Genomic DNA, 57,671 nt, shown 5'->3' on the forward strand with positions numbered 1-57,671 from the left:
ACGTATCCCTGGTGTTGAGGTGATTGTTCTTGATTCTCAATGCTGTGGTATTGCCGGAACTTACGGTTTTAAATCTGAAAATTACGATGTTGCTCAAGGCATTGGTGCGGGCTTATTCCGTCAAATTGAAGAGAGTGGTTGTGATTTAGTTATTACAGACTGTGAAACTTGTAAATGGCAAATAGAAATGTCAACAACGAAAAAATGTGAACACCCCATTAGTTTATTGGCAAGAGCATTATAAGTATTGCCTATTAGATAATAAAAAAGTAATTGATTACTAAGATAGCAAGCAGCTAGGGAATAAAAGAGGATCTTTTATTCCCTTTTTTTATTTTTAATAAAAAAACATGTGAAATATAAGAAATTAAGCAAATTAAATAACCTGATATTGTGTAGCACAGGTTATTTAAATACTTTTATTTTTAATGAGAGATATAGGTGTTTTGATAAAGCCAAATATTTTGGACTTTTTTAAGTGTGATATTTTGCCCATCAGTCAGCGATAATGCCTGTTTTCCTGCCTCATTAATAATGGGGATATCTAATGCATTCGCTAATACGGTTGTGTTAGATAGTGGATTCCCATGGCTTAATAAAATCCCTTTAATTTTATGGGTATCAAGTGCGATTAATGTTGATGGATGAAGTTGTTTTGTCACTAGAATAGCATTTGGGTAAGGAGGAGGCGTTATTGGTGGTGGTGCTGACGTCAAATAGCGTAGTAATCGAGATAAAATATCATCTAAATCACTTTCTCTGGCACGCATATTATCATCATCCATTTGTGCATAAGTATCTATTAAATCAATAAATGTCTGTTGTAGGGCAAACTCAGCATTACAGTGATGTTTACTTATCATGCTACATACAGTTAGTTGTAATTCAGCATTTTCTAATAAGAAACGATGACTAGAAAAAATATGAGTATATTGTTCGCCAATCTTGCGATAGGTTTCTTCGGTTAACCAGTCTATATCTTTTTTTGAACACTCAATCGCTTTAACTAAGCGTTTCTGCTCTTCGAGTAATAAATGAGAAGATATTTTTTTTCTAGGGATAACAAAGCGATGATAAGGGTAGAGCCAAACAGGCGCTGTGATAATTCTAATAGGTTCGTAATTGGTATTTTTGGGGTGAATGTTAAAGTTAGGGAGATTTTCCCCTAATTGAAGTTTCTTTATCGTAATGGTTTTATGTGCTGCTTTTTCTGCTTCTTCAAGGGATGCGCCGAGCGCAATGCTATTGGCTGCCGCTAGTGTTCCCTCAACAATAGGAGCAGAGCTTAGTGCTACATTTGCTGCAACGGCATGTTCAAGATTTGCGATTGCAAGTGCGGCATTTTGCGCTGAGTGATAAGTATCGAGTAAAACGAGTACACCTTGCTTGCTATAACACTTTTTGATTGCTGTGAGTATAGTTTCTGGAGACACTTCATTTGTGAGATCTAAAGGTGTTTGATTATTGGTCGCAATGGCAATTTTTACTTGGCGATCTACAGTCTGATTAACGAGTTCTTTTATACCATTGGCAAGCGTAAGGCTTTTTGAAACTAATACGATACTGACCATAAAACACCCTTTTTTATGAATACAAACAGGGAGATAAAGACTCCCTGTTTACTCAGGCTTTAATAAAGCCATTCCCGTCCTAATTGGTCGGCAGTTAAAATTGCGGCGTAAACCTTATCTGAATCAACATCAAACGGCATGTTATAAATTGTCTCTCCTTCAGCACAACTTAACTCAGCCACTGCCATGATTTTTTCATTCAGTTCATCACCTGTGGCATTGATACCCAATTCTTCTAAGGTGACAGGTAATCCCACTAAAATACAGAAGTCGAGAAACTCTTCTAATTCTTCTAATGGGCTATTTTCTAACACTAATTGCACTAATGTACCAAAGGCAACTTTTTCGCCATGATACATATGGTGACACTCTTCTAGTGCAGTAAATCCATTATGAATGGCATGAGCTGCAGCAAGGCCCGCACTTTCGAAACCAATACCACTTAGGAATGTATTGGCTTCGATAATATTTTCGACAGCCGTTGTACAAACTCCTCGGCTAACCGACAGTTTTGCTTTATAGCCATCTTCTAAAAGAGTGTTATAGCAAAGTTCAGCCAGAGCAAGCGCTGCAAGCGTTGACTTACCCCCTGCCATAGTTTGTTTTTGTGCGTTGCTACAGGCTCTCGCTTCAAAGTAAGTCGCTAAAGCATCCCCCATACCTGCAACTAATAAACGGGCAGGCGCAGAGGCGATAACATTAGTATCCATAACAACCACATCAGGGTTGGTTGGGTAAAATAGATAACTATCAAATGCACCGAGTTCTGTATAAATAACAGAAAGGGCGCTGGTTGGCGCATCAGTAGAGGCAATGGTAGGGGATATCACGACTGGGAGCTGGCATTTATAAGCAACAGCCTTGGCGGTATCGAGTGTTTTACCACCACCAACGCCGATGATCACAAGCGATGCTTGGGCTTTTGCGAGTTCGGATAAACGATTAATTTCGTTATGTGTACACTCACCATTAAACAGTTCAAAGTGCCCATTCACTTCATATTGAGACATACTGTCTTTAACGGTACTGCCGACTAATTCCATGACAAATTTATCAGCAATAATCAATGCTCTATTGCCAAAAGGCTTCGCGTACTTACCAATATGAAATAACGCATCAGGCCCTTGAATATATTTAGCGGGGGATTGAATAACTTTTAACATAATAGACTCCTACTATTCGCAAAAGAGAGTAAAAAATCCTTATGGTGGGGCTCGTCATCCCAACAGACATATAACAATATGGAGACGATCCAAGAATACATTAACAGTTTAATAGGTGAATAAAATAATTTATTGTAAATAATTAATAGATTTTATATTAGCATGCAAAAAACATAGTAATAATGATATTTAAGCAATATTTTGTGAGTTGTTTAACTAATCACGCTAATTAATTACGGTGTGAAATATTTACATTAAATAATAAAACATTTTAATCAGAATAAAGCTTCATAAAATTGAGTTATGAAGCTTTATTATTGGAATAATGACATTAATTTCATTATTATTTTGCGAGGTGTGCCTGATTATGAACGGATCTCAGCATAATCTTGTTTTTGATTTTCTTGTGCGAAAAAGTGACGCAAAATGAAATTCAATAGAACGCCATAAGCAGGCAAGAAAAACAGCATACAAATGGTTAATTTAAACACATAGTCCACTAAGGCGATTTCTACCCAATTTTCTGCCATAAAGGCGTCAGTGCTACGGTAAAACGCAATAAAGAAGAAGGCCAGTGTGTCGAGTAAATTACCAAAGAACATTGCTGCACTTGGCGCAACCCACCATTTTTGTTGTTGTCTTAAACGATTAAAGACAGACACATCCATGATTTGACCTAACACATAAGCCATAAAGCTTGCTGTCGCAATTCTTGCCACCATGATATTAAAATCAGCTAATGAGGCAAATCCCTGCCAACTGCCTTGGAAAAAAAGCGTTGAGATCAGGTAAGAAATTGCCAATGCAGGTAGCATAACAGCGGTAATAATGCGTCTGGCAAGTGGTGCGCCATAAATACGAACCGTTAGATCTGTTGCCAGAAAAATAAACGGAAAGGTAAAGGCACCCCAAGTGGTATGGAAACCAAAAATGGAGATAGGTAACTGCACAAGATAGTTACTAGAGGTAATTATCAAGATGTGGAACAAAGAAAGCCATAACAGCGCCACCGCTTTTTGGCGGGGAGTAAACGTATACATAAATTGTACCTTTTTAGTGATTGGGGTGAGGGAACCCAATAAAACAGTGATTTCTCTCTTAAATGAGAGGATGCGCATAATACGCTGGTTGCGCAACAAAAGCAAAGGTTGGGGAAAATCCCCTTGCGTTTAATGTGCCGTGATGTGAACACGAAAGAGAGATATAATAATAGCATCTGTCAGTGTAAGAAAAATGGTTAATAGAATGAATGCTCAATTTGACGATGCAACTAAAACATTAGATACGCTAGGGCTACGTTGCCCAGAGCCTGTGATGTTAGTGCGTAAAACCATAAGAAATATGGCATTAGGTGAGACGTTATTAGTGATTGCTGATGATCCTGCGACTGTGCGTGATATTCCAGGCTTTTGCCGTTTTATGGAACATGATTTATTAAATCAAGAGACACAATCTGCACCATATCGTTATCTTATTCGTAAAAAAGAGAGCAATTTGTAATTTATGCTGTAAATATTGCTAATCTTAACGCTAAAAAATAACCCAAACTCCAGATTAACTGAGGTTTGGGTTTTGTTATTTTAACGTGCTTACTCTTTATGTGAGGCGTTAATTTTTACTCTTAATAGTCTTACTGCATTGGCTGTAACCAGTGCTGTTGCGCCGGAGTCAGCAAGAACAGCAACCCAAAGTCCTGTAATTCCTAATAAGCTTGTTACTAAAAATATCGCTTTTAAACCAAGTGCTATCGTAATGTTTTCACGGATGATTTTACGTGTCGCACGAGATAGCTTAATAATTTCAGGTAAGCCCGTTAAGCGGTTATGTGTCAAGGCTGCATCAGCCGTTTCAAGTGCAACGTCAGTACCGCTTCCCATTGCAACACCAATAGTTGCTGCCTTCATTGCTGGTGCATCATTGATACCATCACCCACCATCATTGTGTTATGCGTTTTACTGATTTCCATTACTGAAGTCACTTTATCTTCAGGTAGCAATCCTGCTCGGAAATCCATACCCAGTTTTTTCGCAATAGCCGCGGCTGCTCTTGGATTATCACCCGTTAGCATAACGGCATTGATGTTCATTTCTTTCAATAACTTCATTGATTCAACAGCATCATTGCGTAAGGTATCTTGCATAGCAATAACACCGATAAGCTGACTCTCTTTTAATACAACAACCACGGTTTTACCTTCATCTTCAAGGCGTGCAACTTCTTGTTGCCACTGAGAAGAGAGTGATGTGTTATCTGATAACTGAGCTGGTGCACTTACTAGAATATGTTGGCTATTTAAATAACCTTCAATGCCTTTGCCCGCTAAGGCTTTGCGATCTTCAGCCTCAACAACAAGTACATCGTTTTCTTGCGCCTTATTGATAATAGCTTTTGCTAATGGGTGATGAGAGCCAATTTCTACGGATGATGCAAAAGTTAGGACATCTTTTTCATTAAACCCAGTTTCAGCTACAACATCAGTAACTTGAGGTTTCCCTTCTGTTAATGTGCCAGTTTTATCTAGTGCGATAGTATTAACTGTACCCAATTGTTCTAATGCTGCGCCACCTTTGATAAGTGCTCCGCGTTTAGTTGCTGCTGCTAATGCTGAAGTGATAGCAGCGGGTGTTGAGATAACTAAAGCACAAGGACAACCAATCAATAATAGTGTTAAGCCGCGATAAATCCATGTTTCCCAAGGTTGTGAGAACAACAATGGTGGAACAATAATAACCAGCGCAGAGAACAACATAATCGCAGGTGTATAGTAACGGCTAAAACGGTCAATAAAGCGTTCAATTGGCGCTCTACGCTCTTCAGCTTCTTCAATCAATTGCAAAATACGGTCAATAGCATTTTGCCCTTGTTCAGATACCACTTTCATTTGCACTGATCTATCAACAGATAAACAACCCGCAGCCACTTTTTCGCCTTGCAAACGCTCTACTGGTACAGATTCACCGGTTAATGCACTTTCATCAAAACTTGCAAATGTACTGACTAATTCAGCATCTGTTGGCAAACGTGAACCTGGGGCGATTTCGATAATATCGCCAGGGCGTAGTTGCGCAACAGGAACTGTTTGTTTTTTGCCATCTTTGATTAATGTTGCTTCTTCTGGCACTAGCGCCATTAATGCACTTACACCACGACGAGCACGACCTGCTGCGTAAGACTCTAACATCTCACCAATCATAAACAGCAAAATAACCATTGCTGCTTCTTCGGTAGCATTAATAAATAGTGCACCAATTGCGGCAACGCTCATTAATGTTTCGATAGCAAATGGTGTGCCACTGCGAATAAGTTGTAAGGACTTTTTCACAATGGGGAATAAACCAATTAAAGTTGTTGCGATAAAGGCTGCACGACCCGCTTGAGGATCAATAAATTCTGTACCCCAGCTAATCGCCATTAAAAGTGCCAACACAATAACAAATGAACTTTCTTTTAAGAGGCTTTGCTTAGCCACTTTTTGAGATTGAGGTGAAGATAGGTCAAAAAGCTCAAAGCCTGCACTGTTAATTGCGGCAATGACATCAGCGCGTAAATCACTATCCGCATCAACGACCAGTTTTTCAGTGGTAAAAAGCACTTTTGCTTGTTTTACACCTGTGACTTTGAGTGCTGCGGTTTCAATTTTTTGAGCACAACTTGGGCAATCCATTCCTTGTACTTTCCAGCTAAAGCGTTGTTGTGCAATTTTTTCTGGCTCAATGTTAGAAACAGGAGCGTTGATATCACAGCTTCCATGAGCATGGTTATGCCCATCATGGTTATGATCGTGTCCATCATGATCATGTTGGTGAACATGTTCGTGGGAGTGTCCGTGGTGATGCTCATCCTCACATTCAGGATCACTTTTGTCTATCTTGGTATGAGAATGTCCACTTTCAGTACGTGAGTGCGTACTATTCTCTGAGTGGCCTGAACAGCATTGAGAACTTGAGCAACAAGCATCGGTATGTTTATGATTATCGTGTTGATGAGCATGTTTAGTCATAACTGGCTCTCCTTGTTCAACGAAGTAAAGTTCTAAAATCATTTATTTGATAAGTACTTTACAGCTTGGAGTAGAGTCCAGAGTCAAGATGTGCGACAGAAATTAATTGGCAAAAAGTGCGAATTAAATTAGAAGTCTAGCCCCTTGATTTAAATGTTTAAACCAAGGGGTTGATGAAAACTAAAGGAATAAGGCTCTAACAATAAAGAAGTGCCCAATAAAATAACAGGCACTGACAAGACCTTTTGAGGCTGAAAATGAGAAGCGGAAGCGGTTGATTAACCATATTGAGTAAGCAATCACTAACAATAATGATCCGATCATCACTGATAAGTTGTAATCATTGCTTAAGTAGAAGAATTTTTCACCAGCCACCCAGAACATAGCAAATGCAGCTAATAAAGTTAGGGAGGCTGGAATAGCTAATTTATCGAGCTTAGTCCAAACAATGGCTAAAATGATAATGAAAGCAAGAATAACGAACCCAAGTAAAGGAAGATAAAATGAGAGTTGTAAAGGGAGTAAAAAACTCACCATATAAAGAATATAGCTTAGAAAAATCAATGCGAAAGATGGTAGTAAATACTTACCATCAAATATTCTTAGAATATCAGAAAGTAGTGTCGCTAATAATGCACAAACAATCAGGTAGCTATTAATGTTGTGTTCGGGAACTTGCCATGCCCAAAGTAATAAAAGAAGTAGCGTGATAGGACGGAATAACCATCGTTGCCAATTCGGCCCACGATATGCCGCATCAATATAAAGCCATCCGGAGAATAATACCGCGAGAAAAGGCCAACTCATAATATCTTCCTTATATTCAGAACTGTTTTATTATTCATAACAGAAAGCTTAATTTAAGAATAGCGGTTAATGACGAAACTGACGGACTTATTAAAATAATATAAAGCACACTACTTTTTAATCCATATAACGATAGGAATTAATGTAATGAATAAAGCAGCGATTATCGGTATTGCAGTACTGATTATAATTATCGCATCGGCAACTTATCGTTTTTTTGAACAGCGAAAACAACGAATAAGTGACGATAACTCACCTGTAAAACTTTATATGGTTGAAGTCATTGATAAAAAAGAAATTGTGGCTAATGAACGACGCTCAAGAGAAAATGATGTGAATGGCCCAGAAACAACCCATTATTATCAAGTGACCTTTCGTTTAACCACTGATGAACGTAAAGATTTGGTCTTGAATATTGATAAATCATCTTATCAAAATATCGAACCTGAAATGAAAGGACGTTTATTTATGCAAGGCAGTCGTTTTGTACAGTTTGAAACAGATATGCCAATCGATGAGCAAAGTAATAAATAAGTGAAAGTGTTGATAAGATTGGCAACCTCTGGGGTAGATGGGTAACCCCAGATAATTGCGAGGGTATACGAAGATCACAGCTATTGTTTTGTTTTATTTTTCTGTTTTTCTTCGTATTCTTTTCGTAACTCTTTTTGTATTTTTAATAATTCAAAAATACCAAAGAAGAAAATACGAAATTGCAATCCAGTGGAGGGTTTTTGATCTTTAGGTTGCCCTGCTTTATACATGACAATTTGTAATCCATGCATAATTACCATAAAAATCAATGCAATATCCATAAAGTATTTTAATGGCTTAGGAAAAGGGGAAATAATATTTAAAAATAGAAAGCCCCAAACGCCGACCATTAAAAATCGGCCAAAAAAGATTAACATAACAACTCCATAAAAAATTAAGCAGATAAACTGCGAATATAAAGACGATACGCAACTTGCCCTGCGATCTTCTCTCTATGCAATGTCCAATGGATTGGCAGTGTATAAGTCTGTGCTTTAACTTCTTCCTCAATATAAATATAGCAATCTTGCGCTAACCAACCGTTATTTTCTAATAATTGGACAGTGTCAGACAACATGCCTTTATGAAAAGGAGGATCTAAGAAAACGACATTATAAGGCGTGCCTTGTTTTGCGAGAAAGGATAATGCGCTGTCTTGAATAACATGTCCATTATCAGCATTAAGTAAGGCTAAATTTGCAGTAATTTGTTGGGCAACAGGACGCTCATATTCGATAAAAGTGGTTTCGCGAGCATAGCGAGAAAGAGCCTCAATTCCCAAGCCACCACTACCAGCAAAACAGTCGAGACAGCGAGCATCTTGGATGATGGGCATAAGCCAATTAAAGAGCGTTTCTTTCACTCTATCGGTTGTTGGTCGTAATCCTTGACTATCGAGAACAGGAAGTTTACGACCACGCCATTTACCCCCAATTATTCTAATTTGTCCCATTGGGGCTTTTTGTGGTTTTTTGGCCATATTATTTTGATTTATATCGTTTAAACGTGATTTCTGGAGTGTCTTTTGGAATAAGGGATCAGTGTCTCTTGATATCTTGATGACTTCCCTTGATTTAATCCGGAATAATTTACCATAAAATTCGTATAAAAGATGCGTTTATCCATGATCAAATGATAGACTTCATTATTATTTTCAATATCGTCAATGTATTCGCGCCATGATTTAGTGCGAGGAGTTTAGTAGCTAATGGCAAAAGAAAAAAAAGGTTTTTTCTCGTGGCTCGGTTTTGGGCGTAACAAAGAAGAAAATATTGAGCAAGAGAAAGAGCAACAACGCTTAGAAGAAGAGCGTTTAGAAAAAGAACGTTTGGCAAAAGAAGCACAAGAAGAGGCTGTTCGCCAAGCAGAACTAAAAGCGGAGCAAGAGCGTTTAGAGGCTGAGCGCCAAGAAGCGCAACGTGTTGTGCAAGATAGATTGGCACAGGAAGCCGAAAAACAACGTTTAGAACAAGAAAAAGCACAACGCCAAGCAGAAATAGATGCAGAACAAGCGCGCCTAGAAGCAGAACATGCAGAACAAGTACGTCAGGCTCAAGAAGCGCAAACTCAACGTTTAGCGCAAGAGGAAGCCCAGCGCCAAGCGGAACTTAAAGCGGAGCAGGAACGTTTAGAAGCACAACGTGCAGAGCAGGAACGTCTAGCGCAAGAAGCCGAAGCTCAACGCCTTGCGCAAGAAGAAGCCCAGCGCCAAGCGGAACTTAAAGCGGAGCAGGAACGTTTAGAAGCACAACGTGCAGAGCAGGAACGTCTAGCGCAAGAAGCTGAAGCTCAACGCCTTGCGCAAGAAGAAGCCCAGCGCCAAGCGGAACTTAAAGCGGAGCAGGAACGTTTAGAAGCACAACGTGCAGAGCAGGAACGTCTAGCGCAAGAAGCTGAAGCTCAACGCCTTGCGCAAGAAGAAGCCCAGCGCCAAGCGGAACTTAAAGCGGAGCAAGAACGTTTAGAAGCGCAACGTGTAGAGCAGGAACGTTTAGCGCAAGAAGCCGAAGCTCAACGCCTTGCGCAAGAGGAAGCCCAGCGCCAAGCGGAACTAAAAGCGGAGCAAGAACGTTTAGAAGCGCAACGTGTAGAGCAGGAACGTCTAGCGCAAGAAGCCGAAACTCAACGTTTAGCACAAGAGGAAGCCCAGCGCCAAGCGGAACTAAAAGCAGAGCAAGAACGTTTAGAAGCGCAACGTGTAGAGCAGGAACGCCTAGCGCAAGAACAAGAGAACGAACGTCTCGCTATTGCGCAAGCAGAAGCAGAAGATATTGAATCTTTACGCGAAGAAGTGCTTGCAGATAAAGTCGTTGAGCAAGAAAAACCTAAAAAAGAAGGTTTCTTTAGCCGACTGAAAAAAGGCTTGCTAAAAACTCGCCAGAACTTAGGCTTAGGATTTCTTAGTCTATTTCGTGGTAAGAAAATTGATGATGAGCTTTTTGAAGAGTTAGAAGAGCAACTCTTAATTGCTGATGTGGGAATGGAAACCACTACTAAAATTATCACCAGCCTGACCAAACACGCAACACATAAAGATCTTAAAGATGCTGAAGCCCTTTACGGCAAATTACGTGAAGAGATGGGCGAGATCTTAACCAAAGTTGATAAACCATTAAATATTGAAGGTAAAAAACCTTTTGTTATTTTGATGGTCGGAGTTAATGGTGTGGGTAAAACAACCACAATCGGAAAATTAGCGCGACAATACCAAGCTGAAGGTAAATCTGTCATGTTAGCAGCAGGTGATACCTTCCGTGCCGCTGCTGTTGAACAGTTACAAGTTTGGGGTGAGCGCAATAATATTCCTGTTGTCGCACAACATACAGGCGCTGATCCTGCATCTGTGATTTTTGATGCAATTCAATCAGCACAGGCAAAAGGTGTCGATGTTCTTATTGCTGATACCGCAGGACGATTGCAGAATAAATCCCATTTAATGGAAGAGCTGAAAAAAATCGTTCGTGTTATGAAGAAATTAGATGAAGAAGCACCACATGAAGTGATGCTGACGTTAGATGCAAGTACCGGACAAAATGCAGTGAGCCAGGCTAAACTCTTTAATGAAACAGTTGGGCTAACTGGATTAACATTGACTAAACTCGATGGTACAGCAAAAGGGGGGGTTATTTTCTCTATTGCTGATCAGTTTAGTATACCTATCCGTTATATCGGGGTAGGTGAAGGTATTGAAGATCTACGTCCGTTTAAGGCCGACGATTTTATTGAGGCTCTGTTTGCCCGCGAGGAGTAGTTGTAATGATCCGCTTCGAACACGTCAGCAAGGCTTATTTAGGTGGAAGACAAGCATTACAGGGTGTTGATTTCCATCTTCGCCCTGGAGAAATGGCTTTTTTAACGGGTCACTCTGGTGCCGGTAAAAGTACATTGCTTAAGTTAATTTGTGGAATAGAACGTCCTAGTGATGGCGCTATTTGGTTTGCTGGACATGATATTAGCAGACTGAAAAATAGCGAGATCCCTTTTTTGCGTCGTCAAATTGGGATGATCTTCCAAGATCACCATTTATTGATGGACAGAACGGTTTACGACAATGTCTCTCTTCCATTGATTATTGCTGGCGCAAGTGAAGAGGATATTCGACGCAGAGTTTCTGCCGCTTTAGATAAAGTTGGTCTTTTGGATAAAGCTAAAAATTATCCTATCCAACTTTCTGGTGGTGAACAACAGCGTGTAGGTATTGCTCGCGCTGTTGTGAATAAGCCAACGGTTTTACTTGCGGATGAACCAACGGGTAACCTTGATGGTGAGCTTTCAGAAGGCATCATGCGTCTTTTTGAAGAGTTTAATCGTGTTGGTGTTACAGTGTTAATGGCAACACATGATATGTCTTTGATTGAACGCAGAAATTATCGCATTCTTACATTAGGGCAAGGCAGAATGGTGGGAGGACAAAATGGCTAAAGCAAAAAGTTCCCGTAAATCAATGCCAACGCCAGGTGCAAAAACCAAGGCACTAAAAGGGGGAAGACGTGAACAATGGCGTTATGCATGGCGTAATACCATGGCTGACTTTTTGCGCCAACCACTTTCTTCTTTTCTAACGGTAATGGTAGTCGCCATTTCATTAACATTACCTAGCATCTTTTATATTGTGTGGAAAAATGTTTCAACTGCGGCTGAGCAGTGGTATCCCACTCCACAATTAACCGTTTATCTTGATAAATCTCTTGATGATTCATTAGCTGAAGCCACGATCAAAAAAATAGAAGCTTTAGAGAAAGTGAGTGAGGTGAACTATCTTTCACGCCAAGACTCGCTGGTGGAATTCCGTTCTTGGTCCGGCTTTAGCAGTGCGTTAGATATGTTAGAAGAGAATCCTCTGCCTGCGGTAGCAATTGTGACTCCTGTTATGGAGCCAAGTGATCAACAATTGATGGTGAATTTGCGTGATACCGTGGCGAAAATACCCGGCGTTGATGAAGTCAGAATGGATGACAGTTGGTTTGCTCGGCTCTCAACGTTAACTTCATTAGTAGGGCAAATTGCCTTGGTGATTGGTTCATTGATGGTTGTCGCTCTGTTATTGGTGATTGGCAACAGTGTACGCCTCAATATTTTCAGTCGTCGCGATACTATTAATGTTATGAAACTTATTGGTGCAACCGATGGTTTTATTATGCGTCCTTTCCTGAATTGGGGATTAATTCTTGGGTTTATTGGCGCCGTGTTTGCCCTGATTTTTTCTGCTCTATTAGTGTGGAAACTTTCTGATGTGGTGACTCAAGCCGCAACGGTATTTGGGACTTCTTTTTCCATTTCAGGATTAGGATTTGATGAGTCAATTATTCTTATACTCGTAGCGATGACCATCGGTTGGCTTGCTGCATGGCTGACGACAATGCAACATTTGCGTCAATTTACACCAGAATAATGAATTAGAGCGCTTTTATACTTATCTTCTAAATAATGAGATAATGTTTTTTATCAGGCTGGGTTACGTTAATATCGTCACCCAGCCATTTTATCAACGCCCCGTCTCTGGCATAATAATGCTCGCAATCTTTTCTAGGACAAGCTAACGATCATGTTTGCCTCTGCATAGAAAAGTACAAAGATATGTAAACATAGATGCGAGATGAACCTTTAATCTTTATGCTGGTCAAATAGTCGTTATGATAAAAACACATCGTAAAAAACCTAACTGACTTCCTATTTAAGCTATATTTATAAGGCTCATCTATTTTCCCTTACAGTAATAATCTTAATTATTTATTTGATTTTCATGAGGATTTGAATGACAAAAGAAATGCAATCCTTAGCATTGGTTCCGCAAGGCAGCATCGAAGCGTATATACGAGCAGCCAATTCCTATCCGATGTTAACCGCAGAGGAAGAAAAGGAACTCGCTGAACGGCTGCATTATGATGGTGACTTGGATGCGGCAAGAACGCTTATCCTTTCGCATCTGCGCTTCGTTATTCATGTTGCTCGCAGCTATTCAGGTTATGGTTTACCCCAAGCCGATCTTATCCAAGAAGGTAATATTGGTCTGATGAAAGCGGTGCGCCGTTTTAACCCAGAAGTGGGTGTCCGACTGGTCTCTTTTGCCGTACATTGGATCAAAGCAGAAATTCATGAATATGTGCTACGTAACTGGCGTATCGTGAAAGTTGCAACCACGAAATCTCAACGTAAACTGTTTTTTAATCTGCGAAAAAATAAAAAACGTTTAGGTTGGTTTAATCAAGATGAAGTGGAATTAGTCGCAAGAGAATTGGGCGTGTCAGAAAGTGATGTCCGAGAAATGGAATCACGAATGTCAGCACAAGATATGGCATTTGATATGACAGCTGATGATAGTGATGACTCACATCCTATTGCTCCAGTACTCTTCTTAGAAGATAAATCTTCTGACTTTGCCGACGGCATTGAAGAAGATAACTGGGATAATCATGCAACAGATAAACTGACATCAGCAATTGAAACTCTTGATGAACGTAGCCAAGATATTATTCGTGCCCGTTGGCTAGATGATGATAACAAATCGACATTGCAAGATTTGGCGACAAAATATGGTGTATCTGCCGAGCGTGTTCGCCAATTAGAAAAAAATGCAATGAAGAAATTGCGTTTAGCGATTGAAGATTAATCACATTTCAGATCATGTACACGCTCTCATAAAGTAGAGTATGTTATAAAAGCGATATGAAAATATCGCTTTTATATTGTCTGGAGAATATAACGTGAAAATAGTTATCGCCCCTGATTCATTTAAAGAAAGCTTAAGTGCGAAAGAAGTTGCAACAGCAATAAAACAGGGTTTTTCACGTTATTTACCTAATGCGCAATATTGTTGTATTCCTATGGCTGATGGCGGCGAAGGAACGGTGACATCGCTGGTGGATGCAACGCAAGGCCGTTTTATATCGACACAAGTGTGTTCACCTTTAGGCAAACAAGTGACCGCAACTTGGGGGCTTTTAGGGGATAACACCACTGCCGTGATTGAAATGGCTCAAGCTTCTGGTCTTCATCTTATTCCCTCATCTCAACGCAATCCCAATTTAACGACCAGTTATGGTACGGGTGAATTAATTAATGCTGCACTTGAAATGGGCGTTAAAAAAATCATTTTGGGATTAGGTGGAAGTGCTACAAATGATGCTGGTGCAGGTATGATGCAAGCACTTGGGCTTGGTCTCAAAGATAAGTTTGGTACATCTTTGCCCTTTGGTGGGCTGGCATTAGCACAACTTCACTCTATTGATATCACGACTCTTAACCCTAAACTAAAAAATATTGAAATTGAGCTTGCTTGCGATGTAACAAATCCGTTGTGTGGAGAAAAAGGAGCATCAGCTATTTTTGGTCCTCAAAAAGGAGCGACCAAAGATGATATTGCGCAACTTGATAAAGCCTTACATCATTTTGGTACTTATCTTGAGAAAATGACACAACACAATCTTATTAATATTGCTGGAAGTGGTGCGGCGGGTGGATTGGCGTTACCGTTACTTGCCTTTACGCAAGCAACGCTTTCGCCGGGAGTTGAACTGGTTGCCAAAACGGTTGAATTAGAGAAATATTTTATTGATGCGGATTTGGTAATAACTGGTGAAGGTCGAATGGATAGCCAATCGGCACAAGGTAAAACGCCAATAGGGGTTGCTCTGCTCGCTAAAAAATATCACCTTCCTGTCATTGCCTTAGTCGGTGGCTATCTACCTGATTATGATGTTGTTCATCAGCAGGGAATTGATGCTGTTTTCTCTATTGTACCGGGTGTTTCTACACTGGATGATGCACTTCATAATGCGCAAAAGAATCTGAGTGAGACGGCTTATAATGTAGCTAGACTTTATACTACTCGTTCTCGTCATACTTCAAGTTGTAGCGTTGTTGACTAATATTCACTTGTCGCCTAGCTACAACTTGAATTATTTAGAATAAGAACGTTATCAAATATTGAGAGCATAAAGATCAGATTGTGGTGATGCACTAAATTGATGATGTGTTAAAAAAGCATGAGCAATCTCATACCCGCTTTCTTCCGCTGATAAGCTTATTGCTGCCTGCCAATGGTGAATATCAGGATAGGCAGATAAGCATTGTGTCAGTAAATAATGTCCAACACCGCGACGGCGTGTCACTTCTCTTACCATAAAATCAGAGATAACAGCTTTTTCACCCGATAGTTTAACCCAGCAAGCGGCTAACAATCGTTCGTTAAATCTTGCTACAAAGAGTACATTCTCGTTGTTGATCTCATTTGTTAGAGCTGATTGGTAACGTGTATCTTGCCAAATTTTGCCTAAATCAATATGGTCTTGTTCAGAGAGCTGTGCCAGTTTTTCAATGGTTAATTTCATGAAATATCCTGTTAGTTTGCAGTTTGTTTTTTTTCTTTTAATGAAGACATTAAGGTCTTAATGGTGAAACACAATGCCAAACTCGTTAAGATCACACAAGAATAAAAGACATACTCATAGTTATTGTCAGTCACAAAATAGACCGAAATCATAGGGCCAGCAGCCATTCCACAATAACGAATAAAGTTATAAATCCCCATTGCAGTTGCTCTCATTGAGCCAAAATAACTTGTTAATAATGTAGTGTGCGTTGGCATGGTTAAGCCTAAAGAAAGCCCATATAACACAGTTAAGCCAAGCATGATAGGTAATGAGATTTGCCAAAAGAGTGCAAATAACGTCAACATAGTCAGGTTGATACAAGAGGTAATAATCACACCATATTCAGCGCTAAATAGATGGCAAATTCTACGGTAAAGATAGCTACCTAAGATAAGTGCAATTGACATAGGCATATATAATCCACCTATTTCAGTGCTGTTAAGTTGATAGAGATGAAAGGCAATTAAGGGTAAGAAAACCAGTAGACAAAAATAGTTATAAAACACCATAAAACTCATGACAAATACAGATTTACCCTCAGGTGCCATAAGCACTTGTTGCATTGCTGATAAGCTTTTAAAGGTTTCCTTCTGTTCTGGACGTGTTTCTGGTAAATAAAAGAGATGTGTGATCAGTAATAGGATACCGATAACAGCCAATAAAATAAAAATGCCTTGATATTGATAATGTTGTGCTAAATATCCACCTAATAAAGGGCCACAAGCAGGTGCTAGTGCTAATAGCATTTGATACGATCCCATTGCTTTTGCGCGATCGTTTCCTTGATAAAGATCGCCAAGAATAGTTGCTGCAACCACAGGAATGGCCGCAATACCGATAGCTTGGATCACACGCCAAAAAATCAATAAGCCAATAGAGTCAGACCAAACACAACCCAATGCACCCACAATAGAAATTGCTAATCCACTGAGTAAAATTGGTTTTCTTCCCCATTTATCGATTAATGAACCATAAAATAGTTGCATAACAGCCATAGCAAAAGTAAATGCAGATACTGTCAGATTAACCAGTGATAACGTGGTATTAAATTGCTGTTGGATCAAGGGAAGTACAGGGGTATAAATATTTTGTGCTAAAGAGCCTAATAGTGCGCTAAAGCAAACGAGATAAAACAAACTGCGGATTGATAATTTCATTATATTGCCTCTCTTTATCTATTTTGTTTCCATGGAAACAAAATAGATAATAGCGATATTTTGATTGTTGTAAATACTTTTGGTACTATTTTTTAAATATTTTTTCCAAGGAAACAAAATGACAAAAGAGAATGTAACAACACAAGACTTGTTAAAAGGGTTAAGTGATTTCTTGCATCTTAAAGATGAACATGTCAATGAGGAGCATAAAAAAGTATTAGAAGAGAAGGGATTAGAGAATTATTCACTTACAGAGTTACATGTTATTCATTGTATTGGTGAGGAGAGCATGAGAAATCTGACGACTATTAGTGAATATATGGCGATGACTCGAGGGGCTGTTTCAAAAATTTGTAGCCGCCTACAAAAAAAGGGGGCTATTGAAAAAATAAAGTTGGCAGATAATCAAAAAGAAATATTTTTTATCTTAACTGCTGAGGGAGAGCGTCTTTTTCATGCTCATGAGGTGTTGCATCAACAATCTCAAGCTAAATGGTCTGCGCTATTTGAGCAATATGATCAGCAAGAAAAGCAGACGATTAAACGCTTTTTTACCGATGTTGTGGATAGTTTTCGTCAGTCGTAATAAATAAACCTGAAAAGAAAACCCCCATATCATTAGATATAGGGGCAAGGTCATTATTTTTTATCTGCAGCGATGCGATTACGGATATTATCAGCACGCTCTTTTGATGGTGGGTGAGAATCAAACATACTTGAATCACCGCCACCTAATTTAGCGAGTTTTTCAAAACCTGTAACCAGTCCTGCTGTATTAACGCCACGTTTTGTTAGCAGATCATAAGAGAAATTATCGGCTTCAGTTTCTTGATGTTGTGAGAATTGAGCATTAATTAATTTCTGACCCATTTCAGCTAATTGTGAGCTGCTTAATTGTGCTGCAACGCCACCCGCTGATGCTGCTGCAGTACGTGCTGCAACTGTTGCGTGAGCAACTTGGATTGCTTTACGGGTATGGCCTAAAGCAACATGACCCATTTCGTGACCTAAAACGCCTTCAACTTCGTTATCAGTCATCATGTCCATTAAACCACTATAAACACGAACACAACCGTTAGCCATAGCCCATGCGTTCACATCTTTAGTCATGTAAACTTTGTAATTTACTGGAGTGCCATTAACTTCACTACCTAACGCTTTAGCGATATTATTTAAGCGTTTGGTGTAAGTGCTATTGGCTGGTGCGACTTTATTTTGGGCATCCATCTCTTTACATGCATCATTGGTGAGTGCTTTGATATCATCATCGCTTAATGTTGCAGCTTGGAAAAGTTGGGTTCCTGATTTAGTCAGCATATCGGTATTGAGGTTTTGACAACCAGAGAGTAGTGCTGCTGATACCATCACTGTAGCAAGTAATTTAATTTTCATTTTTTAATTAAGTCCTTTTCTGCTTGGCAGTTTATATAAGTGCAGATCAAATTCGAGCAGAAGAATAACAGTGCTTATCTATTGGTGCAATATAGGCATTTTATGAAAAAATATTATCTCAATATATGTTTTTTCTTTTCTTAGTAAAAAATGTATTATTATTTCTTTCCTTAACATGACGAAAAAACGGATTAATAAATTTAACTTGTTTAAAATTAAGATAATTAATTGGTGGGTTAAGTTTAAAAAGATAAGCTTTGTTGGTTAAATATTATATAAAACATTTAATTGTACTTACTTTAAGTGTAAGTGATGTTGTTTTTTATTTATTTAGAATATTATCAAAATAACACTGTATTTAGAGCTGGTTTTATTTGTTTAATTCTGACAAAGTTTATATTTTTGATATTTATTGCTTTGTTTTAAATAAATAGCGATGCTCTACACATCGCTATTCAGATTAAACTGAAAATGAAAAAATGATATCAATATTTTATGAAACCATTAATTCACTGATGATCATAAAAGGGCGATTAATACGTTTTCCTGTTTGCTCATCAAAGAAATGTAGGTTTTCAGGATGAATAGTAAGACCTATTTTGTGGCCAATATTAACACCATGATCGTTCGGTGCGCGAATAACAACGGGTTGTTTTTGTTTATCACAGGTTGTGGCGTAAATTAAAACATCAGCACCTAATGCTTCAATAAATTCAACATCAACATGGAACATAGGATGCTGGCGACTAATAAGTAAATGTTCAGGGCGTAAACCTAGTTTAATTGCTTGATAAGGAAGGTGCTGAGATGAAACAGCAATGTGCCCATCAGCGATTTCAATTACACCATGATTAATGGAAGTGTCTAAAATATTCATTGCAGGAGAACCCATAAAAGTAGCAACAAACACGGAAGCAGGGCTTTCATAAATATCTAACGGTGTACCTACTTGTTCTATATTTCCTTGATTTAGCACCACCAACTTATCGGCTAATGTCATAGCTTCAACTTGATCGTGAGTAACATAGATCGAAGTCGTAGAGAGTTTTCGTTGTAGCTTTTTTATCTCAAGGCGCATTTGTACACGTAATTTTGCATCAAGGTTAGAGAGTGGCTCATCAAATAAAAAGACTTTAGGTTTACGGACAATGGCTCTGCCCATTGCTACACGTTGTCGTTGCCCACCTGATAGCTCTTTAGGTTTTCTATCAAGTAAATGGCTGATTTCCAGCATTTGAGCTGCATTTGTGACAAGTTCTTCAATCTTTGCTTTTGGTGTTTTTCGATTACGCAAGCCATATGCCATGTTGTTATAAACCGACATGTGGGGATAAAGAGCATAGTTTTGAAAAACCATGGCGATATCACGCTCACTGGGTTCGTGTTCATTAACACGCAAATTATCAATAAGTAAATCACCTTGTGTAATGGTTTCTAATCCCGCAATCATTCGCAGTAATGTCGATTTACCACAACCGCTAGGGCCGACTAATACCACCATTTCGCCTTGCTCAATAGAAAGATTTAATTTTGAAATAGCTTGATGACCATTTGGATAACGCTTTTCTAAATCAGTAAGAGTGACGGTTGTCATGTTATTTCTCCGTATCAATAAAGCCTTTTACAAAGGCTCTTTGCATCAGAATGACGATAAAGACAGGAGGCAACATCGCAATTAATGTGGTTGCCATAATTTTATTCCATTCAATAACACCATCGGAAACCGCAACCATCTGTTTAATACCCATCACAATAGTGTAATAGTGGGTATCTGTAGTGATAAGCATTGGCCAAAGATATTGGTTCCAGCCATAAATAAATGTGATAACAAACAAGGCGGCTATATTAGTACGTGAAAGAGGAAGTAAGATGGTGAAAAAGAATCTTATCGGACCCGCGCCATCAATTTTGGCTGCTTCAATAAGCTCTGGGGTGATAGTAAGAAAAAATTGCCGAAATAAAAAAGTAGCAGTAGCGCTGGCAATTAATGGAATGGTTAGTCCTGCATAAGAGTTCAGCATATTAAGGTTAGTAACAACCTCAAATGTTGGCATAATACGAACTTCAACAGGCAGCATTAATGTAAAAAAGATAGTCCAAAAGGCAAGCATACGGCCCGGAAAGCGAAAGAATACAACAGCATAGGCTGATAAAATTGAAATTATTAATTTTCCGATAGTGATCACTAACGCCATGATTAATGAATTCAACAACATACTGTTAATTGAAATCGCACTATTTTGTGTTGTACCCGCTTGTGACAATAGGGTTTTAAAAATACTGAAACCTTCAGTGCCGAACCAAAGAGGCGATCCTGTGGCAAATTCGGTATTTTGATGTGTTGTAGCGACAAGCGCTATCCATACAGGAAATGCGACAGAAAGAATGCCAACAATGAGGATTAAGTGGCAAAAAGCGTGAAATAAAGGTCTGCGTTCAACCATCAGTAAGCCACCTTTTTTTCAACATAACGAAACTGGATCACGGTTAATATCGCGACAATAAACATTAAGATAACGGATTGTGCGGCTGAAGAGCCTAAATCTAATCCTACAAAACCATCGTTATAGACTTTATACACTAATGTTGATGTGCTACTTCCGGGGCCTCCCTGTGTCATGGCATGAATAATGGCGAAAGTATCAAAAAAGGCGTAGGCAAAATTCACTACCAGTAAGAAAAAAGTGGTCGGTGAAATAAGCGGAAAGCTTATTGTGATAAAGCGTTTAATAGGCCCACTGCCATCAATAGCGGCTGCTTCTAATAGTGATTTAGGCACAGATTGCAAGGCAGCGAGGAAAAATAAAAAGTTATAACTCACTTGTTTCCATGTCGCAGTTAAAATCACCATCCACATAGCATGATGTGTATTCAGTACGGGCTCCCAATTAATGCCTATCTGTTTTAATAATTGGCTTAATACGCCAATCGTAGGATCAAGCATAAATAACCAAAGAAAACCCGCGATAACTGGCGCAATGGCATAGGGTGAAATTAAGATCGTACGATAAAACAGTTTGCCTCGTAAAATTTGCTCAGCAATGCCAGCTAAAACAAGCGCAGATAACATAGAGAGAAAGACAACGCTGGTACTAAAAATCAATGTGGTGATTAAACTGTCAAAATAGTAACTATTGCTAAATAAACGCTGAAAGTTTTCGAGACCAACAAACTCGCTACTCAGGCCAAACGCATCTTCTAATTGAAATGACTGAAAGAAAGCTTGCCCAGCAGGCCAAATAAAAAAGATAAGTGTGATAGCCAGTTGAGGAAAAATCAGCGCTAGAGGTAACCATTTTTGTTTAAAATAAATGGATTGAGAAGCCATACAGTATCCAGTAAATCGATAAAAACAGAAGGCGAGCTGTTAAGCTCGCCTGATAAATATGATTATTGAGTACGTTCAAAACGGCGTAATTGCTCATTTCCACGTGTGACAGCATTATCCAATGCAGCTTGAGCACTCTGTTTTCCTGACCATACTTTTTCTAATTCTTCATCAACAATTTCGCGTGTTTGTAAGAAATTACCAAAGCGTAATCCTTTAGAGTTTGCAGTCGGTTCTGAGGTTGTCATTTGTAATATTGCGGTGTCAGCCCCTGGATTTTGCTGATAAAAGCCTTGTTGTTGTGTCAATGCGTAAGCGGCTTTAGTAACAGGAAGATAACCTGTAGCTTGGTGCCAGTCAGCTTGTACTTCAGGGCTTGAAAGATAGGTGAAGAATTTCGCTACACCGTTATATTCCGCTTCAGGACGTCCTGACATAACCCATAACGAAGCACCACCAATAATGGTGTTAGCGGGTTTTTGTACAAGCGTATCGTCATAAGGCAATTGGCTAACACCAATATCAATGCCTTTCATATTCTCTTTAATACCAGCAAAACCGGCGGATGATTCCATCACCATGGCGCACTCTTGGGTGTAAAATAGAGGCATTGAATCAGATTGACGTCCGCCATATTTGAAAATACCTGATTTAGACCAATCTGCCATTTGTTGAATATGAGCAACGAAAGGAGATTTATTAAATAGAAACGTCGTATCTAAGCCATCAAAACCATTATTTTTTGTCGCAATAGGCAAATTATTACGTGCCCCAAAGTTTTCGATTTGTGTCCATGATTGCCATGTGGTGGTAAAGCCACATTTCACACCTGAGTCGAGCAATTTTTGCGACACGACTTCCATCTCTTTCCATGTTCTAGGCGGTTTATCGATACCTGCTTTTTTAAACAGAACCTTGTTGTAATAAAGCACAGGTGTTGAGCTATTAAAGGGCAGTGACATCATTTTGCCATCGCTTGTGGTGTAATAGCCGGTGACTGTAGATAGATAACTATTAGGATCAAAAGGCTCGTTAGTTTTTTCCATTAATTGATAAACCGGAAAAACGGCTTTTTTAGCGCCCATCATGCTGGCTGTACCGACTTCAAAGACTTGCACAATAGCAGGTTGGTTTTTAGCACGAAACGAAGCTACTGCACTGGTCATAGTTTCAGCATAAGTGCCTTTATAAACAGGCTTTATCTCATATTCAGATTGGCTTGCATTAAAATCAGAAGCGATTTGATTAACTTTCTGACCAAGCGCTCCTCCCATAGCATGCCACCATTCAATTTGTGTTTTTGCGTGTGTAGGTGAAGCAAAGAGTGTCATCGCAACAGCAAAGCCCGTTATTGATTTTATCGACATGCAGTATTTCCTTTTAAATCGAGAGTTAAAGGTGCAATCTAGTTTGCGAATTACCCTAAATGTCATTTATGACAAAGGGGTGACAATTAAATGAAGAGTTATTGATGGTGTGACTGTCAAATTGCTGTCATAAATGATTGTCATGATGTCGGCACAAATGAAAAGGAGAGAGAAATGAAGATAGCTGCTCACCGAGGTTTTTCTGGAAAAGCCCCTGAAAATACGTTAGCTGCATTTAAAATGGCGATTGATTTTGGGTGTGAATGGATTGAGACGGATGTGCAATTAACGGCAGATTATGTTCCTGTGCTTATTCATGATAAAACGGTTAATCGTTGCACGAATGGGCAAGGTGCTGTGCGTTTTCATACCTTAGATGATCTACATCGTCTTGATGCAGGAAGTTGGTTTAGTTCACTTTATCAAGGTGAGAAAATTCCCTCTTTAAGACAAGGACTACAGTTAATTAAGCGTTCAGGTACAAAACTCAATATTGAGCTGAAAACATGGCCCGATGATGATATTGAACGCTTATGTTTAGCCGTCTCTGATATGATAAAAAGTGCAGATATTCCGAATGAGCAAATTTTATTTTCTTCTTTTGATACACAAGCTCTAATTGTGATGAAGCGATATTTGCCTTTTATTCGAAGAGGGCAATTATGGGATGAGATCCCCGATAATGCGTTAGAAACATTAAAAGCTATTGATGGTTTTAGTGTGCATTGTAATTATAAGTACCTCACACAAGAACAAGCGCAATTGTTAAAACAAGCAGGCTATGAAATTTATTGTTATACCCCGAATGATCCTGAAGAAGTAAAAGACTTTGAACAATGGGGGGTTGATATGCTAATTACCGATATGCCTGATGTTTATCAACAGGATATTTATGATGTAGCAAAATGAAAAAGTACTAACTATCCCGCTTATTTGTACTGAATAAGGCGTTATTGAGCTGTTTGATGACGCCTCTTATCTCCTCTCTTCCTCATTCTATTTACTGAAATTAAATAAGGGAAATATTGAGTAATAGGTGTTTTATTTACATTCTCTGTTATTATTCTGCGCAATTAATGAATAGATATTGTTCAATACGATAATGCTTATCTCATTAAAAAATAAAAATGGGGGAAGTGGTTAGCGATATGGTGACCTTATTAACCCAACCTCTGAGAGTAGAGGTGAATTATTTCTACTTTAATTGCCAATAATATCATTGAGAGTGAAACATGAAAGAACTCGTTGTTGTTGCCATTGGAGGCAACAGTATTATTAAAGACAATGCTAGCCAGTCTATCGCTCATCAAGAACAAGCAGTACAAGAGGTTGCAACCCATATTAGTGATATGGTGGCTGAAGGGTATAATATTGTTCTTACTCATGGCAATGGACCACAAGTCGGGCTTGATTTACGCCGTGCGGAAGTTGCACATGTACAAGAAGGTTTACCATTAACACCATTAGCCAATTGTGTTGCCGACACACAAGGGGGTATTGGTTATTTAATACAACAAGCGTTAACTAATAAGCTTCGTGTTCAACAAAATAAACAAGCGATCACCCTTATCACACAAGTTGAAGTAGATAAAAACGATCCTAATTTTGTTTCTCCGACAAAACCTATTGGTGCATTTTTCTCTGAACAAGAGATGATGCAATTACAACAAGAAAATCCTCAATGGTATTTTGTTGAAGATTCTGGTCGTGGTTATCGTCGTGTTGTTGCTTCTCCTATTCCACAGCATGTAATTGAATCTAATGCAATTAAATCATTATCAGAATGTGGCTATGTTGTGATTGCTGTAGGGGGCGGTGGTATTCCGGTCATTAAAAATGAGCAAGGAAATTACCAAAGTGTTGATGCCGTGATTGATAAAGATCTGTCATCAACATTGCTCGCAAAAGAATTACATGCAGATATTCTTATCATCACAACAGGTGTTGAAAAAGTCTGTATTCATTTCGGTAAACCAGAACAAAAAGCATTAGGTGAAACGTCGGTTGAAGAAATGACTCAATATATGCATGAAGGCCATTTCCCTCCGGGCAGTATGCTTCCTAAAATTGAAGCGAGTTTGTCATTTTTAGCTGCTGGTGGAAAAAGAGTGATTATCACAACGCCAGAAAAATTGGCTTCTGCTTTAAAAGGTGAAACAGGAACACATATTGTTGCTTAATCATCTCCATAAGTAATATTTGATTATCTCTTTAATAAGCGCCTTATCTGTTAAAAGTAAGGCGCTTATTTTATCTGTGTATTTTTTATAAATGATTAAATAGAGTGATTGGCGGGATAGGCTTTTGCGTAATGGCGTGGGTTTAATCGTGAAAATAATCCTATCGTAATAATCACTAAAATGGCATGAAACGCCCATGCATAAGTAAAGCTTCCATCAGGTTGGCGCAATAGTACAGCAACCAATGGTCCAAATGCGGCAATAATAAAACCGCCACCTTGCATTAATGCTGATAGTGCACCAGCTTGCGCGGGATCAGGGATATGATCGAGTGCGACGATCATCATCATGGAAAAACATCCGCCTAAGCCACAGCCTAAGAAAATACTCCAAAGATAAGGCGCACTCATGGGGATCGTCATTATTGCGCCAAATCCGATAAATTGGCTTATTAATGTCAGCATTAGCCAAAAACGCCGATCGTGATTTTTAGCCGCTAAAAATGGAATAATTAATGCTGCTGATGCTTGAAAAAGGGAAAGGATAGCGACTAGAGAGCCACTTTGGGCGCTTGGCATTCCTAGCGATTGATAGAAAGGTGCTAGCCATGTCACCACTGAAGCATATCCTGCATTAACACAACCAAACCCTAAGATAAGTAACCCTGTTCTAGGACGCCAAATTAAGGTATTTAGTGATATTTTATTGGCAGAGGTGGCGCTATTTTTTATAGAAAAAAGAATAGCAACAAATGCAAAACCAGCAGGAAGCGCAAACCATGCCAAAGCACTTTGCCAATGGCCATCGGGGGCGGTGAGAATAGGGGAAAGTTGAGCACCTAGTGCGCCTCCTCCCATTAACATGGCGGAATATAACCCCATCATAATAGGTGTTCTATTTCCAAACCATCCTTTAATAATGCCAGGAAATACCGCTTGAATATAAGCGACACTTAAACCACAAAAGAGTGCTGTCAGTAATAGTTGATGACCATCAGAAACATAAGCACGAGAAAATGAGCCTATAAGTAGCATCAACATCGCCACTAACAGCCCTTTACGTACTTGGATATAAGATTGTAAAAAAGGAACGATTAATGCACCTATTCCCATTAAAAGCATGGGTAATAGCGTGAGTAATGAGACTTGGCTATAACTCATTCCTGTTGAAGCAATAATATTGTCAATAACAGGGCCTGGGCCAGTTAAAAAGGGGCGTAAGTTTATCCCAACTAAAATAATAGTAAGGACAATCTGCCATGTTTTTTTTCGAGGTAAGGCAGTCATTGTAATTCCCTGATAAACATAAATATTGTCTATTGTATAGACAATATTTGTATAAACAAATGCCTATATTGGCAATTTAAATTTTATTTACAGCGTTTGAATGTGGAGTACGCGCATTGTTAGGAGTGTCAGTAAGGGATATCAAGAAGGTCATTAATGATGGATAAAGAGGCTCATCATAAAATAAGGCAATAAACAGATTTAAAGATGTTCATTGCCTTAATAAAAAAACGAGAAAATAGCTATGTTATGAAAGACAGCTAAATTCACGAATAAGTTGTGCTATTTTTTCTGCACCTTTGTTCGATTGCGTCAATGTAATGGTATAGATTTCGCTATTTTTATCAGTAATAACAATCTCTTTAGATATTTTTCCTTTGACAATCACATTCTCAATATCATCGTAAGGAAGATAAAAAGAGTCATATAATTTACTCAGAACGCAGTAAACGCCATCTTCTGTTAAGACAACACCATGATCACCTTTACCAAATACCGTTTCATCAAAATAATAGCGAATATCGTTTTTATTGAATAACGGTTCACCCAATACATTCATCGCTTTTTGATAGAAGTGTATTATTTTTTTATTATCTAAGTCGCTATGATGATAAAAATGTTGGTCTTTATTTGTTTGATATTCAGTCACTTTAGCCAGAGACATATAGGTGACTTCGGATGATGTTTTTGAGGTATTATCTTGCTGTTTAGGCGTAAGGTTTCCCGCAACAGAAGCGGTCACAGCACCGGCTCCTGGCAATATTGAAGTTGTGGTAGTGGTAATTGTTCTGGAAACTTCACGAGTGTAATTGCTGACAATTGTGTCACCACGCACATAACCTGAGACGTTTTGTGTCACTCGAATAGGAGAAGTGGTTGTACTGATCACTGTTCTAAAGGCTGAACGTACTGCTGAAACAATGGTAATAATTAAGATGGCGATAAGAGGGGCAGAGATCCACATTAATGAAAGTTTAAAGAGTTGATCTTTGGTCGATGAGGCTTGTTTTTTTAATCGATTATTGTAGTTAAATGCGACAACAACATAAATAAGACCAGCAATGATACGAGGAATATAATTAATTTCATAACGACTGGCTAATAAATCAATTAAGGGATAAGCCAAGCAAGCATAGAGAATGATACTAAAAATGGCTTCAGGAAAAAGACTTTTTATACTGTCCACGGCCTTGGCAATATTATAAATTATCCAGCCAATCAGGATAATAGGCCCAATAAAAGGAATAATGCTGGCAACAATAATGATCAAAAAGCCTTTTAGTATCCCCCAAACTATCTCTGATGCATGACCTTCAGAAATAAGGAAATAGATAAAATAGGCAACAGATGAAAACATAATAATAGGTAAAGTAAAAAAGGATAACTCCGGCACGATAAAACTAGGTGCCCCTATTAATAGCATGATATAAAAACAGATATTTTTTGATTCATTATTGGAATAGTCAATTTCTGAATTGCTAGACATCATAGTACCTAAAGGGAGAACAATAATGGCGAAGATAATACATGATATTGACTTTTAATAGATACAGTTTAATTACGCATTTTGTAAACCATGATTTAAATAATAAATATTTAATATAAACAAAATATAATTTTTGTTATTTAGGAAGTGTGGGTGAAAAATGTTTCTTAATAGTGTCGTTGAGATAAAATGTGAGATACGACTTTATGTTAATGATTATTATTGTTATATCTTATAAAAAATAATATTGTTTATAACTCACTGATAAAGATAAACATTAACTTTTAGTAAAGGAATGTTTATCTAAATAGAATATTGATACTAGTATTAGAAATAGGTAATTTTACGGTTTAGATCCACCTATATAACTCAATTTCCATTGTTTGATTTGGCTTTTAGGGTTAATTAATGTGAATTCATAGTGTTCAAAATGAGCAAGCACTTTTTTAAACTCAATCGTTGCTTTATCTAAATCCCAAGATTTAGGAAAATAAAAACCATCAAAAGAAATATTTTCTAATCTTGCAATAAACTGATGAATAAATTCATCGAAGCCCGCATAAGTCAGTGCAATTTTACCTGTCCAGTCAATATGAAAAGTATTATTTTTCTGGCGTTGAAAGGTAATTCGATGATTTGTACACTCATCATGACCTAATAAATAAAGACTAAAAGCTGGGACTTCTGCTCTTTCTTCATCCTCATCGGTATCACTATTAATTTGAGGAACAATATCAACATTAAATTGATGATGAATAAAGCTATCAAAATCGAACGGTGTATTTCCTGTGCTGAGTAAAATACCTTGATCGTCAGACCAATAAGTGGAAGAGAGAGTACAGCAGTGATAATTATCCCAAACGATTTGATCTTGCCAGTGTGCAAGGCTGGTATATTCTTGTTCATCCTCTGACTCATCATCATCTATATCTGCACAATAATCCTCACCCTCACTTAAATAATAATCAGCACTTCTAAGGTGAAGATCAAACCAAAGTTGCCCATGTTTATCTAATCGTCCAGACCAGGCAAATTCTTTGATTGCATGAGGTTTAGGATAAGCACTATCAATAAAAGTAATGGTATGTGAAGGTGTTGTCATTATTATGGTCTTATTCGTGTCACATTTCTATCACGTAGCTAAAGTGATAAAAATGGGCTGAGTTATGATAAAAAGATGGTAAAGACAAAATACCATAAATTGAGCGATAAAATGGATATCAAATTAGTGAGGATAGAATGTTAACTGCGTTAAATCAGTGGTTACCAATACCTTTATGTCCGATAAATCGAGGAGAAGGTAAGGAGTGGCCATTTATTGATAATCAATACACCTTTCCTCAAGACTATATTGAATTTGTTTCACAATATGGATCAGGGCAAATAGCCAATTTTATTACGTTGTTTAATCCATTTAGTGAGGATGACTATCTTAATTTCTTTCAGCAAAAAGAGGCAATCCTTAAGGATTTTGATTCGTTAATACAGGACGATCCTGATTATTATACTTTTCATCTGTACCCTAAAAGTAATGGGCTTTTGCCTATTGGGGAGACAGATAATGGAGATACGCTTTTTTGGGTTGTTTCATCCAATAATAGCAATTTATGGACAATAGCGATTATTCCATCCAGAGCCTCTGAGGTAGAGTTTATTGCAGAAAATCTGACGGGATTTTTAGAAGGTGTGTTATCAAAACGAATATGTTGCCAGTCATTTCCGGCAGGGTTTCCATCAGAGAATATAACGTTTATTTCAGACAGTTGATGGGTTATTTACCTATGGGTAATTGAGTTACTAGGTATGTTGTGGCAAGCCCAGTAAGGATGGAGATGCTAAAGCTAATAAGTGTACCCAACATAACATATTCTGTTAGTTTTTTATCTTGGTCATTTTGTAACTCACCAAATCTAAATATAGATTTGGCTGCTAGTAAAAAACCAATTGCTGCAAATTGGTTTAAAAGAATGAAAGTTAAAATAAGCATTCTTTCCAAATAACCAATAGATTGACCAGCAGAAACGAGCGTTGAGCCTTCCTCTGCGACAGGTGTCCATTTTTTGAGTAACATATAAATAAGGATGGAAATCGGCTTTAAAATAATGATGTAGGCAAGAATAACAATCAAATATTTATAGTTAATGTTTTTAAAACTAAGTTCATGGAATATCTGAGTATTTTGATCAATCAATATTATCCATAAAAAGGTAATTACGAATAAATGAAGAGCTTGATCAGTAATAAACCATCTTAAAGAGTTATCAGTATAGGATTTTCCAAGATCAAAAAGATAGTGTGTTATTAATACAGTTACACTGTAAATAAAAATAGAACCAAAACTTATCTCCGTCATTAAAACTAGAATAATAAAGGTTATCCCTCCTTGCAGTAGCGAGTGTAGGTAAAGTTTTTTAGATTTGTAATGTAGAGTATTTCGCGCTTCTATCCATGCTTTAGGTTGTAAATAAAAATCAAAAGCAATATGAGCAATATAGAGAGAAATAAGAAGCGCGAAATTATACATATCAATAAACCTTGTTAATTAAATAATTAAAGTATTGAATATATTCATCTATTAACTGGTAGTGGCTAGCATTTAATAATCTAGTAATATTACTTCTCGATTTTTTTAATTCATCAGCGATAGCATAGTGAGATTTATCTTTATTGACCATGTATTTAAGTAAAACTTGCGCTTGTGCTCGAGTAATTTCTTTGAGTTGTATATTTAAATACTTAGTAACTAAGGTAATATTTTGTTGAAAATCTGAGCTAGATGTCGATATTGTCAAAATTTCATCTTTCATTTTATCGAGTCCTTCGCCAGATAAAATAAAGGCCTCACCAATTGAGGTTCTTACATCATTACGCAATGAGTCAATTTTGCCGATGCCAATACTTTGACGAGCACTGATTTCTAGATTTGACGTTTTTAGTGCTAATTGGATGACAATAGCGACTTTGATAGCATCCCCTGCTTGTAAGCAAACAATCTGGAAAGAATCACCGCGGTATCGATCATATTTAATTGGTAACTGTTCTGAGAGTAATTGAACTGTCTGCTCCAAAGTGTAGAGCATCAGGTCATAGTTTGGGATGGAGATATTTTTAGAATCGATAATATCGCCTGTAATGACACTTATGATGTCTTTATTCATCTTTTGGCTCTTATGATTTTATGGCATGAATAACATGTTACCAAATATGGTAACATGATGCTATGTTACCGAATATGGTAACATGCTCATTAACTTTATAGATAAAGCGTGAAGAACAAGCAACAAAAAAGCCTTTTCTGGAAAACCAGAAAAGGCTTTTTATAAAAATAGACTTAACTGACTAGGATCAGTTCATGCCGTATTTTTTCAGTTTCTTACGCAGTGTGCCGCGGTTAATGCCCATCATTTGTGCTGCACGCGTTTGGTTGCCACGGGTGTACTGCATTACCATGTCCAACAATGGCTGTTCAACTTCAGCCAATACTAGCTCATATAAGTCATTAACATCTTGACCGTTTAATTGAGCAAAATAGTTCTTCAGTGCTTGTTTAACTGAGTCACGTAAAGGTTTTTGGGTCACCTGATCTTGTGAATTTACGGTGGCAACTGTTAGTACGTCTGAATTTACGCGTTGTTCGAACATAGTTCTGTCAGCTCTTTTATTTATTTACGCAAAAAATTTTCGAAATATGCTTCCAACGCCTCCAGCTGTTCGCTGGCATCCTCTATGGCGTTGAAGGAGCGCCGAAACTGGTCATCAGGGGCATGTTCCTTGAGATACCAAGAGACATGCTTGCGTGCAATGCGAGTTCCTTTGCCTTGACCGTAAAAGTCGTGCAACTCACGCACATGCTTTTGCATTATTTGTTGCACCTCTACAATCGGTAGAGGGGGCAACAGTTCACCTGTGTCCAGATAGTGCTGGATTTCCCGAAAGATCCAGGGTCTTCCCTGAGCAGCGCGACCGATCATCAAAGCATCGGCTCCAGTGTAGTCTAATACTGCTCTGGCTTTTAGCGGGTCTGTTATGTCTCCATTCGCAATAATGGGAATAGAAACATTCTGCTTAACTGTCCGAATGCTGTCGTATTCGGCTTCCCCTTTGAACAAACACTCGCGTGTACGCCCATGAATAGTGAGAGCCTGAATACCACAACGTTCAGCCAATTTGGCAATCTCTACACAGTTACGTTCATCAGGTGACCAGCCAGTACGGATCTTGAGAGTAACAGGTACGTCTACCGCGTTAACCACAGCAGAGAGGATCTCTGCGACAAGGTCGGGATGACGAAGTAGTGCTGAACCCGCTAGCTTTTTATTCACCTTTTTTGCAGGGCAACCCATGTTAATGTCGATAATTTGAGCGCCACTATCTGCGTTTATTTTCGCAGCAGCCGCCATATCAACGGGATCACTTCCTGCAATTTGTACGGAGCGGATCCCCAATTCATCACTATGTACCATTCGTAACCGAGACTTGTCTGTCTGCCAAACCTGAGGATTGGAAGAAAGCATTTCAGAAACTGTCATACCCGCACCCATATCATAGCAAAGCGACCGAAAAGGTCGGTCTGTAACGCCAGCCATGGGAGCCGCGATAAGGCAATTTTTTAACTGATACTGTCCGATTCGCATAGATGAAAAGAGGGCCAAACTGTGACTGCAAGGGCGCGTATATTACGCATTTTTTGCCAGATATGAAAGGACAAAGTTTAACCAAATTGCGAAAAAAAGTTACTTTTTTACACTTGATTTTTTATGAATTGATTATTTAATTAATAAAAACATAATGTTATGTGTTTTTAAAAAATTAAAATTTGATGATATAGAATTGATAAACAAGTGGAACTAAGTAGAGTTTATCAGGCAAAAATGTGATTAATGCCTGATAAACAATAATTAAGTGAAATTTTAACGCAATGAGATTATCTCACTTTGGTTAATATTTGTTCTGTGTTATTTTTTCACACCGGTAATACGACACCACTCTTCTTTCTCTGCAACAGGATCTAAGTTAAATAATCCTTCATAGGCAGCTGCTACGCCTTCTGCTTGTGTCGCTAATACACCAGAAAGACCTAAATGCCCACCCTGACGAGGCAGTGTACTGATAACGGGTGCAAGTTCACGCAATGGACCCGCTAAAATATTTGCTACAACAACATCAGCACTGAGGTTCTCAGGCTGGTCTTTTGCAAGATACAGTGTAAGTGCGTCAGATACGCCATTACGTTGCGCATTATCACGGCTTGCTTGGATGGCTTGTGGGTCGATATCAATACCAATTGCTTTAGCTGCGCCTAATTTTAAGGCTGCAATTGCTAAAATCCCAGAACCACAACCAAAGTCGATAACCGTTTTACCTTCTAAATCTAAACCATCAAGCCACTGAAGGCATAATGAGGTAGTAGGGTGGGTACCCGTACCAAATGCAAGACCTGGGTCTAGCATGACGTTGACGGCATTAGGATCAGGCACTTCACGCCAACTTGGGCAAATCCATAAACGCTCACCAAAGCGCATTGGGTGGAAGTTATCCATCCATTCACGTTCCCAATCTTTATCTTCGAGTTGTTCAACTTTGTGCAGGAAGCCTTGACCGAGTAATGGCGTATTTTCTAACATTGCCACAACGATTTTCATGTCAGTTTCTGCATCATATAAACCGATAACGTCAGTATCACCCCACAGGCGAGTTTCACCCGGTAAAGGTTCAAATATAGGGGTATCGTGACTATCTTGGAAAGTCACTGAAACGGCACCGCTTTCAACTAACTCATCACCAATAGCTTCGGCATTGGCAGCAGTTGCATTAAGTCTTAATTGTATCCAAGGCATAATTAATCTCTTTAAAAACGAACTCACTGTAATGATGTTGATTGTGGCAGAGTATGCTCTCCAAATCGATTAGCAACAAGAAATGCCACTAAGCTCAATAACAGTGAAGGAACAATAGGGTGGAATCCGGCTATTTGGATATTAAATGTCGCAAGAGTGGCATAAAGTGTGGCGCCTGTGATCATGCCTGCAATAGCGCCATAACGGTTTGCTTTTTCCCAATAAAGGCCAAGAACTAGAGGCCATAAGAAAACAGCTTGTAGGCCACCAAAAGCGAGTAAATTAAGCCAAATAATCATTGATGGTGGGTTCCATGCAGCAAACAGCAGTAGCACACCTAAAATCAAGGTCGAAAGGCTCGATAAACGAGAGATACGTTTCTCATTAGTGATCGCATGAGGGGCGATATTGAGATAGAGATCTTTGACTAACGTTGCTGAAGATTGTAATAGTTGCGCATTAATCGTAGACATAATGGCAGCCATAGGTGCTGCAAGGAAAATACCTGCTGCAATAGGTGGTAATACTTCAACCATTAACGTTGGGATAACCTGATCAGGGACAGTCAGATCAGGAATGATGGCCCGACCTAATGCGCCAGCAAAGTGCATTCCAAACATTAGTAATGACATCACAATAGTGCCAATAATAATCCCTTTATGCATGGCTTTACTGTCTTTGTAAGAGATACAACGTACTGCAGTATGTGGCAAGCCTATTACACCAAAACAGACCAGTACCCAGAATGAAGCCATAAAAGGCCCCGTTAGAATGCCATCCGCACCTTGAGGTGAGGTTAATGCAGGATCGATGGCATTGAGTTTTTGTATCGCAATATCTAAACCACCCGCTTTATAGATAATGGCAACCAGTAGGATAAAGGTACCGAGTAGCATTACAAGGCCTTGTAATGCATCGTTTAATACGCTAGCCCTAAATCCACCAATTGCGGTGTACAGTGCAATCGAGATCCCAAAGATAAGTAAGCCAAACTCATAAGGGATGCCGGCTGCGGTTTCTAATAGACGTGCGCCGCCGATAAATTGCACTGTCATGGCACCGACAAAAGCAACTAATAGACTTAAACTGGCAAACCAAACGAGAAAACGACTTTTGTAACGTGCATATAGCATGTCGTTTAAGGTAACGGCATTATAACGACGCGCTAAAATGGCGAATTTTTTTCCTAATACTCCAAGGGATAGCCAAATTGCGGGCAGTTGGATCATCGAAAGCAATACCCAACCAATACCATATTTATAGGCAGCACCCGGCCCACCGATAAAGGAGCTCGCACTAACATAAGTGGCAGTGATAGTCATAGCTAACACGAAGCCCCCCATGGAGCGATTACCCAGAAAATATTCGTTAAGAAACTCGCCTTTTTCACGCTTACGATAAGCATAAGCCGACAGCAGAAAGACCAACAGAAGGTAGCCAATCAGTGGCACTATGACCTCAGTTTGCATCGTCATGCTCATCTCCTAACGGCATATCTTTGAAAAAGTAGCGCACCATCAGATAGCACAATAGAAAAAACAAAACAGGTAAGAATAAGCATGAAAGCTCAAACCAAATAGGTAAACCAGTAATGCCTAGTGTGTTATCAGGTAAATAGGCGGTAATTAGCCAACCCAACAAATAAATAAAAGTTAAAATTAGGGCCCAAAGGGCTTCTTTGTGGGCCTGAACAAAACGTTTGTCCATCTGTTCTCCTAATCTTAATAGGGTTAAAAATGAATGGGAGGATTGTACGGGAAAGTGCGTGTTGATTCAGTGAAAATTAATCACAAAGTCATGAGGGAATATTAAAAACCGACTATCTTACTGTTTTAAAAGGATTGTTGTTGAGTCTCTATTTAATGGGGCAATAAAAATAGAGATGGTTTTTTATATTAATTGAGAAATGAAGTGTTGAAATAATCACCATAAATAGAATGTTTAAGATAATTGAAATAGGAAAAAAGAAGAGCAGACATTGAAATAGATTGATCAAATGTGGTGCTCTTCTTTGTTTTACTCATCTCATAAATTAAAAATTAAAGGGCATTTTTTATTCTTTCTAGGCCTTCTTTGATAATGGTGCGAGGGCAAGCAAGATTAATACGAATATAGTTATCACCATTACTTACAAACATATTTCCACCTTCTAATAAAATGCCTGTTTTATTGGCAAAATAGAGTGAAAGTTGTTGGTTATCGACATTTTCAGGTAAATATTCAGTCAAATTAATCCATGCTAAATAGGTCGAATCAGGTATTTTAAAGTTTGCTTTTGGAAAATGGGCCTGAGTAAATTCTTGTACTAATTTAAAGTTATCATCGAGATAGTTTCTTAGTGCTTTTAACCATTCATCACATTGAGAATAAGCAGCTTTTGTTGCAACTAAACTTAATGGCGAAATAAAGTCATCATAAAGGCGAAGCCATTCTTTTTTTACTTCTTCATTCTTAATAAAGATATGGGACATTAGATTACCTGCAAGATTAAATGTCTTGCTTGGTGCCATACAGGTAACAATTTTCTCATAATGAGGGAAGAGTTTAGCAATAGGAGTGTGTGACACTCCGTTACGCAATAAATCACAATGTATTTCATCTGATATCATCCAAATATCATTTTCAACACAGAGTTTTCCCATCTTAATGAGCTCTTCTTCAGTCCACACTTTACCTGTTGGATTTTGAGGATTACATAAAATAAAGAGCTTAATATTAAGTGATTTATCCTTAATTTTGCGTTCCATATCTGCAAAATCAATAGAGTATTCACCGTCTTTTTCTAATAAATCAGAGTAGATCACTTGGCGAGAATTATAGTCTCCCGCTTGTTTAAATGGTGTATAAGAAGGTGTTTGAATAAGGATACTTTCATCTTCTTTTATTAATAAAGGTACTAGGCGGTTTAATGCAGGAATGATACCTGGAGATAATACAATTTCACTCGGATCAATTTCCCAATCGTAATGTCTTTGGCACCAATCTTTAAATATTTGGTAATACTCATCATCATATACTTTGGTATAACCTAATATTTTTCTATCTAGGCGTGCTTTAATGGCCTCAAGAACTTCAGGCGGAGTAGAAAAATCCATATCCGCTACCCACATTCTAATAAACTCATTATCAGCAAAGGCGAATTGTGCATCTTTATCTGCCTTAAAAATATATTGGCGCCAACCATCATAATTTAAAGCATCAGTATCTTTTCTATCTATAATTTCATCAAAGTTATATTTCATGGTAAACCTTTAATACGTCTAATTTAATTAAATAAATTTTAAGAAAGGGGAAATACAAAGCAGAATGCCCGTAAAGATAATCAAATACAGTGATCCACCTTTATAACGATGCAATGAAGGTACTTTGTAAACTAAATAAGCAGGAATAAGACAACCTACAATCCCGAAAATAGGGCTGCAGATTGAAGTGAACATTAATACTGGCAAATTAAGAACAATTGCACCCCATGCAATAACTACAGTAAAAATTACAATACATAATGTGAGGATTTTCTGATTAATTTTTTCTGCGGGAATAATGCGGGTAAGAGCATTCATGACTAAGCCTTGCACTGCTTCTTTAAAGCCTAGATAAACGCCAAAGAATGCAGTCATTAAAGCAAATATGTTGAGTGCAACACCAACAGGAGTGACATATTTAGCCGCATCACCTTCAATAAATTGTGCTGCAATTGCTAAGGCCGAAATATTCTGCTCATAGGCTTTAACTGCTTCGTCATGGCCGATAGCAAAGGTAAAAGAAACAGCATAGAAGAAGACAACACAAAATAGTGTACCGAAAGAGATATTCATAGCTCTTAAGGCTTTATAACGAGCGACTTCAATTGATTTATTTTTAGCTCGATAAGAAATAACCATCGGGCTAAGAGATTGAATAAAGAGAATAGAAGTCAGTGTGAAAGGTAGTGTAATAATGGCGTTTTTAATTAATAGGCTAAAAGGCGGAAAGGTATCGATATTTTTCGACAGATCCCACATGCTTATCATCATGACACCCAATGCAAATACAACGAGTAATTTAGATAACACCATAAAGCTTGAGATTTTAAATAATAACTCTTCACTTCGTGATGCAATTAAGACGAGAAAAGAGATAAGAATTAAGCCATAAAAAGGGTTTTCTGATAGTAATCCTTCTGTTACGCCAAAGGTGTGTAGGTAAGATGCTGTATCATTAGTCAGTGCTGTTGGATAAGCAAAAATCCAAATCACTAACATTAAGAAGTAAAGTAATCCTAAAAACATTCCCCAGTTTTTACCAAGATAACCTTCGATAACACTTGGGTAGTCTTTACATTCTTTAGAATCGGCAAGGGTATTAATAAATAAGCGTTGAAAGAGATACATGGCAGGGTAGCCAATAATAGAAGAGAGTAAAAACACCCATAACCCAATTAAGCCAACTTGCACAGGTAAAAACACAATACCAGCACCAATTGCCATCCCAATACTGATAATAATCCACCCCATATCAGTATTATCAAATCGAGTTAATTTTTTCCATTCTTCTTTTGAGAGAGAGGCCTTATCAACTTTTTGTTCTAATAAAGTCATACATGTGATCCCATGTGAAAGTAAAATTTATAGTATTTGTTTTGTTAAGTTTATTTTTGGAACATGATTTCTAATCATTTTGTATTAGCTGAATAACGATACTTCGAGAATAATTTTAGCAATTAGTGTGATTAATTATTTCTCCATATTGGAAGCAATACAGACTTATTTATTAATAAAATTCGCTAAAATTGAGCTATGAATTAATTATCTTTGATAAAAACGTTATTTTGATTAATGTCACAGAGGTGCAAATAGGATGGATCTTGACAAAACGGATATGGGGATACTTAAGTTGTTACAAGAAGAAGGGCGATTAAATAATGCGGAAATTGCTAAGCGTGTTTTTTTATCCCCACCGGCTTGCTGGAAGCGACTTAAGGCATTAGAAAAGGGAGTGATCAAGAATTATCGCGCCATCATTGACCCTAAGCACTTAGGGTTTAATTTTTATGCCTTTATGAATATTACGTTAGATTTGCATTCTGAAGATAATATGGCGCACTTTGAACAAGAGATAATGAAGATTGATAATGTGATTTCTTGCCATAATATTTCAGGGCGATATGACTATATGTTGCAATTGGTCGTTAAAGACATGGAAGATTTTCATAACGTTTCCATGATGAAAGTACGAGCAATTGGCAATATCAAAGAGATGAACACCAGTTTTAGCATTCGAGAAATAAAACCCTTTAAAGGGTTTCCTATTAAATAGATGCTTATCAGAAAATCAGCAATAAAAAAGGCATAGTGATTAAACTATGCCTTTTCTGGTTAAGTGAAAAAAATTACTTCTCAGCTAAACCTAAACGTTTTTCAAGGTAGTGAATGTTGGTACCACCTTTTTGGAATTGCTCATCATTCATAATGAACTGGTGTAACTCAACATTGGTTTTGATACCGTCAATGATAAGTTCTGCCAACGCATTCTTCATGCGAGAGATCGCGATTTCGCGTGTTTCACCGTAAGTGATCAATTTACCAATCATTGAATCATAGTGAGGTGGAACAGTATAACCTGCGTAAATATGCGATTCCCAACGTACGCCAAATCCACCTGGTGAGTGGAAACGAGTAATAGTTCCCGGGCTTGGCATGAACGTTTTTGGATCTTCTGCGTTGATACGACATTCAATTGCATGACCATGAACATTAACTTGATCTTGCGTTACTGATAAAGGTAAGCCAGATGCAATGCGTAACTGTTCTTTAATTAAGTCGATGCCAGTGATCATTTCTGTTACTGGATGTTCCACCTGAATACGGGTGTTCATCTCAATAAAGTAGAATTCACCATTTTCATACAGGAATTCGAAAGTGCCCGCACCACGATAACCGATTTCAATACATGCGTTCGCACAGCGTTCGCCGATATTTTTACGGATTTCAGGGGTAATACCCGGTGCTGGTGCTTCTTCAACTACTTTTTGGTGACGACGTTGCATTGAGCAATCACGTTCAGCCAAATAAATAGCATTACCTTGACCATCAGCCATGACTTGAATTTCAATGTGGCGTGGGTTTTCAAGGTATTTTTCCATATATACCATGTCGTTGCTAAATGCCGCTTTTGCTTCCGCACGCGTCATTATAATTGATTGTTCCAGATCTTTTTCAGAACGGACAACTCGCATACCGCGTCCACCACCGCCGCCAGAAGCTTTGATGATAACTGGGTAGCCAATACGTTTAGCAATTTCAATATTTTTTGCAGAGTCGTTACCTAAAGGACCGTCTGATCCTGGTACACATGGAACACCTGCTTTTTTCATCGCTTCAATGGCTGAAACTTTGTCACCCATTAGGCGGATGGTTTCAGCTTTTGGGCCGATAAAAATAAAGCCAGAGCGTTCAACTTGCTCTGCAAAATCAGCATTTTCAGACAGGAAACCGTATCCTGGATGAATGGCTTGTGCGCCACTGATCTCAGCCGCTGCAATGATTGCAGGGATATTTAGGTAACTTTTTGCTGAAGCAGCGGGACCAATACAGATAGTCTCGTCTGCCAGCAGAACGTGTTTTAAATCACGGTCTGCTGTGGAGTGAACGGCAACTGCTTTGATCCCAAGCTCTTTACATGCTCTTAGGATACGCAGTGCTATCTCACCACGGTTGGCAATGAGGATTTTTTCTAGCATGGACCTGCCTCGTTATTCGATAACAAAGAGTGGAGCGTCAAACTCAACATTGTCGCCATCTTGGCAAAGGATAGTTTTAACAACACCCGCTTTATCAGATTCAATCTGATTCATCATTTTCATTGCTTCAACGATGCACAGAGTATCGCCGACATTGACTTGCTGACCGACTTCAACAAATTTCTTAGCTTCAGGGCTTGGTGAGCGATAGAACGTTCCGACCATTGGTGAACGAACAACGTGACCACTGATTTCTTGCGTTGGAGTCGCTGCTGGAGTTTCTGGTGCTACTGGCGCAACAGCATTTGCTAACGCAGGTTGAGGTGCCGCTGGTGCCGCAAAATATTGCTGAGGAGCCATTTGACCCTGAAGACCAGTATTACGACTGATACGTACTGACTCTTCACCTTCAGAAATTTCTAGTTCAGAAATGCCAGACTCTTCGACTAGCTCGATCAGTTTTTTAATTTTACGAATATCCATGAGTTGATTCCGTACTCTTTTTTGATGTTTTTTATTAAGACAAACGGCTGACCGCTGCCTGTAAAGCAAATCGATAACCTTCTGCACCTAATCCACAGATTACGCCTGTTGCGATATCAGAGAGATATGAGTGGTGACGGAAAGGCTCCCGACTGTAGACATTGGATAGGTGAATTTCAATAAATGGAATATTCACCCCTAATAATGCATCACGCAGTGCAACACTGGTATGCGTGAAAGCTGCAGGGTTGATTAATATGTAATCGGTATTTCCCCGCGCCGCATGAATTTTATTTATCAGCTCAAATTCAGCATTAGACTGAAAATGGCTAAGTTTCACATTTAATGCCTGAGCATCTGCTGACAAACTTTGAACGATATCATCCAGAGTTAAGTGTCCGTAGGTTTCCGGCTCTCTTGTTCCAAGCAGGTTTAGATTCGGACCATTCAGGAGCAAAATATGAAAATTTTCCGACATTATGCTTCTATCTCCGTCAATTCGTCAACGAAATGACAAAATAACCTGTGCTTTTCGTTTTGTCATCTTTTATTGTATCCAATGTTACGATACATATCACAAAGTCCGACATTATAGACATTTCACAGAAGATAACAGCAAAATACTGGTCTAATCAGGGAAGGAAGGGGTTATTTTGATGAAAAGTTAAAAGTTTTTACAAGATTGTAAACGTAAGAAAGCAAAATAAACCGGTGATGAAAAAATAATCATAACATCACGTTATTTATTGATGTCACTGGAAATCTGAACTTCTTTGAGATGAATCGTTAATATATGTTGAAAGTGTGATCTGCATCACAATTTTATCACCTGTTTATACAAAAAGACGCTCATTCTGGCACTAAATGAAGTGAATTAATGCCAGAAATAAGCAGGTAAAACCGACAAATTAGAGTTTTACTAACGTTCTACCAGTCACTTGATTATCCATAATCATTTGAGCATAACGTGGAACTTCATCAAGCGTAATTTCTGTCATTGCTTGTTGATAGAATGTTTCTGGCAGTAATTTTAGTAAACGTTGCCAAACTTGGGCGCGTTTTTCCGCTGGAAAATAAACAGAATCGACGCCTTGTAATCGAACATTTCGTAAAATAAAAGGCATCACGGTCGTTGGTAAAGAAAAGCTACCCGCCAACCCACAAGCTGCGACTGTTCCGTTATAGTTTGTTTGCGACAAAATCTTAGCAAGAATTTGTCCACCTACAGTATCAATTGCACCCGCCCAGCGTTGTTTATCTAAAGCTCTGCCCGCAGATTCAAACTCTTCGCGAGTGATAATATTTTGGGCGCCAAGTTTGCGTAAATAGTCATGGTTGCTGGCTCTGCCACTTAATGCAGTAACTTGGTAGCCTAAAGCTGTTAGCAAACTAATGGCAGTACTTCCCACACCTCCACTGGCGCCTGTAACTAAAATATCACCACTTTTAGGCGTTATGCCACCTTGTTCTAATGCCATAACACAAAGCATAGCCGTAAAGCCTGCTGTACCAATTATCATGGCATTTTTTAAAGATAGTCCTTCAGGTACAGCAGTGAGCCAATCACCTTTTACACCTGCTTTTTGAGCAAGGCCACCCCAATGATTTTCCCCTACACCCCAACCCGTTAATAAAACATGTTGGCCAATATGAAAACGAGGATCTTCACTGTGATGAACGACACCTGAAAAGTCGATCCCTGGAACCATTGGAAGTTGGCGTAGTATTTTTCCTTTTCCAGTGATCGCTAACCCATCTTTATAATTCAGTGTAGAATAATGAATGTCGACAATAACTTCATGAATAGGCAATATTTTTTCATCGATATCTTGCACATTGGCATTGAGTTTATCGTCGTGCTGTTCAACTAATAATGCTTTCATCTTGACCCCTTATCGATTTCTATTTGTTTCATGATAAGTGATTTTTTAGATCTCGTCGTGATTGTGCACAATATCTATTGTAATAATGAGACAAATAATCCTTTTTTAGTGTATAAACGGGGGTTCTACGTTTATTGGTACAGAGATTATTCTGAGTTTTATATCTTGGTTATTAGATAACACCGTTAATGTTTGATGATGGGATAAAAATAAGCATTTCCCTTTGTGGTTCGAAATAAAGATAATGCGTTGTTTATGAAGTATTCGAGGTGGATACTTTTATTATTTTTTCAGTCAAGTTTTGTCGGTGAAACACTATTTAATATCAATAGAGTAATTGTGCTTATTCAAATGAATAAATTTTATTTGAACTTGCAGTGATGCTTTTGAGTCACAGTTTGGCAACGAAGTCAGATTTTTCTTTATTGATAGAAGCGTTGTTTGTATTGTTACATAAGTTAAATATGAACAGCGTAGGATTGAAATTATGCGTTAATCGTTCTAATTAGCCCATTTTTATGCAGTTTTTTTCTGCTCCAATTGGGAAAAGTAACGTAGAATATTGTGCCTTTATGATTATTTACGTGTCCACTTTAATCTAAGTAGTGAATCGCGCCTTGTCGCTGCTTATTGTGGTTGATAGAGTAGACGGATTTTTCCGTCCCGGCTTGCAGGATTATCCTTTCGTATGTTTAAAAAATTTCGTGGCATGTTTTCCAACGATTTGTCTATTGACTTGGGTACCGCCAATACCCTCATTTATGTCAAAGGACAGGGTATTGTTCTCGATGAACCCTCCGTCGTCGCTATTCGTCAAGATCGCGCTGGCACATCAAAAAGTGTTGCAGCTGTAGGGCATGAAGCCAAACAGATGTTAGGGCGTACACCTGGGAATATCGCTGCTATCCGTCCAATGAAAGACGGTGTGATTGCTGATTTTTATGTAACCGAAAAAATGCTTCAGCACTTCATAAAACAGGTTCATAACAATAGCTTTATGCGTCCAAGTCCTCGTGTGTTGGTATGTGTCCCTGTTGGAGCAACTCAAGTAGAACGCAGAGCTATTCGTGAATCAGCATTAAGTGCGGGTGCGCGTGAAGTCTTCTTAATTGAAGAACCAATGTCTGCGGCAATCGGTGCCGGCTTACCTGTTTCTGAAGCAACTGGCTCAATGGTTGTGGATATCGGTGGTGGTACAACAGAAGTCGCCGTTATTTCATTAAACGGTGTGGTTTATTCATCTTCTGTCCGTATCGGTGGTGACCGTTTTGATGAGGCTATCATTAATTATGTACGTCGTAACTACGGCTCATTAATTGGTGAAGCAACCGCAGAACGTATCAAACACGATATTGGTTCCGCTTATCCTTCTGATGAAGTTAATGAGATCGAAGTTCGTGGTCGTAACCTTGCAGAAGGTGTACCTCGTAGCTTTACATTAAACTCTAATGAAATCCTTGAAGCATTACAGGAACCATTAACTGGCATCGTTAGTGCTGTTATGGTTGCGTTAGAGCAATGCCCTCCAGAGTTGGCGTCTGATATTTCAGAGCGCGGCATGGTGTTAACAGGCGGTGGTGCGTTATTACGTAACCTTGATCGTTTATTAATGGAAGAAACGGGTATTCCTGTAATTGTTGCTGAAGATCCACTGACCTGTGTTGCGCGTGGTGGTGGCAAAGCATTAGAAATGATCGATATGCACGGTGGCGATCTGTTTAGCGAAGATTGAGATTAATTCTAACAAGGGAGAATGGATTCCCCCTTGGTGAGAATACTAACGCCTGTTTTTTAATTTCTCCGTGTGAGTGATCTTAGAGTTTATGAAGCCAATTTTTAGTCGGGGCCCTTCCCTGCAACTAAGATTAATAATCGCCGTGGTTGTCGCTATCTCTTTATTGATTGCTGATAACCGTATTGGTGCATTTTCTAAAGTCCGCCAGTATCTTGATACTGCTGTTAGTCCCTTCTATTTTCTTGCAAATGGTCCACGTCGTTTCCTCGATCAAATTTCTGAAACGTTTGCAACGCGTGAGCGTTTACAATTTGAAAACCAAGCTTTAAGAAAAGAGTTGTTAGTTCGCAGTGGAGAAAGCCAACTACTAGAGCAATTTAAGCAAGAGAATGCCCGTTTACGAGAATTACTTGGTTCACCTCTTCGCCAAAATGAACAAATGACAGTCACACAAGTTCTGTCTGGCAATAGTACGCCTTATCGAGATCAAGTGGTTATTGATAAAGGAACTAATGATGGCGTCTATGAAGGACAGCCGGTTATTAGTGATAAAGGTGTTGTAGGTCAAGTCATTGCCGTAAGTGAGCTTACGAGCCGAGTGCTATTAATTTGTGATACCTCTCATGCGTTACCAGTGCAAGTTTTACGTAATGATATTCGCGTAATTGCCTCAGGTGCAGGTTGTGCGGATGATTTATTACTTGAAGCTTTACCCGCTAATATTGATATTCGTGTGGGAGATGTTTTAGTTACCTCAGGTCTTGGAGGGCGTTTCCCTGAGGGGTATCCAGTTGGTGTTGTTGCTTCAGTTAAGGTTGATAATCAACGAGCTTATTCTGTGATTAATGTTCGTCCTTCTGCTGAATTACAGCGTTTACGTTATTTACTTTTATTATGGAATGCATCAGATAAAACAGGGGAGCCTCCGTTGCCTTCAGAGGTGTATCACGCTGCGAATGAGCGCCTAATGCAATTGATGCCACAAGTTTTACCTAATTATGAGCAAGCAGGGCCTCCACTTCCTCGTTCTATGTCTCAAGAGCCATTAGACAATACGCCAGAGGCAAGTAATGGAACAACTCCGCCAGCCACAACACCTGCTACACCTAGTACAACAAGAAGTAGGTAACCTCGATGAATCCTTATCAAAGTCGTGGGCGTTGGATTGTTTGGCTCTCTTTTCTTATTGCACTTGTTTTGCAGATTATGCCGTGGCCAGAACAATTAGAAGTGTATCGACCTATTTGGCCAATGTTGTTTCTGATTTATTGGATAACCGCGATCCCTCATCGTGTCAGTGTAGGAACTGCATTTGTATTGGGTATGGTTATGGACTTAGTTCAAGGAACAACCTTAGGCGTGAATGCTCTTGCTTATACGTTAGTGAGTTATGTTATTGCTTTTAAATATCAGCTTTTTTGTAATTTAGCGTTATGGCAACAAGCCTTAGTGATAATGTTTAGTGTGGTGGTTGTCGATCTTACTGTATTTTGGGCAGAATTTTTACTTTCACCAGTGACTTTTCACCCTCAAGTATTCTGGAATAGCCCAGTCAGTGGTATTCTTTGGCCATGGCTTTATTTTTTACTTCGCAAAGTCCGTCACCAGTTTTCAGTTCACTAAGTTAATTGGCTTATGGCGGTCTCTTTTGCGTTACCGTCATGAGGACATTATCTGTGACCACGCTTTATCTTGCATCCAGCTCACCAAGAAGACGTGAACTTCTCGCGTTATTAGATGTTGAGTTTAGTATTATCACCCCTGCTATTGATGAAATTTGGCAACAAGGTGAATCACCAGAAGATTATGTCCTTCGTTTGGCAAAAGAAAAATCACAAGAAGGTGTACGACAAGCACCTTATGATTATCCTGTTCTAGGCTCGGATACCATTGTGGTTCATGATGGTCATATTCTTGAAAAACCGCGAGATAAAGCCCATGCAGCACAAATTCTACGTTCACTTTCAGGTGCAACTCATCAAGTGATGACGGCAATTGCTATCTCTAATAAAACACGCACATTGAGTCAATTAGTCGTCACACACGTCACTTTTCGAAAGATGACAGAGAGTGAGATTAGCGCGTATATTGAGTCAGGAGAGCCAATGGATAAAGCTGGTGCTTACGGTATTCAAGGAAAAGGAGGCCGTTTTGTTCAACGGATTGAGGGGAGTTATCATGCTGTTGTCGGATTACCTCTTGTCGAAACCGAAGCATTGATAGCTCAATTTTCGTCTCTAGCTAATGAGAAGGAGATTTCATGACAGCAGAGTTATTAGTGAATGTGACGCCATCTGAAACTCGGGTTGCTTATATTCGTGGAGGCATACTTCAAGAAATTCATGTCGAAAGAGAAGCGAAACGAGGTATCGTCGGAAACATCTACAAAGGTCGGGTAAGTCGCGTATTACCCGGGATGCAAGCTGCATTTATTGACATCGGGCTAGATAAAGCCGCTTTTCTACATGCTTCTGATATTATGCCTCACACTGAATGTATCGCAGGTGAAGAGCAGAAAAAGTTTAATGTTCGTGATATTGCGCAATTAGTCCACCAAGGCCAAGATTTAATTGTACAAGTGGTTAAAGATCCTTTAGGAACAAAAGGCGCTCGCCTGACCACCGATATTACATTGCCTTCCCGTTATTTAGTGTTTATGCCAGGTGCGTCTCATGTAGGTGTTTCTCAACGAATTGATAGCGAAGAAGAGCGCGAGCGTTTAAAGCAACTCGTTGAAGAGTATTGCGATGAAAATGGGGGATTTATTATTCGTACAGCCGCCGAAGGTGTTGGCGAGCATGAAATTAAGCAAGATGCCGCTTTTCTTAAACGCTTGTGGAATAAAATTATTGAGCGTAAGAAAAGAAATAAAACCCGCATTCAAATTTATGGTGAATTAGCTTTAGCACAGCGTATTTTACGTGATTTTGCTGGCTCTGAATTAGATAGCATACGTGTTGATTCTAAATTAACTTATAATCAATTACAGGAATTTATTGGTGAATACATTCCTGAATTAACCGCTAAACTTGAATTACATCAAGGGAATCAGCCTATTTTCGATCTCTATGGTGTTGAAAATGAAATTCAACGGGCTTTAGAGCGTAAAGTTGAATTAAAGTCAGGCGGTTACCTCATTATCGATCAAACAGAAGCAATGACGACGATTGATATTAATACGGGGGCTTTTGTTGGTCATCGAAATTTAGAAGAAACCATTTTTAATACTAATATTGAGGCAAGCCAAGCTATTGCTCGTCAATTACGGTTACGTAACTTAGGCGGTATCATTATTATTGATTTTATTGATATGAATAATGATGAACATAAACGCAGAGTATTGGCATCACTTGAACAAGCCTTAAGTAAAGATAGAGTGAAAACGACCATTAATGGTTTTTCTCAACTCGGCTTAGTGGAAATGACACGTAAAAGAACACGAGAAAGCCTTGAGCATGTGCTTTGTGATGACTGCCCAACTTGCCAAGGGCGAGGTACGGTAAAATCAGTTGAAACAGTCTGCTATGAAATTTTACGTGAGATAGTGCGTGTACATAAAACGATTGATGCAGATCGATTCTTAGTTTATGCCTCTACGGCGGTTGCTGATGCGTTAAAAGGTGATGAATCCCATGCATTAGCAGAGGTTGAAATTTTCGTGGGTAAGCAAGTAAAAGTGCAAACTGAGCTACTCTATAGTCAGGAGCAATTTGATGTGGTGATGATGTAATGGAGTCGCCTTCCTAATGAATATGATGGCAGAAAGGAGACAAAAATGAAGCGGCTGCCTAAATACCTGTTAGTTATAACAGTTTTTTGCCTCATCGTTTTTGCCTTGGTGTTAAGCGGGTTTCGCTATTTTCTGCCTCGTTTAGATGATTATCGCCCTGAAATAGAAACGTATTTAACAAAACAGCTTAATAGCCCTGTTTCAATAACGAAAATTAATGGGGAATGGCAGAATTTTGGCCCTGATATTCAAGTCAGTGGACTTAATATTAAGAATAAAGATGTAAACGTTAGCGCAGAAAAAGTGACTTTTTCTTTTGATGTGTGGCGTTCATTATTGACCCTCCGTCCTCATTTTCGTGAGCTGACTTTTGATCAATTAGATGTCAATTACCAACGGCCTATTTTTACTGGGCAAAGTGGTGATATTACGCTAACTGCACCTGATGATATTTCTTCGCTTTTTCTTGAACAATTCGATCGCTTTAAACTAGTCAAAAGCCGTTTTATTTTTCTAACCCCGTCAGGTGATACCAGTACATTACATATTCCTGAGTTGATGTGGCTGAATCAAAAAAAACGTCATCGTGCTCAAGGTGAAGTCACCCTTGATACACCGATTAATCACTATGGTGGTTTAAAAGTTCGCCTCGACCTCTATACCACGAATGAAGGCTTAATTGATAATGGTAAGGTGTTTCTTACTGCTGATGATATTGATATTTCACCTTGGCTTAGCCAGTGGGTAAAAAATAATAGTGGTTTAGGTGAAGCTAAAGCAAGCTTATCAAACTGGATTGAAATTACTAAAGGCCGTATTACGGGAAGCCAATTACAAATTCATCAAGGTGAAATGGATTGGCGTAGTGAAGGCACTTCACATGTATTAAATGTTGAAGATTTAATTTTACGCATGAGAAGACAAGAGAATGGCTGGCTTGCTGATATTCCTTATACTCGAAAAATTACCATGGATGGTGAAGAGTGGCCTGATGGCTATTTAGCTGTTCTCTATCAACCGAAAGAAAAACAACATGATGAAGCATGGCGTATTAGAGCTAAAAATATCGAGTTAGATAGGCTGTATTCACTGTTACCATTATTTTCGTTTTTAACTCCTGATTTTGTACGTCAGTGGCAGTATCGCCAATTTTCTGGTGTGGTTAATGATTTTGCCTTAGATCTTACGCCTGAACACTTCGAGCAAAGTGCGATTAATCTCTCTTGGGAAAATGTAGGTTGGAAGCGTTGGCAAGAGATCCCATCAGTGCAACATTTCAGTGGGCAATTAAAAGGGAGCATGCAAAGTGGTGAACTTAACTTTGCCCTAGCTGACAGTGAAATAGATACTGGCGAATTATTTAAAGCACCACTGAATATCGAAAAAGGAAAAGGAACACTCTATTGGCAACATTCTGGGGATAATTTGTCACTTTGGAGCCAAGGATTAGATATTCAAGCAACTTCAGCATGGGTTGCGGGAGATTTTCGTTATGAAAAACAAGGTGAAGATCAGCAGCTTTCTATTTTATCTGGCGTAAGAGTGACTAATGCCGGAGATGCATGGCGTTATCTGCCAGAAGAGTATGTTGGTAAAGAACTTACTCAATATCTTTCAGATGCGATTATTGCGGGTAATATCGATAATGGAACATTTATCTTCCATGGTGATCCGACAGATTTTCCTTTTGATAACCACAAAGGGTGGTTCCAAGTTTATGCCCCTGTTAAACATGCTACGTTTAAATTTGATAGTGAATGGCCCGCATTATTCGATCTCGATATTAATCTAGATTTTAAAAATGATGGGTTATGGATGTCATCGTCAGAAGCGAAAGTGGGTAACGCGACAGCGACAAATTTAAGTGCGGTGATTGAAAGTTATCGACAAGAAAAGATCTTAATTAATGCGAATATTCAAGCAACAGGGGATGAACTAAAAGAGTATTTCTTAGATTCTCAAATGGCGAGTATTGGCCATACGCTTGAAGAACTTAAAGTGGCAGGAAAAATTAATGGCACATTGAAGCTTGATATTCCTTTTGGCGGCGATGATGTTGTTGCATCTGGCGAGATAAATTTAAAAAATAATGATGTCACATTGAATTTTATGGATACCACGTTAAAGGGTGTTAGCGGGCAATTTCGTTACCATAATGACAAACTTGAAAGTGATACATTAACAGCTAATTGGTTTGGTCAGCCACTCGCATTTTCATTTACAAGCCATAATACGGTGGATAATTATCAAGTAGATGTAGGGTTAAAAGGCCAATGGGATATTCAAAAAATTCAGGGCTTGCCTAGCGATATTCAGCAAAAATTTAGTGGTGTATTCCCATGGAATGGCAACGTTAATGTTAAGATCCCCGAAAAAGGTGATGTCGATTATCAAGTTGATTTAACAGGGAATATCAATACATTAAAAAGTAAATTAACAGTACCTGAAACTCTAGATCTAAAAAACTCTTCCCCTATTGTGATTTCAGCAAATGGTAATAGTGAAACCTTGACTGTGAATGCTAATGCTGAAAAACAGTGGAAACTTAATAGCCAATGGGGATTAGGTAAACAACTTCGTTTATTACAAGGTAACCTTGTTTCTTCTACCCTTAAGTTACCGGAGTTAAGCTCACAACAACGTTTAACCATTGCTCTTAAAGAACTAGAAGGAGATAAATGGTTACCGACATTAATTGCCTTTTCATCATTAACACCTTCTGAAAATGCAGTGAGTTTTCCTGATAATGTGCATATCAGTTTGCCCGATTTAAATTTTGCTGGGCAAAAATGGAATAACCCACAAACTGAAATTATGCGAGTTAGTGATGGTGTAAAATTAGCATTTTCAGGAAGTGAATTACGAGGTGATGTATTTATTCCTGAAACATCAGCACCTTGGCAAGTAAATATTAATTATCTCTATTTTAATGGTGTTTCCACTTCTCAAGAAGAAAAACCATTAAAAATGGCCAATATTTATGATCCTAATGCATTGAAATTTTCAGTGAAAAATATTCCTTCTATTGATTTTGAATGCCGGGAATGTTGGGTTAATGGTTTACTCTTAGGGAAAATTGAAGGTTCGTTAAAACAAAATAAAGGTGCTTTATTTTTAACTGGCGGTAAATTGGAAAATAGCAGTGGTGAGCTTCAGGTTAATGGTGTGTGGTCTGAAGGTCTAGACGGAAATAACACGACAAAATTAATCGGTAAGCTGAAAGCTGACGAAATTGATGAATTGGCCGCTTATTTCGGGTATATCGTACCTATTTTACAATCTCCGCTTTCTGCCGATTTTTCATTACAATGGCATGATACACCGTGGAATTTTAATATTGCGAACTTAAATGGTGATATTAAATCTGTTTTAGGCAAAGGACGCATAGAGAAAGTCGATGTAGGACAAGCGGGTAAATTACTACGACTAGTAAGTTTTGATGCACTTTTACGTAAATTGCAGTTTGATTTTAGAGATACTTTCAGTGAGCATTTTGAATATGATTCGATTAAAAGTGAAATTACGATTAATCAAGGTATTATGAATGCAGAGAGAGTTCATGTTGATGGTGTTATTGCTGATATTGCGATAAGTGGAAAAGTGGATTTACTTGAACGTCAAATGGATCTACAGGTTGTAGTCACCCCTGAGATTTCAGCTACAGTCGGTGTTGCCACGGCTTTCGCAATAAACCCAATTGCAGGCGCCGCAGTATTTGCGGCATCAAAGGTTCTGGGGCCACTTTGGAGTAAGATTTCAGTTATCCGTTATCATGTGACCGGAACTATGGAACAACCCAAAATTGACGAAGTACTGCGTCAGCTTAAGGAGAATCAGGCGTTATGAAAAAAGTTAATGTCGCACTTTTGCAACTTTGTAGCGGAAAAAACACAAAAAATAATCTGGCGCAAATCGAGCAACAGATTAAGCAATTACCCGATTCAGTGAAGCTGGTATTAACACCTGAAAATGCGTTACTTTTTTCGAACTCTAAAGATTATCATAAACACGCTGAAATTCAGGGGGATGGGCCATTGCAAAATGCAATTGCTAAAATGGCTCAGCGTTACAAAGTATGGATCTTAGTCGGTTCTATGCCTTTGATTAGTCGAGACTCTCCAGATCAAATTACCAGCAGTAGTTTGGTCTTCGATGATGAAGGCGTTATTCGCGCTCGTTATGATAAAATTCATATGTTTGATGTGAGTATTGATGATGAACAGGGCGAATATAATGAATCTTCTATTTATCAACGTGGTGAACGCCTAACCGTGGTTGATACTCCAGTCGGAAAATTAGGTTTAACTATCTGTTATGACCTCCGTTTCCCTGGCATTTTCCAAGCATTAAGAGAGAAAGGTGCAGAGATTATTTCTGTACCAGCGGCCTTTACTCGTTTAACGGGGAAAGCACACTGGGAGCCTTTATTACGTGCTCGTGCGATTGAGAATCAGTGTATCATCTTAGCGCCTGCACAAGTGGGTACACATGATACGCGCCGGACTTGGGGCCATACTATGGCGATTGATGGTTGGGGTAAAGTCTTGAAGAAGAACCCTGATGCTGTCAGTGCGTTAACGCTCAATGTTGGTGTTGATAGTTTACATGGTATGCGTGAACAGATCCGGGTCGTGAAACATAACCGTTTTCGCCCGAAACTGACCCACTTAATCAAAAAAGTTAAGGATAAAGAAGAATTATGAGTTTAGCTGTTGTCAGCGAAAGTCTGTTGGAAGCAAACAAACTTAGTTTAGATGATTTAGCATCAACACTAGAGCAGCTTGCACAGCGTCAAATTGATTATGGTGATCTTTATTTTCAATCAAGTTATCACGAGGCTTGGATACTTGACGATCAAATTATTAAAGATGGCTCTTACAATATTGATCAAGGGGTTGGTGTCAGAGCAATTTATGGTGAAAAAACCGGTTTTGCTTATGCCGACCAATTAACGCTTAACGCACTGAATCAAAGTGCGCATGCTGCGCGAAGTATTGTTCAGGCTAAAGGTAATGGTCGTATCCATACTTTAGGCGCTATTCAACATTCTCCGCTGTACAGCTTAAATGATCCGCTACAAAGCCTTTCTCGTGAAGAAAAAATTGCACTATTGCATGAAGTAGATAAGGTTGCGCGCGCTGAAGATAAGCGTGTTAAACAGGTTAATGCGTCATTAACGGGTGTTTACGAACATGTGCTTGTTGCAGCAACCGATGGCACGTTAGCAGCCGATGTACGTCCTTTAGTTCGCCTTTCTGTCAGCGTGCTGGTGGAAGAAGATGGCAAACGTGAACGTGGTGCAAGTGGCGGCGGTGGTCGTTTTGGTTATGACTACTTTTTAATGAAAGTTGATGGCGAAAGCCATGCTGTGACTTACGCGCGTGAAGCGGTGCGGATGGCATTAGTGAATTTATCTGCAATTGCCGCACCGGCTGGAACAATGCCTGTGGTACTAGGTGCAGGATGGCCGGGCGTGTTATTACATGAAGCTGTTGGGCATGGTTTAGAAGGTGATTTCAACCGTCGAGAAACGTCTGTATTTTCAGGTCGTCTTGGTGAAAAAGTGACTTCTGAGCTTTGTACCATAGTTGATGATGGCACAATTGAAGGACGTCGTGGCTCTGTTGCTATTGATGATGAAGGTGTTCCGGGTCAATACAATGTGTTAATCGAAAACGGTATCTTAAAAGGTTATATGCAAGATAAGATGAACGCTCGTTTAATGGGGGTTGCACCAACAGGAAATGGTCGCCGTGAGTCTTACGCACATCTTCCAATGCCTCGTATGACCAATACTTACATGCTAGCGGGTAAATCGTCACCAGAAGAGATTATTGCGAGTGTTGATCGTGGTATTTATGCACCTAATTTTGGTGGCGGTCAGGTTGATATTACATCGGGGAAATTTGTTTTCTCAACTTCTGAAGCTTATTTAATTGAAAACGGAAAGATAACGAAACCGATTAAAGGTGCCACGCTGATTGGTTCAGGTATTGAAGCTATGCAACAAGTCTCAATGGTGGGCAATGATCTTGCGCTAGACAAGGGGGTCGGTGTTTGTGGTAAAGAAGGGCAAAGCCTACCTGTTGGCGTTGGTCAACCAACCTTGAAGCTAGATAAAATCACGGTAGGTGGTACAGCTTAATTATTGCTATCGTTATTTAAGTGTATTTATTAAACTCCATCAATTGATGGAGTTTTTTATCATGAAGGTGCTAATTTATGGGTAAACGTTTATTACCAGTTATTATTGTTATTGCTGTTTTATTTGGTGTTCTTTATAAGGGTTTACTTCCCGAAAGTGAAACATCAGTATCTTCATCGTCAGTTTCTATTCCAACATCATCTAGCAATAGCACCAATAAGCCGGCACAAATTCCACTGTCTATCGATGAAAAAACGCAAACTAGCGCAGTGGCTAACTATTTACAACGTCATCAACAACTACCTGATTTTTATCTCACTAAAAAACAAGCAAGAGAAAAGGGCTGGAATGCAAAAGCAGGTAATTTGTGTGAAGTATTACCAGGAAGGGCTATTGGTGGCGATCGCTTTATGAATCGTGAAAAACAGTTGCCTGAAGAAGCGGGACGCCAGTGGTATGAAGCCGATGTAAATTATCAATGTGGTCATCGAGGTAGTGATAGATTACTCTATTCGAATGATGGGCTTATTTATGTCACCACAGATCATTATCGTACAATGACAAAGGTTGCCCCTTAATGAAACAGGTTGTTTTTGATTTTAAGATGTTGGCAGATAGAGATACTTTTTATCGGGATTTTGCATTGCAATTTCAGTTAGATGAGCATTTTGGTAATAACTTAGATGCATTATGGGATGTATTAATGGGAGAAATTGAATTACCCGTAAAAATCATTTTCAAGCATTTGCCTCATCATTCCAGCGATTTTCAGCCTTTAGTTGAGCTGATGCAAGAAGCACAAAATACGCTTGGTAAAGACGTATTGAGCTTTCATTGTGAGCATAAAATACACAAAAATAATTTAAAGTAAAAATATGCCCTGAAAATCGCAGTGAGGCTGAATTGACACTGCGTTTTCAGGATGATCAGGTTTTATGCTGATTCTGATAAATCTTTTAGATATTGAAACAGTAAGCGGAATGATTTTGGAGGCTTGTTTGCTTCTTTTTCTTTTTTCGCATTACGGATAAGTGTGCGTAATTGTTGGCGATCTGCCATTGGATAAAGAGCGACGACTTCTTCAATGACTTCATTGCCACCTTCGACAAGGCGAATTCGCAGATCTTCTAATTTATGGAGCACTAAGATCTGTTGGTTGTGGCGGTTTTTTAGTTTATCAAGCGCTTGGCGGATCGGATCTTCATCCACATTGCGCAGTAATTTTCCGATATATTGAATTTGGCGACGGCGCGCTTCACGCTGTACTTTTTGTGCTAATTGAATAGAGGCTAATAATTTCTCATCTAATGGCACACGCTCTAATTCTTGCGCACTTAATTCTACTAATTCAGTACCTAGTTTTTTGAGCGCTTCAGCATCACGTTTAATTTCGCTTTTGCTGACCCAGATAATTTCTTCCTCTTCTTCCTCTTCTGACGAAGTATCGTCAAATTCAGGATTGAGGTAATGCCACTCTTCAGGCTGCTTTGCCATAATAAAAATTCCTGTTGCAGAGTAAGCCGGGAGTGTGATTTGGTGAATGACCAAAAGCCCGACGGGTGATAACATTCATATATCTTCTATTGTAACTGGGAAAATCGCTTGTTGACCACCTGTCAATTGATTTACTTTGCTAAAAATAAGTAAAAAGTGATGTTCTCCTTAGGAAAAATGGTTCTCAATGAATAATTCAGATCAGGTAAAACAGCTTGAAGACGCCGTCTCGCTTGCATTGGAGCTAGCGGAAAAACTGTGTGACAGTGCAGAAGTCGCTATTAATAAATCAACAGGTATTAGTGTTAGTACACGTTATGGTGAAGTTGAAAATGTTGAATTTAACAGTGATGGGGCGTTAGGCATTACGGTTTATCAACAACAACGCAAAGGCAGTGCTTCTTCTACCGATTTAAGTCCTGATGCGATTAAACGTGCAGTACAAGCTGCAGTGGATATTGCGCGTTATACTTCTGTTGATCCTTATGCAGGCCCTGCTGATAAAGAGTTATTAGCATTTGATGCACCTTTCCTTGATCTATACCATCCAACTGATGTGACTGCAGATAAGGCAATAGAGCTGGCTTCAAGAGCAGAAAAAGCAGCGTTAGACAGTGATAGCCGAATTATTAATACCGAAGGGGGCAGTTTTAATAGCCACAGTGGAACTCGTGTATTTGGGAATAGCCTTGGCTTATTAAAAAGCTATTCATCTTCACGCTATTCAATGTCGAGTTGTGTGATTGCTCGTGATGGCGAAGATATGGAGCGCGATTATGCCTACACCATTAGTCGTCGTTTTGATGATCTAGCATCACCTGAATGGGTAGGCCAAGAGTGTGCTCGTCGTACTTTATCACGCCTTGCACCTCGTAAACTCCCAACCATGAAAGCTCCTGTTATTTTTGCTGCTGATGTTGCGACAGGAATTTTTGGCCATTTAGTTGCAGCAATTAGTGGTAGCATGATTTACCGTGAATCTTCTTGTCTACTAGATAGTTTGGGCAAACAAATTTTTCCTCAATGGCTAAATATTCAAGAGCGTCCTCACTTAATGAGAGGCCTAGCATCAACACCGTTTGATAGCGAGGGTGTGCGCACAACCGATGCCGAAATCATTAAAGATGGCGTGTTACAAGAGTGGCTATTAACCACTTATTCAGCAAGAAAACTGGGCTTAAAAAGTAATGGTCATGCTGGTGGTATTCATAACTGGTATATCCCAGGGCAAGGTTTATCGTTTGATGCACTGTTAAAAGAGATGGGAACAGGGCTAGTTGTTACAGAATTGATGGGACAAGGCGTCAGCACAGTAACAGGCGATTATTCTCGTGGTGCTAGCGGTTTTTGGGTTGAGAATGGTGAAATTCAGTATCCTGTTAGTGAAGTGACTATTGCTGGTAATCTAAAAGATATGTGGGCTAATATTGCCACTATGGGTGATGATATTGAGATGCGCAGTAATGTTCAGTGTGGATCGTTGTTATTACCAGAAATGAGTAT

At 38.9% G+C, this 57,671-nt stretch carries 55 protein-coding genes (2 of these 55 cut by a window edge); 24 read left to right on the forward strand and 31 right to left on the reverse strand.

Annotation, left to right across the window (positions count from 1 at the left end; genetic code table 11):
• Positions 1-244 carry the 3' end of an anaerobic glycerol-3-phosphate dehydrogenase subunit GlpC gene (glpC, locus tag DK866_RS12765; protein WP_109409219.1) on the forward strand. The gene continues 950 nt to the left of window position 1, outside the view, so the window shows 244 of its 1,194 coding nt (coding positions 951-1,194); its start codon lies off the left edge, out of view; its stop codon occupies positions 242-244.
• A 181-nt stretch (positions 245-425) separates the two neighbouring features.
• Here the strand turns inward: glpC and DK866_RS12770 are convergent, their stop codons facing one another.
• From DK866_RS12770 to DK866_RS12780, 3 genes are all read right to left on the reverse strand, one after another.
• The gene (locus DK866_RS12770) at positions 426-1,571 is read right to left on the reverse strand and encodes a phosphoenolpyruvate-utilizing N-terminal domain-containing protein (RefSeq protein WP_109409220.1); all 1,146 of its coding nucleotides are present in this window, start codon (positions 1,569-1,571) and stop codon (positions 426-428) included.
• A 59-nt stretch (positions 1,572-1,630) separates the two neighbouring features.
• Positions 1,631-2,734 (reverse strand): glycerol dehydrogenase, encoded by a 1,104-nt coding sequence (locus tag DK866_RS12775; RefSeq protein ID WP_072069820.1) that lies wholly within the window; start codon positions 2,732-2,734, stop codon positions 1,631-1,633.
• A 365-nt stretch (positions 2,735-3,099) separates the two neighbouring features.
• Positions 3,100-3,774 (reverse strand): 7-cyano-7-deazaguanine/7-aminomethyl-7-deazaguanine transporter, encoded by a 675-nt coding sequence (locus DK866_RS12780; protein WP_109409221.1) that lies wholly within the window; start codon positions 3,772-3,774, stop codon positions 3,100-3,102.
• Between the two features lie 205 nt (positions 3,775-3,979).
• On the opposite strand from DK866_RS12780, the gene tusA reads away from it, so the two are divergent.
• Positions 3,980-4,234: a sulfurtransferase TusA gene (gene tusA / locus DK866_RS12785; protein ID WP_036933135.1), complete on the forward strand. Its 255-nt coding sequence runs from the start codon at positions 3,980-3,982 to the stop codon at positions 4,232-4,234.
• An 89-nt stretch (positions 4,235-4,323) separates the two neighbouring features.
• Here tusA and DK866_RS12790 read toward each other — a convergent pair whose 3' ends face one another.
• Together DK866_RS12790 and DK866_RS12795 are read right to left on the reverse strand one after the other, a co-directional pair.
• Positions 4,324-6,735, reverse strand: a complete 2,412-nt coding sequence (locus DK866_RS12790; protein WP_109409222.1) for a zinc/cadmium/mercury/lead-transporting ATPase — start codon at positions 6,733-6,735, stop codon at positions 4,324-4,326.
• Between the two features lie 180 nt (positions 6,736-6,915).
• The gene (locus tag DK866_RS12795; protein ID WP_109409223.1) at positions 6,916-7,542 is read right to left on the reverse strand and encodes a lysoplasmalogenase; all 627 of its coding nucleotides are present in this window, start codon (positions 7,540-7,542) and stop codon (positions 6,916-6,918) included.
• A 147-nt stretch (positions 7,543-7,689) separates the two neighbouring features.
• Here DK866_RS12795 and DK866_RS12800 point away from each other — a divergent pair, with 147 nt between their 5' ends.
• Positions 7,690-8,076 (forward strand): DUF2500 family protein, encoded by a 387-nt coding sequence (locus DK866_RS12800; RefSeq protein WP_208624185.1) that lies wholly within the window; start codon positions 7,690-7,692, stop codon positions 8,074-8,076.
• Between the two features lie 80 nt (positions 8,077-8,156).
• On the opposite strand, the gene DK866_RS12805 is transcribed toward DK866_RS12800, so the two are convergent.
• Both DK866_RS12805 and rsmD read right to left on the reverse strand, forming a co-directional pair.
• On the reverse strand, positions 8,157-8,453 hold the full coding sequence (locus DK866_RS12805) for a DUF1145 family protein (RefSeq protein ID WP_109409225.1): 297 nt from the start codon (positions 8,451-8,453) through the stop codon (positions 8,157-8,159).
• 17 nt (positions 8,454-8,470) lie between these two features.
• Complete coding sequence (rsmD, locus tag DK866_RS12810; protein WP_072069813.1) at positions 8,471-9,055, reverse strand: 16S rRNA (guanine(966)-N(2))-methyltransferase; 585 nt, start codon at positions 9,053-9,055, stop codon at positions 8,471-8,473.
• Positions 9,056-9,283: 228 nt separating this feature from the next.
• Here rsmD and ftsY point away from each other — a divergent pair, with 228 nt between their 5' ends.
• The 5 genes from ftsY (at position 9,284) to DK866_RS12835 (ending at position 15,443) form a co-directional block, all read left to right on the forward strand.
• Entirely contained in the window at positions 9,284-11,326 is a 2,043-nt protein-coding gene (gene ftsY, locus DK866_RS12815; protein WP_109409226.1) for a signal recognition particle-docking protein FtsY, read from the forward strand.
• A 5-nt stretch (positions 11,327-11,331) separates the two neighbouring features.
• Complete coding sequence (gene ftsE, locus DK866_RS12820) at positions 11,332-11,997, forward strand: cell division ATP-binding protein FtsE (RefSeq protein ID WP_023583735.1); 666 nt, start codon at positions 11,332-11,334, stop codon at positions 11,995-11,997.
• Complete coding sequence (gene ftsX, locus DK866_RS12825) at positions 11,990-12,967, forward strand: permease-like cell division protein FtsX (RefSeq protein WP_109409227.1); 978 nt, start codon at positions 11,990-11,992, stop codon at positions 12,965-12,967. Before ftsE ends, ftsX begins: the two co-directional genes overlap by 8 nt.
• A 363-nt stretch (positions 12,968-13,330) precedes the next feature.
• Positions 13,331-14,185, forward strand: coding sequence for an RNA polymerase sigma factor RpoH (rpoH, locus tag DK866_RS12830; protein ID WP_023583733.1), 855 nt, complete (start codon positions 13,331-13,333; stop codon positions 14,183-14,185).
• A gap of 94 nt (positions 14,186-14,279) precedes the next feature.
• Positions 14,280-15,443, forward strand: a complete 1,164-nt coding sequence (locus DK866_RS12835; protein WP_109409228.1) for a glycerate kinase — start codon at positions 14,280-14,282, stop codon at positions 15,441-15,443.
• A gap of 51 nt (positions 15,444-15,494) precedes the next feature.
• Here DK866_RS12835 and panM read toward each other — a convergent pair whose 3' ends face one another.
• The gene (gene panM / locus DK866_RS12840; RefSeq protein ID WP_109409229.1) at positions 15,495-15,905 is read right to left on the reverse strand and encodes an aspartate 1-decarboxylase autocleavage activator PanM; all 411 of its coding nucleotides are present in this window, start codon (positions 15,903-15,905) and stop codon (positions 15,495-15,497) included.
• 11 nt (positions 15,906-15,916) lie between these two features.
• The gene (locus tag DK866_RS12845) at positions 15,917-17,104 is read right to left on the reverse strand and encodes an MFS transporter (RefSeq protein ID WP_109409230.1); all 1,188 of its coding nucleotides are present in this window, start codon (positions 17,102-17,104) and stop codon (positions 15,917-15,919) included.
• A gap of 118 nt (positions 17,105-17,222) precedes the next feature.
• Between DK866_RS12845 and DK866_RS12850 the strand changes: the two genes are divergently transcribed.
• A complete protein-coding gene (locus tag DK866_RS12850) occupies positions 17,223-17,690 on the forward strand; it encodes a MarR family winged helix-turn-helix transcriptional regulator (protein WP_109409231.1) in 468 nt (155 codons plus the stop codon).
• A gap of 53 nt (positions 17,691-17,743) precedes the next feature.
• On the opposite strand, the gene DK866_RS12855 is transcribed toward DK866_RS12850, so the two are convergent.
• The 5 genes from DK866_RS12855 to ugpB form a co-directional block, all read right to left on the reverse strand.
• Complete coding sequence (locus tag DK866_RS12855) at positions 17,744-18,496, reverse strand: M48 family metallopeptidase (RefSeq protein WP_072069806.1); 753 nt, start codon at positions 18,494-18,496, stop codon at positions 17,744-17,746.
• Positions 18,497-18,989: 493 nt separating this feature from the next.
• Positions 18,990-20,090 carry a sn-glycerol-3-phosphate import ATP-binding protein UgpC gene (locus DK866_RS12860; protein ID WP_109409232.1) on the reverse strand — a complete coding sequence of 367 codons (1,101 nt, stop codon included), beginning with the start codon at positions 20,088-20,090 and terminating at the stop codon, positions 18,990-18,992.
• A gap of 1 nt (position 20,091) precedes the next feature.
• Positions 20,092-20,940 carry a sn-glycerol-3-phosphate ABC transporter permease UgpE gene (ugpE, locus tag DK866_RS12865; protein ID WP_109409233.1) on the reverse strand — a complete coding sequence of 283 codons (849 nt, stop codon included), beginning with the start codon at positions 20,938-20,940 and terminating at the stop codon, positions 20,092-20,094.
• Positions 20,940-21,824, reverse strand: coding sequence for a sn-glycerol-3-phosphate ABC transporter permease UgpA (gene ugpA, locus DK866_RS12870; protein WP_109409234.1), 885 nt, complete (start codon positions 21,822-21,824; stop codon positions 20,940-20,942). The genes ugpE and ugpA overlap by 1 nt, the downstream gene beginning before the upstream one ends.
• Positions 21,825-21,886: 62 nt before the next feature.
• On the reverse strand, positions 21,887-23,191 hold the full coding sequence (gene ugpB / locus DK866_RS12875; RefSeq protein WP_109409235.1) for a sn-glycerol-3-phosphate ABC transporter substrate-binding protein UgpB: 1,305 nt from the start codon (positions 23,189-23,191) through the stop codon (positions 21,887-21,889).
• A gap of 174 nt (positions 23,192-23,365) precedes the next feature.
• On the opposite strand from ugpB, the gene DK866_RS12880 reads away from it, so the two are divergent.
• Complete coding sequence (locus tag DK866_RS12880) at positions 23,366-24,100, forward strand: glycerophosphoryl diester phosphodiesterase (RefSeq protein ID WP_109409236.1); 735 nt, start codon at positions 23,366-23,368, stop codon at positions 24,098-24,100.
• Between the two features lie 323 nt (positions 24,101-24,423).
• Positions 24,424-25,371 carry a carbamate kinase family protein gene (locus tag DK866_RS12885; RefSeq protein WP_109409237.1) on the forward strand — a complete coding sequence of 316 codons (948 nt, stop codon included), beginning with the start codon at positions 24,424-24,426 and terminating at the stop codon, positions 25,369-25,371.
• A gap of 95 nt (positions 25,372-25,466) precedes the next feature.
• Here the strand turns inward: DK866_RS12885 and DK866_RS12890 are convergent, their stop codons facing one another.
• The 3 genes from DK866_RS12890 to DK866_RS12900 all read right to left on the reverse strand — a co-directional run bounded on the left by DK866_RS12890 (position 25,467) and on the right by DK866_RS12900 (position 29,245).
• Complete coding sequence (locus DK866_RS12890) at positions 25,467-26,657, reverse strand: cyanate transporter (RefSeq protein WP_109409238.1); 1,191 nt, start codon at positions 26,655-26,657, stop codon at positions 25,467-25,469.
• Between the two features lie 247 nt (positions 26,658-26,904).
• Complete coding sequence (locus DK866_RS12895) at positions 26,905-28,143, reverse strand: hypothetical protein (protein WP_109409239.1); 1,239 nt, start codon at positions 28,141-28,143, stop codon at positions 26,905-26,907.
• A 343-nt stretch (positions 28,144-28,486) separates the two neighbouring features.
• On the reverse strand, positions 28,487-29,245 hold the full coding sequence (locus tag DK866_RS12900) for a hypothetical protein (protein WP_109409240.1): 759 nt from the start codon (positions 29,243-29,245) through the stop codon (positions 28,487-28,489).
• Positions 29,246-29,382: 137 nt separating this feature from the next.
• On the opposite strand from DK866_RS12900, the gene DK866_RS12905 reads away from it, so the two are divergent.
• Positions 29,383-29,910, forward strand: coding sequence for an SMI1/KNR4 family protein (locus DK866_RS12905; RefSeq protein WP_109409241.1), 528 nt, complete (start codon positions 29,383-29,385; stop codon positions 29,908-29,910).
• A gap of 4 nt (positions 29,911-29,914) precedes the next feature.
• Here the strand turns inward: DK866_RS12905 and DK866_RS12910 are convergent, their stop codons facing one another.
• From DK866_RS12910 to DK866_RS12950, 9 genes are all read right to left on the reverse strand, one after another.
• Positions 29,915-30,667: a DUF3307 domain-containing protein gene (locus DK866_RS12910; protein WP_109409242.1), complete on the reverse strand. Its 753-nt coding sequence runs from the start codon at positions 30,665-30,667 to the stop codon at positions 29,915-29,917.
• 1 nt (position 30,668) lies between these two features.
• Positions 30,669-31,301, reverse strand: a complete 633-nt coding sequence (locus DK866_RS12915) for a hypothetical protein (RefSeq protein WP_109409243.1) — start codon at positions 31,299-31,301, stop codon at positions 30,669-30,671.
• Between the two features lie 187 nt (positions 31,302-31,488).
• A complete protein-coding gene (gene fis, locus DK866_RS12920; protein ID WP_004245342.1) occupies positions 31,489-31,785 on the reverse strand; it encodes a DNA-binding transcriptional regulator Fis in 297 nt (98 codons plus the stop codon).
• A gap of 20 nt (positions 31,786-31,805) precedes the next feature.
• The gene (gene dusB, locus DK866_RS12925; protein ID WP_036938696.1) at positions 31,806-32,777 is read right to left on the reverse strand and encodes a tRNA dihydrouridine synthase DusB; all 972 of its coding nucleotides are present in this window, start codon (positions 32,775-32,777) and stop codon (positions 31,806-31,808) included.
• A 321-nt stretch (positions 32,778-33,098) separates the two neighbouring features.
• The gene (gene prmA, locus DK866_RS12930; RefSeq protein WP_109409244.1) at positions 33,099-33,980 is read right to left on the reverse strand and encodes a 50S ribosomal protein L11 methyltransferase; all 882 of its coding nucleotides are present in this window, start codon (positions 33,978-33,980) and stop codon (positions 33,099-33,101) included.
• Between the two features lie 23 nt (positions 33,981-34,003).
• The gene (gene panF, locus DK866_RS12935) at positions 34,004-35,449 is read right to left on the reverse strand and encodes a sodium/pantothenate symporter (protein WP_109409296.1); all 1,446 of its coding nucleotides are present in this window, start codon (positions 35,447-35,449) and stop codon (positions 34,004-34,006) included.
• On the reverse strand, positions 35,439-35,687 hold the full coding sequence (locus DK866_RS12940; RefSeq protein ID WP_109409245.1) for a YhdT family protein: 249 nt from the start codon (positions 35,685-35,687) through the stop codon (positions 35,439-35,441). The genes panF and DK866_RS12940 overlap by 11 nt, the downstream gene beginning before the upstream one ends.
• A 332-nt stretch (positions 35,688-36,019) precedes the next feature.
• Complete coding sequence (locus tag DK866_RS12945; protein WP_109409246.1) at positions 36,020-37,222, reverse strand: MalY/PatB family protein; 1,203 nt, start codon at positions 37,220-37,222, stop codon at positions 36,020-36,022.
• A gap of 27 nt (positions 37,223-37,249) precedes the next feature.
• Positions 37,250-38,473, reverse strand: coding sequence for an aromatic amino acid transport family protein (locus tag DK866_RS12950; protein WP_409076902.1), 1,224 nt, complete (start codon positions 38,471-38,473; stop codon positions 37,250-37,252).
• A 343-nt stretch (positions 38,474-38,816) separates the two neighbouring features.
• Between DK866_RS12950 and DK866_RS12955 the strand changes: the two genes are divergently transcribed.
• Entirely contained in the window at positions 38,817-39,275 is a 459-nt protein-coding gene (locus tag DK866_RS12955) for an Lrp/AsnC family transcriptional regulator (RefSeq protein ID WP_072069791.1), read from the forward strand.
• 73 nt (positions 39,276-39,348) lie between these two features.
• On the opposite strand, the gene accC is transcribed toward DK866_RS12955, so the two are convergent.
• The 4 genes from accC to DK866_RS12975 form a co-directional block, all read right to left on the reverse strand.
• Positions 39,349-40,698, reverse strand: a complete 1,350-nt coding sequence (gene accC, locus DK866_RS12960) for an acetyl-CoA carboxylase biotin carboxylase subunit (RefSeq protein WP_109409248.1) — start codon at positions 40,696-40,698, stop codon at positions 39,349-39,351.
• A gap of 12 nt (positions 40,699-40,710) precedes the next feature.
• Positions 40,711-41,181 carry an acetyl-CoA carboxylase biotin carboxyl carrier protein gene (gene accB, locus DK866_RS12965; protein ID WP_072069789.1) on the reverse strand — a complete coding sequence of 157 codons (471 nt, stop codon included), beginning with the start codon at positions 41,179-41,181 and terminating at the stop codon, positions 40,711-40,713.
• Positions 41,182-41,215: 34 nt separating this feature from the next.
• The gene (aroQ, locus tag DK866_RS12970; RefSeq protein WP_072069788.1) at positions 41,216-41,659 is read right to left on the reverse strand and encodes a type II 3-dehydroquinate dehydratase; all 444 of its coding nucleotides are present in this window, start codon (positions 41,657-41,659) and stop codon (positions 41,216-41,218) included.
• Between the two features lie 430 nt (positions 41,660-42,089).
• Positions 42,090-43,064 (reverse strand): MDR family oxidoreductase, encoded by a 975-nt coding sequence (locus DK866_RS12975; protein ID WP_109409249.1) that lies wholly within the window; start codon positions 43,062-43,064, stop codon positions 42,090-42,092.
• Between the two features lie 688 nt (positions 43,065-43,752).
• On the opposite strand from DK866_RS12975, the gene mreB reads away from it, so the two are divergent.
• The 10 genes from mreB to DK866_RS13025 all read left to right on the forward strand — a co-directional run bounded on the left by mreB (position 43,753) and on the right by DK866_RS13025 (position 55,545).
• The gene (gene mreB, locus DK866_RS12980) at positions 43,753-44,796 is read left to right on the forward strand and encodes a rod shape-determining protein MreB (RefSeq protein WP_023582893.1); all 1,044 of its coding nucleotides are present in this window, start codon (positions 43,753-43,755) and stop codon (positions 44,794-44,796) included.
• Positions 44,797-44,887: 91 nt separating this feature from the next.
• On the forward strand, positions 44,888-45,928 hold the full coding sequence (gene mreC / locus DK866_RS12985; protein ID WP_109409250.1) for a rod shape-determining protein MreC: 1,041 nt from the start codon (positions 44,888-44,890) through the stop codon (positions 45,926-45,928).
• Between the two features lie 5 nt (positions 45,929-45,933).
• A complete protein-coding gene (gene mreD, locus DK866_RS12990; protein ID WP_109409251.1) occupies positions 45,934-46,422 on the forward strand; it encodes a rod shape-determining protein MreD in 489 nt (162 codons plus the stop codon).
• Positions 46,423-46,475: 53 nt separating this feature from the next.
• Positions 46,476-47,063: a Maf family protein gene (locus DK866_RS12995; RefSeq protein WP_109409252.1), complete on the forward strand. Its 588-nt coding sequence runs from the start codon at positions 46,476-46,478 to the stop codon at positions 47,061-47,063.
• A complete protein-coding gene (gene rng / locus DK866_RS13000) occupies positions 47,060-48,529 on the forward strand; it encodes a ribonuclease G (protein WP_072069784.1) in 1,470 nt (489 codons plus the stop codon). The genes DK866_RS12995 and rng overlap by 4 nt, the downstream gene beginning before the upstream one ends.
• Before the next feature lie 45 nt (positions 48,530-48,574).
• Positions 48,575-52,375, forward strand: a complete 3,801-nt coding sequence (gene yhdP / locus DK866_RS13005; RefSeq protein ID WP_109409253.1) for an AsmA2 domain-containing protein YhdP — start codon at positions 48,575-48,577, stop codon at positions 52,373-52,375.
• Complete coding sequence (gene nit1 / locus DK866_RS13010) at positions 52,372-53,232, forward strand: deaminated glutathione amidase (protein ID WP_072063785.1); 861 nt, start codon at positions 52,372-52,374, stop codon at positions 53,230-53,232. The genes yhdP and nit1 overlap by 4 nt, the downstream gene beginning before the upstream one ends.
• Positions 53,229-54,674, forward strand: coding sequence for a metalloprotease TldD (gene tldD, locus DK866_RS13015; RefSeq protein ID WP_072069782.1), 1,446 nt, complete (start codon positions 53,229-53,231; stop codon positions 54,672-54,674). Before nit1 ends, tldD begins: the two co-directional genes overlap by 4 nt.
• Positions 54,675-54,751: 77 nt before the next feature.
• Positions 54,752-55,252 (forward strand): ribonuclease domain-containing protein, encoded by a 501-nt coding sequence (locus DK866_RS13020; RefSeq protein ID WP_109409254.1) that lies wholly within the window; start codon positions 54,752-54,754, stop codon positions 55,250-55,252.
• Entirely contained in the window at positions 55,252-55,545 is a 294-nt protein-coding gene (locus DK866_RS13025) for a barstar family protein (RefSeq protein ID WP_109409255.1), read from the forward strand. Before DK866_RS13020 ends, DK866_RS13025 begins: the two co-directional genes overlap by 1 nt.
• Before the next feature lie 62 nt (positions 55,546-55,607).
• Here the strand turns inward: DK866_RS13025 and yjgA are convergent, their stop codons facing one another.
• A complete protein-coding gene (gene yjgA, locus DK866_RS13030; protein ID WP_072069864.1) occupies positions 55,608-56,168 on the reverse strand; it encodes a ribosome biogenesis factor YjgA in 561 nt (186 codons plus the stop codon).
• 187 nt (positions 56,169-56,355) lie between these two features.
• Between yjgA and pmbA the strand changes: the two genes are divergently transcribed.
• Positions 56,356-57,671, forward strand: the 5' portion of a protein-coding gene (gene pmbA, locus DK866_RS13035) for a metalloprotease PmbA (RefSeq protein WP_109409256.1). Its footprint extends 13 nt past the window's final position; the window shows 1,316 of its 1,329 coding nt (coding positions 1-1,316); the start codon lies at positions 56,356-56,358; its stop codon lies off the right edge, out of view.

The sequence above is a fragment of the Proteus genomosp. 4 str. ATCC 51469 genome (genome assembly GCF_003144375.1).
Classification (GTDB): domain Bacteria; phylum Pseudomonadota; class Gammaproteobacteria; order Enterobacterales; family Enterobacteriaceae; genus Proteus.

Coding starts and splice junctions, on each gene's coding strand:
- DK866_RS12770 (WP_109409220.1), bottom strand. CDS start 1,571: ATGGTCAGTATCGTATTAGTTTCAAAAAGCCTTACGCTTGCCAATGGT.
- DK866_RS12775 (WP_072069820.1), bottom strand. CDS start 2,734: ATGTTAAAAGTTATTCAATCCCCCGCTAAATATATTCAAGGGCCTGAT.
- DK866_RS12780 (WP_109409221.1), bottom strand. CDS start 3,774: ATGTATACGTTTACTCCCCGCCAAAAAGCGGTGGCGCTGTTATGGCTT.
- tusA (WP_036933135.1), top strand. CDS start 3,980: ATGAATGCTCAATTTGACGATGCAACTAAAACATTAGATACGCTAGGG.
- DK866_RS12790 (WP_109409222.1), bottom strand. CDS start 6,735: ATGACTAAACATGCTCATCAACACGATAATCATAAACATACCGATGCT.
- DK866_RS12795 (WP_109409223.1), bottom strand. CDS start 7,542: ATGAGTTGGCCTTTTCTCGCGGTATTATTCTCCGGATGGCTTTATATT.
- DK866_RS12800 (WP_208624185.1), top strand. CDS start 7,690: ATGAATAAAGCAGCGATTATCGGTATTGCAGTACTGATTATAATTATC.
- DK866_RS12805 (WP_109409225.1), bottom strand. CDS start 8,453: ATGTTAATCTTTTTTGGCCGATTTTTAATGGTCGGCGTTTGGGGCTTT.
- rsmD (WP_072069813.1), bottom strand. CDS start 9,055: ATGGCCAAAAAACCACAAAAAGCCCCAATGGGACAAATTAGAATAATT.
- ftsY (WP_109409226.1), top strand. CDS start 9,284: ATGGCAAAAGAAAAAAAAGGTTTTTTCTCGTGGCTCGGTTTTGGGCGT.
- ftsE (WP_023583735.1), top strand. CDS start 11,332: ATGATCCGCTTCGAACACGTCAGCAAGGCTTATTTAGGTGGAAGACAA.
- ftsX (WP_109409227.1), top strand. CDS start 11,990: ATGGCTAAAGCAAAAAGTTCCCGTAAATCAATGCCAACGCCAGGTGCA.
- rpoH (WP_023583733.1), top strand. CDS start 13,331: ATGACAAAAGAAATGCAATCCTTAGCATTGGTTCCGCAAGGCAGCATC.
- panM (WP_109409229.1), bottom strand. CDS start 15,905: ATGAAATTAACCATTGAAAAACTGGCACAGCTCTCTGAACAAGACCAT.
- DK866_RS12845 (WP_109409230.1), bottom strand. CDS start 17,104: ATGAAATTATCAATCCGCAGTTTGTTTTATCTCGTTTGCTTTAGCGCA.
- DK866_RS12850 (WP_109409231.1), top strand. CDS start 17,223: ATGACAAAAGAGAATGTAACAACACAAGACTTGTTAAAAGGGTTAAGT.
- DK866_RS12855 (WP_072069806.1), bottom strand. CDS start 18,496: ATGAAAATTAAATTACTTGCTACAGTGATGGTATCAGCAGCACTACTC.
- DK866_RS12860 (WP_109409232.1), bottom strand. CDS start 20,090: ATGACAACCGTCACTCTTACTGATTTAGAAAAGCGTTATCCAAATGGT.
- ugpE (WP_109409233.1), bottom strand. CDS start 20,940: ATGGTTGAACGCAGACCTTTATTTCACGCTTTTTGCCACTTAATCCTC.
- ugpA (WP_109409234.1), bottom strand. CDS start 21,824: ATGGCTTCTCAATCCATTTATTTTAAACAAAAATGGTTACCTCTAGCG.
- ugpB (WP_109409235.1), bottom strand. CDS start 23,191: ATGTCGATAAAATCAATAACGGGCTTTGCTGTTGCGATGACACTCTTT.
- DK866_RS12880 (WP_109409236.1), top strand. CDS start 23,366: ATGAAGATAGCTGCTCACCGAGGTTTTTCTGGAAAAGCCCCTGAAAAT.
- DK866_RS12885 (WP_109409237.1), top strand. CDS start 24,424: ATGAAAGAACTCGTTGTTGTTGCCATTGGAGGCAACAGTATTATTAAA.
- DK866_RS12890 (WP_109409238.1), bottom strand. CDS start 26,657: ATGACTGCCTTACCTCGAAAAAAAACATGGCAGATTGTCCTTACTATT.
- DK866_RS12895 (WP_109409239.1), bottom strand. CDS start 28,143: ATGTCTAGCAATTCAGAAATTGACTATTCCAATAATGAATCAAAAAAT.
- DK866_RS12900 (WP_109409240.1), bottom strand. CDS start 29,245: ATGACAACACCTTCACATACCATTACTTTTATTGATAGTGCTTATCCT.
- DK866_RS12905 (WP_109409241.1), top strand. CDS start 29,383: ATGTTAACTGCGTTAAATCAGTGGTTACCAATACCTTTATGTCCGATA.
- DK866_RS12910 (WP_109409242.1), bottom strand. CDS start 30,667: ATGTATAATTTCGCGCTTCTTATTTCTCTCTATATTGCTCATATTGCT.
- DK866_RS12915 (WP_109409243.1), bottom strand. CDS start 31,301: ATGAATAAAGACATCATAAGTGTCATTACAGGCGATATTATCGATTCT.
- fis (WP_004245342.1), bottom strand. CDS start 31,785: ATGTTCGAACAACGCGTAAATTCAGACGTACTAACAGTTGCCACCGTA.
- dusB (WP_036938696.1), bottom strand. CDS start 32,777: ATGCGAATCGGACAGTATCAGTTAAAAAATTGCCTTATCGCGGCTCCC.
- prmA (WP_109409244.1), bottom strand. CDS start 33,980: ATGCCTTGGATACAATTAAGACTTAATGCAACTGCTGCCAATGCCGAA.
- panF (WP_109409296.1), bottom strand. CDS start 35,449: ATGCAAACTGAGGTCATAGTGCCACTGATTGGCTACCTTCTGTTGGTC.
- DK866_RS12940 (WP_109409245.1), bottom strand. CDS start 35,687: ATGGACAAACGTTTTGTTCAGGCCCACAAAGAAGCCCTTTGGGCCCTA.
- DK866_RS12945 (WP_109409246.1), bottom strand. CDS start 37,222: ATGAAATATAACTTTGATGAAATTATAGATAGAAAAGATACTGATGCT.
- DK866_RS12950 (WP_409076902.1), bottom strand. CDS start 38,473: ATGGGGTGGATTATTATCAGTATTGGGATGGCAATTGGTGCTGGTATT.
- DK866_RS12955 (WP_072069791.1), top strand. CDS start 38,817: ATGGATCTTGACAAAACGGATATGGGGATACTTAAGTTGTTACAAGAA.
- accC (WP_109409248.1), bottom strand. CDS start 40,698: ATGCTAGAAAAAATCCTCATTGCCAACCGTGGTGAGATAGCACTGCGT.
- accB (WP_072069789.1), bottom strand. CDS start 41,181: ATGGATATTCGTAAAATTAAAAAACTGATCGAGCTAGTCGAAGAGTCT.
- aroQ (WP_072069788.1), bottom strand. CDS start 41,659: ATGTCGGAAAATTTTCATATTTTGCTCCTGAATGGTCCGAATCTAAAC.
- DK866_RS12975 (WP_109409249.1), bottom strand. CDS start 43,064: ATGAAAGCATTATTAGTTGAACAGCACGACGATAAACTCAATGCCAAT.
- mreB (WP_023582893.1), top strand. CDS start 43,753: ATGTTTAAAAAATTTCGTGGCATGTTTTCCAACGATTTGTCTATTGAC.
- mreC (WP_109409250.1), top strand. CDS start 44,888: ATGAAGCCAATTTTTAGTCGGGGCCCTTCCCTGCAACTAAGATTAATA.
- mreD (WP_109409251.1), top strand. CDS start 45,934: ATGAATCCTTATCAAAGTCGTGGGCGTTGGATTGTTTGGCTCTCTTTT.
- rng (WP_072069784.1), top strand. CDS start 47,060: ATGACAGCAGAGTTATTAGTGAATGTGACGCCATCTGAAACTCGGGTT.
- yhdP (WP_109409253.1), top strand. CDS start 48,575: ATGAAGCGGCTGCCTAAATACCTGTTAGTTATAACAGTTTTTTGCCTC.
- nit1 (WP_072063785.1), top strand. CDS start 52,372: ATGAAAAAAGTTAATGTCGCACTTTTGCAACTTTGTAGCGGAAAAAAC.
- tldD (WP_072069782.1), top strand. CDS start 53,229: ATGAGTTTAGCTGTTGTCAGCGAAAGTCTGTTGGAAGCAAACAAACTT.
- DK866_RS13020 (WP_109409254.1), top strand. CDS start 54,752: ATGGGTAAACGTTTATTACCAGTTATTATTGTTATTGCTGTTTTATTT.
- DK866_RS13025 (WP_109409255.1), top strand. CDS start 55,252: ATGAAACAGGTTGTTTTTGATTTTAAGATGTTGGCAGATAGAGATACT.
- yjgA (WP_072069864.1), bottom strand. CDS start 56,168: ATGGCAAAGCAGCCTGAAGAGTGGCATTACCTCAATCCTGAATTTGAC.